This is a genomic window from Cedecea sp. AS113 (assembly GCF_037152415.1).
GTDB lineage: Bacteria > Pseudomonadota > Gammaproteobacteria > Enterobacterales > Enterobacteriaceae > Cedecea.
Genome location: NZ_JBBCMI010000019.1, coordinates 1 through 57,671 on the forward strand (window position 1 = coordinate 1; position 57,671 = coordinate 57,671).

General features: G+C 54.0%; 54 protein-coding genes, 5 tRNA genes and 2 other RNA genes (1 of these 61 running past the window's edge). 14 read left to right on the forward strand and 47 right to left on the reverse strand.

All coding sequences use genetic code 11. The features are described 5' to 3' along the window. Positions 1-404: 404 nt before the first annotated feature. Genes hemG through pepQ form a run of 4 tightly spaced genes read right to left on the reverse strand, consistent with a single transcriptional unit; the run spans position 405 to position 4,388 of the window. Entirely contained in the window at positions 405-938 is a 534-nt protein-coding gene (hemG, locus tag WFN87_RS18925) for a menaquinone-dependent protoporphyrinogen IX dehydrogenase (RefSeq protein ID WP_166879461.1), read from the reverse strand. Between the two features lie 11 nt (positions 939-949). Next, positions 950-2,401 carry a Trk system potassium transporter TrkH gene (trkH, locus tag WFN87_RS18930; protein WP_008455438.1) on the reverse strand — a complete coding sequence of 484 codons (1,452 nt, stop codon included), beginning with the start codon at positions 2,399-2,401 and terminating at the stop codon, positions 950-952. Positions 2,402-2,442: 41 nt separating this feature from the next. Continuing rightward, positions 2,443-3,057 carry an IMPACT family protein gene (locus tag WFN87_RS18935; protein ID WP_008455441.1) on the reverse strand — a complete coding sequence of 205 codons (615 nt, stop codon included), beginning with the start codon at positions 3,055-3,057 and terminating at the stop codon, positions 2,443-2,445. Beyond that, on the reverse strand, positions 3,057-4,388 hold the full coding sequence (gene pepQ, locus WFN87_RS18940) for a Xaa-Pro dipeptidase (RefSeq protein WP_166995906.1): 1,332 nt from the start codon (positions 4,386-4,388) through the stop codon (positions 3,057-3,059). Before pepQ ends, WFN87_RS18935 begins: the two co-directional genes overlap by 1 nt. A 190-nt stretch (positions 4,389-4,578) precedes the next feature. Here pepQ and fadB point away from each other — a divergent pair, with 190 nt between their 5' ends. Both fadB and fadA read left to right on the forward strand, forming a co-directional pair. After that, complete coding sequence (fadB, locus tag WFN87_RS18945; RefSeq protein WP_336983884.1) at positions 4,579-6,768, forward strand: fatty acid oxidation complex subunit alpha FadB; 2,190 nt, start codon at positions 4,579-4,581, stop codon at positions 6,766-6,768. 9 nt (positions 6,769-6,777) lie between these two features. Further along, the gene (gene fadA / locus WFN87_RS18950; protein ID WP_008455446.1) at positions 6,778-7,941 is read left to right on the forward strand and encodes an acetyl-CoA C-acyltransferase FadA; all 1,164 of its coding nucleotides are present in this window, start codon (positions 6,778-6,780) and stop codon (positions 7,939-7,941) included. Positions 7,942-8,060: 119 nt separating this feature from the next. Here the strand turns inward: fadA and fre are convergent, their stop codons facing one another. Beyond that, positions 8,061-8,762, reverse strand: a complete 702-nt coding sequence (gene fre, locus WFN87_RS18955) for an NAD(P)H-flavin reductase (protein WP_008455448.1) — start codon at positions 8,760-8,762, stop codon at positions 8,061-8,063. Between the two features lie 47 nt (positions 8,763-8,809). Continuing rightward, on the reverse strand, positions 8,810-10,303 hold the full coding sequence (ubiD, locus tag WFN87_RS18960) for a 4-hydroxy-3-polyprenylbenzoate decarboxylase (RefSeq protein WP_085938888.1): 1,494 nt from the start codon (positions 10,301-10,303) through the stop codon (positions 8,810-8,812). 180 nt (positions 10,304-10,483) lie between these two features. Here ubiD and rfaH point away from each other — a divergent pair, with 180 nt between their 5' ends. Beyond that, positions 10,484-10,972, forward strand: a complete 489-nt coding sequence (gene rfaH, locus WFN87_RS18965) for a transcription/translation regulatory transformer protein RfaH (RefSeq protein ID WP_008455452.1) — start codon at positions 10,484-10,486, stop codon at positions 10,970-10,972. Positions 10,973-11,018: 46 nt separating this feature from the next. On the opposite strand, the gene hemB is transcribed toward rfaH, so the two are convergent. The 10 genes from hemB to udp form a co-directional block, all read right to left on the reverse strand. Further along, positions 11,019-12,041, reverse strand: a complete 1,023-nt coding sequence (hemB, locus tag WFN87_RS18970) for a porphobilinogen synthase (RefSeq protein ID WP_008455454.1) — start codon at positions 12,039-12,041, stop codon at positions 11,019-11,021. Continuing rightward, entirely contained in the window at positions 12,038-12,838 is an 801-nt protein-coding gene (gene tatD, locus WFN87_RS18975; protein ID WP_336709206.1) for a 3'-5' ssDNA/RNA exonuclease TatD, read from the reverse strand. Before tatD ends, hemB begins: the two co-directional genes overlap by 4 nt. Before the next feature lie 43 nt (positions 12,839-12,881). Beyond that, positions 12,882-13,664, reverse strand: coding sequence for a Sec-independent protein translocase subunit TatC (tatC, locus tag WFN87_RS18980; protein WP_008455457.1), 783 nt, complete (start codon positions 13,662-13,664; stop codon positions 12,882-12,884). Between the two features lie 2 nt (positions 13,665-13,666). Continuing rightward, positions 13,667-14,224: a Sec-independent protein translocase protein TatB gene (gene tatB, locus WFN87_RS18985; RefSeq protein WP_336709208.1), complete on the reverse strand. Its 558-nt coding sequence runs from the start codon at positions 14,222-14,224 to the stop codon at positions 13,667-13,669. Between the two features lie 3 nt (positions 14,225-14,227). Next, a complete protein-coding gene (gene tatA / locus WFN87_RS18990) occupies positions 14,228-14,482 on the reverse strand; it encodes a twin-arginine translocase TatA/TatE family subunit (RefSeq protein WP_008455463.1) in 255 nt (84 codons plus the stop codon). Positions 14,483-14,559: 77 nt separating this feature from the next. Next, positions 14,560-16,200: a ubiquinone biosynthesis regulatory protein kinase UbiB gene (ubiB, locus tag WFN87_RS18995; protein ID WP_008455465.1), complete on the reverse strand. Its 1,641-nt coding sequence runs from the start codon at positions 16,198-16,200 to the stop codon at positions 14,560-14,562. Continuing rightward, the gene (ubiJ, locus tag WFN87_RS19000; protein WP_166995899.1) at positions 16,197-16,802 is read right to left on the reverse strand and encodes a ubiquinone biosynthesis protein UbiJ; all 606 of its coding nucleotides are present in this window, start codon (positions 16,800-16,802) and stop codon (positions 16,197-16,199) included. The genes ubiB and ubiJ overlap by 4 nt, the downstream gene beginning before the upstream one ends. Positions 16,803-16,814: 12 nt before the next feature. Continuing rightward, positions 16,815-17,585, reverse strand: coding sequence for a bifunctional demethylmenaquinone methyltransferase/2-methoxy-6-polyprenyl-1,4-benzoquinol methylase UbiE (gene ubiE / locus WFN87_RS19005; protein ID WP_008455469.1), 771 nt, complete (start codon positions 17,583-17,585; stop codon positions 16,815-16,817). A 91-nt stretch (positions 17,586-17,676) separates the two neighbouring features. Further along, positions 17,677-19,110 (reverse strand): DNA recombination protein RmuC, encoded by a 1,434-nt coding sequence (gene rmuC / locus WFN87_RS19010; RefSeq protein WP_008455472.1) that lies wholly within the window; start codon positions 19,108-19,110, stop codon positions 17,677-17,679. Positions 19,111-19,251: 141 nt separating this feature from the next. After that, entirely contained in the window at positions 19,252-20,013 is a 762-nt protein-coding gene (gene udp / locus WFN87_RS19015) for a uridine phosphorylase (protein ID WP_008455474.1), read from the reverse strand. Between the two features lie 254 nt (positions 20,014-20,267). Here udp and WFN87_RS19020 point away from each other — a divergent pair, with 254 nt between their 5' ends. Then, the gene (locus tag WFN87_RS19020) at positions 20,268-21,095 is read left to right on the forward strand and encodes a dienelactone hydrolase family protein (RefSeq protein ID WP_312746720.1); all 828 of its coding nucleotides are present in this window, start codon (positions 20,268-20,270) and stop codon (positions 21,093-21,095) included. Positions 21,096-21,164: 69 nt separating this feature from the next. Here the strand turns inward: WFN87_RS19020 and WFN87_RS19025 are convergent, their stop codons facing one another. From WFN87_RS19025 to metE, 3 genes are all read right to left on the reverse strand, one after another. Then, positions 21,165-21,446, reverse strand: a complete 282-nt coding sequence (locus WFN87_RS19025) for a hypothetical protein (RefSeq protein ID WP_336983885.1) — start codon at positions 21,444-21,446, stop codon at positions 21,165-21,167. A gap of 1 nt (position 21,447) precedes the next feature. Continuing rightward, complete coding sequence (locus tag WFN87_RS19030; protein WP_336983886.1) at positions 21,448-22,026, reverse strand: peptidoglycan-binding domain-containing protein; 579 nt, start codon at positions 22,024-22,026, stop codon at positions 21,448-21,450. A gap of 209 nt (positions 22,027-22,235) precedes the next feature. Then, the gene (gene metE / locus WFN87_RS19035) at positions 22,236-24,497 is read right to left on the reverse strand and encodes a 5-methyltetrahydropteroyltriglutamate--homocysteine S-methyltransferase (RefSeq protein WP_336983887.1); all 2,262 of its coding nucleotides are present in this window, start codon (positions 24,495-24,497) and stop codon (positions 22,236-22,238) included. 117 nt (positions 24,498-24,614) lie between these two features. Here metE and metR point away from each other — a divergent pair, with 117 nt between their 5' ends. Then, entirely contained in the window at positions 24,615-25,568 is a 954-nt protein-coding gene (metR, locus tag WFN87_RS19040) for an HTH-type transcriptional regulator MetR (RefSeq protein ID WP_008455485.1), read from the forward strand. On the opposite strand, the gene WFN87_RS19045 is transcribed toward metR, so the two are convergent. From WFN87_RS19045 to pldB, 3 genes are all read right to left on the reverse strand, one after another. After that, a complete protein-coding gene (locus WFN87_RS19045) occupies positions 25,456-26,355 on the reverse strand; it encodes a carboxylate/amino acid/amine transporter (RefSeq protein WP_166879503.1) in 900 nt (299 codons plus the stop codon). The genes metR and WFN87_RS19045 overlap by 113 nt on opposite strands. Positions 26,356-26,466: 111 nt before the next feature. Then, on the reverse strand, positions 26,467-27,273 hold the full coding sequence (gene yigL / locus WFN87_RS19050) for a sugar/pyridoxal phosphate phosphatase YigL (RefSeq protein WP_008455489.1): 807 nt from the start codon (positions 27,271-27,273) through the stop codon (positions 26,467-26,469). A gap of 33 nt (positions 27,274-27,306) precedes the next feature. Then, the gene (gene pldB / locus WFN87_RS19055; protein WP_166995885.1) at positions 27,307-28,299 is read right to left on the reverse strand and encodes a lysophospholipase L2; all 993 of its coding nucleotides are present in this window, start codon (positions 28,297-28,299) and stop codon (positions 27,307-27,309) included. 100 nt (positions 28,300-28,399) lie between these two features. Between pldB and rhtB the strand changes: the two genes are divergently transcribed. Further along, entirely contained in the window at positions 28,400-29,020 is a 621-nt protein-coding gene (gene rhtB, locus WFN87_RS19060) for a homoserine/homoserine lactone efflux protein (protein WP_008455495.1), read from the forward strand. Here rhtB and rhtC read toward each other — a convergent pair whose 3' ends face one another. The 3 genes from rhtC to pldA form a co-directional block, all read right to left on the reverse strand. Then, a complete protein-coding gene (gene rhtC, locus WFN87_RS19065) occupies positions 29,021-29,641 on the reverse strand; it encodes a threonine export protein RhtC (protein ID WP_166879511.1) in 621 nt (206 codons plus the stop codon). A 64-nt stretch (positions 29,642-29,705) separates the two neighbouring features. Continuing rightward, positions 29,706-31,535, reverse strand: coding sequence for an ATP-dependent DNA helicase RecQ (recQ, locus tag WFN87_RS19070; RefSeq protein WP_166995883.1), 1,830 nt, complete (start codon positions 31,533-31,535; stop codon positions 29,706-29,708). Between the two features lie 63 nt (positions 31,536-31,598). Beyond that, positions 31,599-32,465 carry a phospholipase A gene (gene pldA, locus WFN87_RS19075; protein WP_034807964.1) on the reverse strand — a complete coding sequence of 289 codons (867 nt, stop codon included), beginning with the start codon at positions 32,463-32,465 and terminating at the stop codon, positions 31,599-31,601. Between the two features lie 168 nt (positions 32,466-32,633). On the opposite strand from pldA, the gene yigI reads away from it, so the two are divergent. From yigI to WFN87_RS19090, 3 genes are all read left to right on the forward strand, one after another. Then, positions 32,634-33,104, forward strand: a complete 471-nt coding sequence (yigI, locus tag WFN87_RS19080) for an acyl-CoA thioesterase YigI (RefSeq protein ID WP_008455502.1) — start codon at positions 32,634-32,636, stop codon at positions 33,102-33,104. 52 nt (positions 33,105-33,156) lie between these two features. Next, the gene (gene rarD / locus WFN87_RS19085) at positions 33,157-34,050 is read left to right on the forward strand and encodes an EamA family transporter RarD (RefSeq protein WP_008455504.1); all 894 of its coding nucleotides are present in this window, start codon (positions 33,157-33,159) and stop codon (positions 34,048-34,050) included. A gap of 142 nt (positions 34,051-34,192) precedes the next feature. Next, positions 34,193-35,476 carry a hypothetical protein gene (locus WFN87_RS19090; protein ID WP_336989466.1) on the forward strand — a complete coding sequence of 428 codons (1,284 nt, stop codon included), beginning with the start codon at positions 34,193-34,195 and terminating at the stop codon, positions 35,474-35,476. A 65-nt stretch (positions 35,477-35,541) separates the two neighbouring features. On the opposite strand, the gene corA is transcribed toward WFN87_RS19090, so the two are convergent. The 8 genes from corA to lptM form a co-directional block, all read right to left on the reverse strand. After that, positions 35,542-36,492: a magnesium/cobalt transporter CorA gene (corA, locus tag WFN87_RS19095; protein ID WP_039289228.1), complete on the reverse strand. Its 951-nt coding sequence runs from the start codon at positions 36,490-36,492 to the stop codon at positions 35,542-35,544. Between the two features lie 165 nt (positions 36,493-36,657). Next, positions 36,658-36,714: a YsgD/CorL family protein gene (gene ysgD / locus WFN87_RS24175; RefSeq protein WP_353591484.1), complete on the reverse strand. Its 57-nt coding sequence runs from the start codon at positions 36,712-36,714 to the stop codon at positions 36,658-36,660. A gap of 149 nt (positions 36,715-36,863) precedes the next feature. Continuing rightward, the gene (gene uvrD, locus WFN87_RS19100; RefSeq protein ID WP_008455510.1) at positions 36,864-39,026 is read right to left on the reverse strand and encodes a DNA helicase II; all 2,163 of its coding nucleotides are present in this window, start codon (positions 39,024-39,026) and stop codon (positions 36,864-36,866) included. A gap of 69 nt (positions 39,027-39,095) precedes the next feature. Continuing rightward, entirely contained in the window at positions 39,096-39,812 is a 717-nt protein-coding gene (gene yigB / locus WFN87_RS19105; protein ID WP_336983773.1) for a 5-amino-6-(5-phospho-D-ribitylamino)uracil phosphatase YigB, read from the reverse strand. After that, complete coding sequence (xerC, locus tag WFN87_RS19110) at positions 39,812-40,717, reverse strand: tyrosine recombinase XerC (RefSeq protein ID WP_336983774.1); 906 nt, start codon at positions 40,715-40,717, stop codon at positions 39,812-39,814. Before xerC ends, yigB begins: the two co-directional genes overlap by 1 nt. Further along, entirely contained in the window at positions 40,714-41,418 is a 705-nt protein-coding gene (locus tag WFN87_RS19115) for a DUF484 family protein (protein WP_166995870.1), read from the reverse strand. The genes xerC and WFN87_RS19115 overlap by 4 nt, the downstream gene beginning before the upstream one ends. After that, positions 41,415-42,239, reverse strand: a complete 825-nt coding sequence (gene dapF / locus WFN87_RS19120) for a diaminopimelate epimerase (RefSeq protein WP_061277805.1) — start codon at positions 42,237-42,239, stop codon at positions 41,415-41,417. Before dapF ends, WFN87_RS19115 begins: the two co-directional genes overlap by 4 nt. A 38-nt stretch (positions 42,240-42,277) precedes the next feature. Further along, positions 42,278-42,484: an LPS translocon maturation chaperone LptM gene (lptM, locus tag WFN87_RS19125; RefSeq protein ID WP_336983775.1), complete on the reverse strand. Its 207-nt coding sequence runs from the start codon at positions 42,482-42,484 to the stop codon at positions 42,278-42,280. A 283-nt stretch (positions 42,485-42,767) separates the two neighbouring features. Between lptM and cyaY the strand changes: the two genes are divergently transcribed. Next, positions 42,768-43,088, forward strand: a complete 321-nt coding sequence (gene cyaY / locus WFN87_RS19130; protein ID WP_008455522.1) for an iron donor protein CyaY — start codon at positions 42,768-42,770, stop codon at positions 43,086-43,088. Here the strand turns inward: cyaY and cyaA are convergent, their stop codons facing one another. Then, positions 43,089-45,638 (reverse strand): class I adenylate cyclase, encoded by a 2,550-nt coding sequence (gene cyaA, locus WFN87_RS19135; protein WP_008455525.1) that lies wholly within the window; start codon positions 45,636-45,638, stop codon positions 43,089-43,091. It abuts the gene before it with no gap. Positions 45,639-45,925: 287 nt separating this feature from the next. Between cyaA and hemC the strand changes: the two genes are divergently transcribed. Genes hemC through hemY form a run of 4 tightly spaced genes read left to right on the forward strand, consistent with a single transcriptional unit; the run spans position 45,926 to position 50,012 of the window. Then, positions 45,926-46,867 (forward strand): hydroxymethylbilane synthase, encoded by a 942-nt coding sequence (gene hemC / locus WFN87_RS19140; RefSeq protein WP_008455526.1) that lies wholly within the window; start codon positions 45,926-45,928, stop codon positions 46,865-46,867. After that, positions 46,864-47,610 carry a uroporphyrinogen-III synthase gene (gene hemD / locus WFN87_RS19145; protein WP_008455527.1) on the forward strand — a complete coding sequence of 249 codons (747 nt, stop codon included), beginning with the start codon at positions 46,864-46,866 and terminating at the stop codon, positions 47,608-47,610. The genes hemC and hemD overlap by 4 nt, the downstream gene beginning before the upstream one ends. 18 nt (positions 47,611-47,628) lie before the next feature. Beyond that, the gene (hemX, locus tag WFN87_RS19150) at positions 47,629-48,813 is read left to right on the forward strand and encodes a uroporphyrinogen-III C-methyltransferase (protein ID WP_336983776.1); all 1,185 of its coding nucleotides are present in this window, start codon (positions 47,629-47,631) and stop codon (positions 48,811-48,813) included. Between the two features lie 2 nt (positions 48,814-48,815). Beyond that, a complete protein-coding gene (hemY, locus tag WFN87_RS19155) occupies positions 48,816-50,012 on the forward strand; it encodes a protoheme IX biogenesis protein HemY (protein ID WP_336983777.1) in 1,197 nt (398 codons plus the stop codon). Positions 50,013-50,537: 525 nt separating this feature from the next. Here hemY and WFN87_RS19160 read toward each other — a convergent pair. The 13 genes from WFN87_RS19160 to rffA all read right to left on the reverse strand — a co-directional run. After that, positions 50,538-50,665, reverse strand: a non-coding RNA gene (locus WFN87_RS19160) — RtT sRNA. A 34-nt stretch (positions 50,666-50,699) separates the two neighbouring features. After that, positions 50,700-50,813, reverse strand: a non-coding RNA gene (locus WFN87_RS19165) — RtT sRNA. A 34-nt stretch (positions 50,814-50,847) separates the two neighbouring features. Continuing rightward, positions 50,848-50,924: transfer RNA gene (locus WFN87_RS19170), tRNA-Pro, on the reverse strand. A 95-nt stretch (positions 50,925-51,019) separates the two neighbouring features. Beyond that, a tRNA-Pro gene (locus WFN87_RS19175) sits at positions 51,020-51,096 on the reverse strand. A gap of 24 nt (positions 51,097-51,120) precedes the next feature. Continuing rightward, positions 51,121-51,207 (reverse strand) — tRNA-Leu (locus WFN87_RS19180). Positions 51,208-51,222: 15 nt separating this feature from the next. Then, a tRNA-His gene (locus tag WFN87_RS19185) sits at positions 51,223-51,298 on the reverse strand. Between the two features lie 60 nt (positions 51,299-51,358). Further along, a tRNA-Arg gene (locus WFN87_RS19190) sits at positions 51,359-51,435 on the reverse strand. 114 nt (positions 51,436-51,549) lie between these two features. Next, positions 51,550-52,935 carry a bifunctional threonine/serine APC transporter ThrP gene (gene thrP, locus WFN87_RS19195; RefSeq protein ID WP_008455535.1) on the reverse strand — a complete coding sequence of 462 codons (1,386 nt, stop codon included), beginning with the start codon at positions 52,933-52,935 and terminating at the stop codon, positions 51,550-51,552. A gap of 256 nt (positions 52,936-53,191) precedes the next feature. Beyond that, complete coding sequence (wecG, locus tag WFN87_RS19200) at positions 53,192-53,932, reverse strand: lipopolysaccharide N-acetylmannosaminouronosyltransferase (protein ID WP_166995861.1); 741 nt, start codon at positions 53,930-53,932, stop codon at positions 53,192-53,194. 11 nt (positions 53,933-53,943) lie between these two features. Beyond that, on the reverse strand, positions 53,944-55,299 hold the full coding sequence (gene wzyE, locus WFN87_RS19205) for an ECA oligosaccharide polymerase (protein ID WP_336983778.1): 1,356 nt from the start codon (positions 55,297-55,299) through the stop codon (positions 53,944-53,946). Then, entirely contained in the window at positions 55,296-56,375 is a 1,080-nt protein-coding gene (locus WFN87_RS19210) for a TDP-N-acetylfucosamine:lipid II N-acetylfucosaminyltransferase (protein ID WP_336983779.1), read from the reverse strand. Before WFN87_RS19210 ends, wzyE begins: the two co-directional genes overlap by 4 nt. Further along, positions 56,372-57,622, reverse strand: coding sequence for a lipid III flippase WzxE (wzxE, locus tag WFN87_RS19215; protein ID WP_336983780.1), 1,251 nt, complete (start codon positions 57,620-57,622; stop codon positions 56,372-56,374). The genes WFN87_RS19210 and wzxE overlap by 4 nt, the downstream gene beginning before the upstream one ends. 1 nt (position 57,623) lies before the next feature. After that, positions 57,624-57,671: the end of a dTDP-4-amino-4,6-dideoxygalactose transaminase gene (rffA, locus tag WFN87_RS19220; protein ID WP_336983781.1), read on the reverse strand. The gene runs 1,083 nt beyond the window's last position; only the last 48 of its 1,131 coding nucleotides appear in the window; its start codon lies off the right edge, out of view; the stop codon is at positions 57,624-57,626.

Sequence of the window (57,671 nt, forward strand, 5' to 3'; positions counted from 1 at the left end):
GCCAGCGTTCAATCTGAGCCATGATCAAACTCTTCAATTTAAAAGTGTTTGATGCTCAAAGAATTAAAACTGTTTATAAAATCAGTAGTCACTCTTCAAGACTTGATATTTATTTGCATCCGGAGATGCTGAGATATCAATCCTGCGAGTGCCCACACAGATTGTCTGATAAATTGTTAAAGAGCAGTGCTAATTTCTCAGTAGCGCGGGCTGTGCATATTACGCTTTCCCGCTGCGTAGTCAAGCATTTATTTTTCGCTTCACTCCGCCTGACACGCCGCTTTGCAAGCCGTTGTTCCGTGTCAGTGGAGGCGCATTATAGGGAATTCTTCGCCGGTGACAAGCGTTTATTTAAAAAAACTTTCTGACCGCATTCTTTTTCGCCAACCCGCTTATTTACAACGCTATTTGGTGCTTAACTGTGCAATTTCACGGGCAAATCGGGCTACCTGCGGCCAATCGGTATAAACCACTTCTTTACTTGTATCCGTTTCACCGCCGGTCATTTTCATAATTAAGCGGATCATGAAGCGGTCCAGCCAGCCATAACGCGGGTAACGCAATGCACCGGCAAACACGGCACAATGATCGGGCTGCCAAACCGAGTTAAGCAAAAACTTGCGGGTATAAGGATTCGTCTGCGGCGAACGCTTCTCTGGTTTACGGGCAACAAGATTGACCGCGAAAAATGCACTCGCGCGCTCCTTCAGCTGCAGCTGATACTTTTTCACGAACGCCTCAACAGAGGCATGGAAATGTCCGTAGCGAATAGAAGCACCAATGATCACCCGGTCGTAATTAGCCCAGGCAAGTTCCTCGCAGCGATGGAGATTGACCACATCGCTCTCCACGCCCAGCTCTTTCAGTTCAGAAGAGATATAAGAAGCAATCTCACGAGTTTGACCATCTCGGGTCGAAAACAGAATTAAGGTTTTCACACAGGCTCCGGTTACTCGCGCCAGAAAGTAGGCGTGAACAGTACTAGCAGGGTAAATACTTCAAGGCGGCCAAACAGCATATTCACAATCAGGATCCATTTGGCCACGGGATTCATGCTGGCAAAGTTGTCGGCAACGACGCCAAGGCCCGGGCCCAGGTTATTAAGCGTTGCAGCAACAGAGGCAAAAGCAGAGAAGTCATCGACGCCGGTCGCGATGATAGCCAGCATACTGACGATAAACACCAGCGCATAAGCAGAGAAGAATCCCCATACGGCTTCAAGAATTCGTTCCGGCAAGGCCCGGTTCCCAAGCTTGATGCTGTAAACGGCATTCGGGTGTACCAGGCGTTTCAGCTCGCGGTTACCTTGTTTAAACAGCAGCAGGATACGAATCACTTTCAGGCCACCGCCGGTAGATCCGGCGCAGCCGCCGATGAAGGCAGAGCAGAGCAGCAAAACCGGCAAGAATAGCGGCCAGCGAGCGATGCTGTCCGTGGTAAAGCCCGCGGTGGTCGCCATCGACACGACCTGGAAGAAAGCCTGATTCAAAGTCTGCCAGGCTGACTGGTAGGTATTATGGAACCAAAGCACCAGAGTACAGACCAGAACCAGCGAGAGCTGTACACCGATAAACATCCGAAATTCCGGATCGCGCCAGTACACTTTGAGGCTACGCCCGCTCAGCAGGGAGAAGTGCAGACTGTAGTTACAGCCAGAGATCAGCAGGAAGATAGCAATAATGGTATTGATGGTTGGGCTATTGAAGTAGCCCACGCTCGCATCATGTGTCGAGAAGCCACCAATCGCAATAGTAGAGAAGCTATGTCCGATAGCATCAAACGCCGGCATCCCCGCGAACCAAAGCGCCAGCGCGCAAGCAATCGTCAGCAGGACATAAATGAGCCACAGCGTCTTTGCCGTTTCGGCGATACGCGGGCGCATTTTATTATCTTTAAGCGGCCCCGGCATTTCTGCCCGATACAGTTGCAACCCACCGACGCCAAGAATAGGCAAGATGGCCACCGCCAGGACGATGATCCCCATCCCGCCGAACCATTGCAGCATTTGCCGATAGAAAAGAATCGCATGAGGTAAAGAGTCCAGCCCCACCAGCGTTGTCGCGCCGGTCGTTGTCAGGCCAGAAAAGGATTCAAAAAAGGCGTCTGTTACCGTCAGATTCGGCCGCTCGGCAAAGACAAACGGCAGCGCACCCACGCTGCCCAGCACAGTCCAGAACAGCACAACGATCAGGAAGCCTTCCTTCGGTTTGAGATCCCTTTTCTCACGGCGATTTGGCCACCACAGTAAAGAACCTATCGCCAGCGCAACAAAAAAGGTTTGGGTAAAGGCGCGGCCGGCACCGTCTCGATAGATTAGAGCCACTAAGCCGGGGAGTATCATGGTTCCGGAAAAGAGGATAACCAACAGGCCAACGATTCGGGTAATGGCGCGAAAATGCATTTCAGCCGCTTCCTTAAATATCTATAAATAACGAGGTGGGATTATTGTTCAAACGGCAATAAATGCAACGCACCGCGGCTAAAGTCACTCAGCCTGGCGTTGAAGGCAGCCACCTGGGTTTGCGGCAACGCTACGCGCATAGCAACGATGGCCTGGAAGTCGCTTTCCACAATAAGACCATCGCTTTGCTTGAGTAGCGCTTCCACACCCGCCAGCTGCGAATAGTCGCAATGCAAAGTATATTCGGTTAACGGCACTTTGAGCACTGTAGAAAGCTGGTTTAACGCCAGCTGTACGCCGCCGCCATAGGCTTTCACCAGGCCACCAGTACCCAGCTTCACCCCACCGTAGTAGCGCACCACCACCGCAGTGATTTCACCAATACCTTTTCCCATCAGTTGGGCAAGCATGGGTTTCCCTGCGGTGCCTGCAGGCTCACCATCATCCGAGAAACCTAGCTGCTGCGAGTCATCCGGCGCGCCAGCAACCCACGCCCAGCAATGGTGACGAGCGTCCGGGTGTTCAGCCCGGATTTTCTCAACAAATGCTTTAGCCGCTATTACCCCATCCGTATGGGCGACAAAGGTAATAAAGCGGCTTTTCTTGATCTCCTCGCTGACCGTGACGGGCTCGGCAGGGATTGGCCAACTTTCCATTACGCGAGCTTCAGGTTACGCGTCATGTTTTCGATGCTGTTTTCATAGATAACGACGTTATCTTCAATGCGGATGCCGCCAAACGGCTTCAGCGCCTCAATACGCTTCCAGTCGAAGTGTTTGCTGTACTGCCCTTCACGCCACGGTGCCAGCAGCGATTCGATAAAGTACAAACCGGGCTCAATGGTCAGCACCATGCGAGGTTCCAGCACGCGGGTACAGCGCAGATAAGGATGCTGCGAAGGTGCAGCCAGATGCGTCCCGGTATCGTCCTGCATAAACCCGGCTACATCGTGAACCTGCAACCCAAGCGGATGCCCGATGCCGTGCGGCATGAACGGGGTAGTGATCCCGGCTTCCAGCATCGCCTCTTCACTGATGTCGTTGACAAGCTTGTGGCGACGCAGCAGCTTAGCCAGACGCTGATGGAACTGGATGTGGTAATCGGTATAGCGCACACCTGACTTCATAGTGTCGATCAGCGCCAGTTGCTCTTCGTTCACGTCTTTAATCAGATGAGCGAAATCGCTGTCGCTTTGGGTCGTCCAGGTCCGCGTCAGGTCGGCGGCATAGCCGTTATATTCAGCGCCAGCGTCCAGCAGGAAGCTCCGAATTTCGGCAGGTACGCGATGATCCAGCTTAGTGTAGTGCAGCACCGAAGCATGCTCATTGAGCGCCACGATATTGCCATACGGCACATCGGTATCGCGGTGTCCGGTCGCCGTCAGGTAAGCGATGTTAATATCGAATTCGCTCATGCCGGACAGGAACGCTTCGTGCGCAGCGCGATGGCCGACGACTGCCGTTTTCTGTGCTTCGCGCATGCAGGACAGCTCGTAGTCCGTTTTATAAGCGCGATAATAATGCAGATAGTCGATAACCCCTTTCGGGTTGATGTTGGCTGGCGTGATATCCAGCTGTAATGCACGCTCTGGCACCGGGCCAATGTAGCCAATATTGCTGCGTGCGGCAGGCAGCTGGCTGCCGATACCGTCGGCTTTTGGCAGCGCAATCACTTCAATATCGTCGGTCCAGAAGGATTCCGGCAGCGGCTCCACGTTGTGCCAGTAATCCACCGGCAGATAGAACCACAGCTTCGGCTTATTCACGCCATCCACCAGCAGCCAGCAGTTAGGTACCTGGGTCACCGGCACCCAGGCTTTGAACTGCGGGTTTACTTTAAACGGATAGGCATGATCATCGAGGAAGACATTGAACAGCTCCCCGGAGTGAATAAGTAATGCATCAAGGTTAAAACGCGCCAGAACGTTGCGGGTACGCTCCTGTAGCGTTGCCACATGATCTTTATACAGCGCGGCCAGTGATTCCATAATTTATCCTTCTGTTTTTGTCTCTGTTCGCATCGCATCTTAGCATACCGGACAAACCGCCGAGTTATTTCCGCCGCCTGTGATCGAGTTTGCAAATATTTAAAGAGAAATTTGCATTTCATTAACATCGATTCCACACTCCGCTTCATCTGGTACGACCAGATCCCATTGCTGGATTCAGGAGACTGACATGCTCTACCAAGGTGAAACCCTACATCTCGACTGGCTGGAAGACGGCATCGCCGAACTGGTTTTTGATGCCCCCGGCTCCGTCAACAAGCTGGATACAGCGACCGTCGCCAGCCTCGGCGAAGCGCTGGCCGTACTTGAAAAACAGTCTAACCTCAAAGGCCTGCTGCTGAGTTCCAGCAAATCTGCCTTCATCGTTGGCGCCGACATTACCGAATTCCTGTCGCTGTTCCTGGTCCCTGCCGAACAGCTGACCCACTGGCTGCAATTTGCCAACAGCGTGTTTAACCGCCTGGAAGACTTGCCCGTCCCAACCATCGCCGCGGTGAATGGTTACGCGTTGGGCGGCGGATGCGAATGTGTACTGGCAACCGATTACCGTCTGGCAACGCCGGATACCCGTATTGGCCTGCCGGAAACTAAGCTAGGCATTATGCCGGGCTTTGGCGGTTCCGTTCGTCTGCCGCGTTTATTGGGTGCCGATAGCGCGCTTGAAATTATCACCGCGGGCAAAGACGTTGGCGCAGCAGAAGCGCAAAAACTTGGCCTGGTTGATGGTGTGGTAAAAACCGAAAAACTGCGTGACGGCGCACTGGCAGTCCTCCGCCAGGCGATCAAAGGCGAGCTGGACTGGCAGGCAAAGCGCGCCCCGAAACTTGAGCCGTTACGTTTAAGCAAAATCGAAGCCGGTATGAGCTTCACCATTGCTAAAGGCATGGTGGCGCAGATCGCCGGGAAGCATTACCCAGCGCCAATGACTGCGGTAAAAACCATTGAAGCTGCCGCCGGTCTTGGCCGCGATGAAGCCCTGAAGCTGGAAACCCAAAGCTTTGTGCCGCTGGCTCGTTCCAATGAAGCCCGCGCGCTGGTCGGCATCTTCCTGAACGATCAGTTTGTCAAAGGCAAAGCGAAAAAACTCACCAAAGATATCGAAACGCCTAAACACGCGGCCGTACTCGGCGCGGGTATTATGGGCGGCGGCATTGCTTATCAGTCCGCCTGGAAAGGCGTGCCGGTATTAATGAAAGACATTAACGAGAAGTCGCTGGCGCTGGGCATTAATGAAGCCAGCAAGCTGCTGAACAAACAGCTTGAGCGCGGCAAAATTGACGGCATGAAGCTGGCACAGGTGATTTCAACCATTCAGCCAACGCTGGAATACGCAGGGTTCGATCGTGTAGACGTTGTCGTTGAAGCCGTAGTTGAAAATCCGAAAGTGAAAAAAGCGGTGCTGGCAGAAACCGAAGATAAGGTTCGCCCTGATGCCGTGCTGGCTTCCAACACCTCAACCATCCCGATTAGCGAACTGGCAAGCGGGCTGAAACGCCCGGAAAACTTCTGTGGGATGCACTTCTTCAACCCGGTGCATCGCATGCCGCTGGTTGAAGTCATTCGCGGAGAAAAAACCTCAGACGCCACCCTCGCCAAAGTGGTGGCATGGGCAAGCAAAATGGGTAAAACCCCTATCGTGGTCAATGACTGCCCGGGCTTCTTCGTCAACCGCGTGCTGTTCCCCTACTTTGCAGGCTTTAGCCAGTTGCTGCGCGACGGCGCGGATTTCCGCCAGATCGACAAAGTGATGGAAAAACAGTTCGGCTGGCCGATGGGCCCGGCTTACCTGCTGGACGTGGTCGGAATTGATACCGCCCATCACGCACAGGCGGTCATGGCCGCAGGCTTCCCGCAGCGTATGAACAAAGATTACCGCGACGCAATCGACGTTCTGTTTGATGCCGGACGCTACGGCCAGAAAACCCAGCAGGGCTTCTATCGTTTTAAAGAAGACAGCAAAGGCAAACCGCGCAAAGACCAGGACGAAGCTGTTGATCGCCTGCTGGCAGACGTGAGCCAGCCTAAGCGCAGCTTCAGCGACGAAGAAATTATCGCCCGCATGATGATCCCAATGATCAACGAAGTGGTTCGCTGCCTCGAAGAAGGCGTGATTGCCAGCCCGGCAGAAGCCGATATGGCGCTGGTTTACGGCCTCGGTTTCCCTCCGTTCCACGGCGGCGCGTTCCGCTGGCTGGACACCCTGGGCAGCGCGAAGTATTTCGACATGGCGCAGCAGTACCAAAACCTAGGCCCGCTGTACGTCGTGCCTGAAGGCCTTCAGGCCAAAGCATCACGCAACGAGCCGTACTATCCCCCGGTCGAGCCAGCCCGCCCGACCAGTGACCTGAAAAGCGCCTGAGGAGTGAACATGGAAAAGGTTGTTATTGTTGATGCCATCCGTACGCCGATGGGCCGCTCGAAAGGCGGCGCGTTCCGCAACGTTCGCGCTGAGGATCTGTCGGCGCATCTGATGCGCAGTATCCTGTCCCGTAACCCGGCACTCGAAGCCGCAGCGCTGGACGATATCTACTGGGGCTGCGTCCAGCAGACGCTTGAGCAGGGTTTCAATATTGCCCGCAATGCATCGCTTCTGGCGGAAATTCCTCATTCAGTGCCAGCCACCACGGTGAACCGCCTGTGCGGTTCCTCCATGCAGGCGCTGCACGATGCAGCACGCATGATTCAAACCGGCGACGCGCATGCTTGCCTGATCGGCGGCGTGGAACATATGGGCCACGTACCGATGACCCACGGGATTGATTTCCACCCTGGCCTCAGCCGCAACGTGGCAAAAGCTGCGGGCATGATGGGCCTGACGGCTGAAATGCTTTCCCGCTTACACGGCATCAGCCGTGAAATGCAGGATCAGTTTGCCGCGCGTTCCCATCAGCGCGCCTGGGCTGCCACAGAAGCCGGGCACTTCAAAGCGGAAATTATGCCGACCAGCGGTCACGATGCCGACGGCGTTCTGAAGCGTTACGACTACGATGAAGTGATTCGCCCGGAAACCACGGTTGAAGGGCTGGCGGCGCTGAAACCTGCTTTTGATCCGGTCAATGGCACCGTCACCGCAGGCACATCTTCGGCGCTGTCCGATGGGGCATCCGCGATGCTGCTGATGAGCGAAACTCGCGCCAAAGAGCTGGGCCTGAAAATTCGCGCACGCGTTCGCTCGATGGCCGTCGTCGGCTGCGACCCGTCTATTATGGGTTACGGCCCGGTGCCTGCATCCCGACTAGCGCTGAAAAAAGCGGGCCTGACCGCTCAGGATATCGACCTGTTTGAGATGAACGAAGCGTTTGCCGCCCAGATCCTGCCGTGCATTAAAGATCTGGGGCTGATGGATAAGATCGACGAAAAGATCAACCTGAACGGTGGCGCGATCGCGCTTGGCCACCCGTTGGGCTGCTCCGGCTCGCGTATCAGCACCACGCTTATCAACCTGATGGAGCGTCGCGACGCGCAGTTTGGCCTGGCTACCATGTGTATTGGCCTGGGTCAGGGCATCGCGACCGTATTTGAACGCGTTTAATAAAAAACGAAACTGAGTTTAGTTGCCGTGTTTCCCGCCTGTCAGGGGCGGGTTTTTTATATCTGAAAGATAAAAAAAACCACCGACGATGCGGTGGCTTATTCTGACGACGAACGGCCTTAAATAAAGGAGAAAGCGTCGCCGAACATATGTTCAACCAGCGCCCCGCGCTCGTTGCAGAACAGTTCACGGGCAATTTTCGCCATTTCGAAACGACCTGCGATATAGATATCGTGCCCGCTCAGTGAAGCGTGATCCTGCATAACGGCGGTGAGTACAGTCCCGCTCCGGCCACGCCAGCCTTCTTCCGGCTGCTCAACCACGGCTTCAACACGCAGATTAGGATGCTGCAGGGTCAGCCCTTCCAGCTCGGCCAGGTCGTAAAGATGCTTCTCTTCACGGCCGCCCCAATAGATTGCAATTTCACGCTCTGGGTTACGCGCCAGCGCCGTCAGCAGAATAGAACGAACGTAAGAGAACCCCGTGCCGCCGGCAATCAGGATAAGAGGACGGTCTTCATCTTCGCGCAGCCACGCATCACCGTGTGGCATATCAACCACAATTTCCTGCCCTTTCAGAATACGGTCCATTACCGCCATGGCATAGAGGTTGAGCTCAGAGGCACCAATATGTAACTCAATGAACTCACGCTCGCTCGGCGTGGAAGCCATAGAGAACGGGCGCTTATCCCGCTCATCCATCACCACCATCAAATACTGCCCGGCCTGGAATGAGAAATCGCCTTCCGGCAGCAATCGAACGCGATATACCGTGTCGGTTATCGCTTCTACCGAGGTCACTTTACAGCTTAAGGTTGTCATGCGTCCCCTCTGTCGGGTCAATAATGCTAAACCGTAAAGGTCGCCACTCAGGCGCCTTTGTCGTTATCAAAAATAGCCAGTTCATCCCAGATTGCATCAATACGCGCGCATACCTCAACATCTTTCTTGATTGGGCGCCCCCATTCACGCTGGGTTTCGCCCGGCCATTTATTGGTGGCGTCCAGTCCCATTTTAGAGCCTAGCCCGGAAACCGGGGAGGCAAAATCCAGATAGTCTATCGGCGTGTTATCCACCAGCACCGTATCACGGGACGGATCCATACGCGTAGTGATCGCCCAGATAACATCGTTCCAGTCGCGTGCATTGACGTCGTCATCACACACAATAACAAACTTGGTGTACATGAACTGACGCAGGAACGACCAAACCCCCATCATGACTCGCTTGGCATGTCCGGCATACTGTTTTTTAATCGTCACTACCGCGAGTCGGTATGAACACCCTTCCGGCGGGAGATAGAAATCAATAATCTCCGGAAATTGCTTTTGCAGGATGGGTACCAGCACTTCATTAAGCGCCACACCCAGCACCGCAGGCTCATCCGGCGGGCGGCCAGTGTAGGTGGAATGGTAAATCGCATCCTGCCGCTGGGTGACGTGGGTTACGGTGAATACCGGGAAGCTATCCACTTCGTTGTAGTACCCTGTATGGTCGCCATACGGGCCTTCCGGTGCCATTTCACCAGGCTCAATGTAACCTTCCAGCACAATTTCTGCACCTGCAGGAACTTCAAGATCGTTGGAGATACATTTCACGACCTCGGTTTTGGTCCCGCGCAGCAGCCCGGCAAAAGCATATTCGGAAAGCGTATCCGGCACCGGCGTCACCGCCCCAAGAATGGTTGCGGGATCTGCGCCAAGCGCTACGGAGACAGGGAAGCGCTCACCCGGGTGAGCCTCACACCATTCCTGGAAGTCCAGCGCACCGCCGCGATGAGACAACCAGCGCATAATCAGCTTGTTTTTGCCGATCAGCTGCTGGCGGTAAATCCCCAGATTCTGGCGCTCTTTATGCGGACCACGGGTGACCGTTAACCCCCAGGTAATCAGCGGGGCGACGTCTTCCGGCCAGCAGCGCATGATCGGAATGCGATTAAGATCGACCTCATCCCCTTCCCAAACCTGCTCCTGGCAAGGTGCATTACGCAGACGTTTAGTCGGCATATTCAGAACTTGTTTGAACTGCGGCAGCTTATCAAACAGGTCGCGGAAGCCTTTTGGCGGCTCCGGTTCTTTAAGGAAAGCCAGCAGTTTCCCGACTTCACGCAGGGCAGTAACGTCCTCCTGCCCCATGCCCATCGCTACGCGTTTCGGCGTTCCAAACAGGTTACATAGCACCGGCATGGTGTAGCCTTTCGGGTTTTCAAACAGCAAAGCCGGGCCACCGGCTCGCAGCGTGCGATCGGCAATTTCGGTCATTTCCAGATTCGGATCGACAGGCAATGCGATACGTTTGAGTTCGCCCTGCTGCTCAAGCAGCGCAAGAAATTCGCGTAGGTCGTGGTATTTCATGCAATTTATCGTGACGTCGGATTTGGCCGTCATTATACGGACTTCACCGCCACCATGCTGTATTTTTGTTAAATTAGCGTGAAACTGGCCGCCTGCCGGCCGCCCCCGGACAGGTTATACTGAAGCTGTGTATCTCTGCGAAGGACGTTTTGTTATTCTGACGCGCTGAAGCGGGCGAAAAGAGAAATTATGCAATCCTGGTATCTTCTTTACTGTAAACGTGGTCAATTACTGCGCGCCAAAGAGCATCTTGAGCGCCAGGAAGTTAATTGTCTTACACCAATGATCACGCTGGAAAAAATGGTGCGTGGTAAAAGAGCTGCGGTCAGCGAGCCTCTGTTCCCTAATTACCTGTTTGTCGAGTTCGATCCAGAATCCATCCATACCACCACGGTGAATTCCACCCGTGGCGTCAGCCATTTTGTTCGCTTCGGCGCGCAGCCGGCAACGGTTCCGGAAACAGTGATTCATGAACTGATGCACTATCAAATAGAGAATATCCTCGACCCAGAAACGCCGTATCCCGGCGATAGCGTGGTGATTACCGAAGGGGCCTTCAAGGGATTAGAAGCCATCTTCGCTGAACCAGACGGTGAAGCTCGCTCAATGTTGCTGCTGAATTTACTGAATAAGCAGGTGCAGCAAAGCATCAGGAATACCGACTTCCGCAAGGTTTAATGCAAAGAGGCCAGCAAATGCTGGCCTCTTTCTTCCTGAATCGCAACTAGCGCTGCATCTGCTCATCGTGCAGCCATTGGGCAACACGTTTTGAGAAATACGTCAGCACGCCATCCGCGCCAGCACGCTTAAAGCACATCAAAGATTCCATAATGGCCGGTTTTTCGGCCAGCCAGCCGTTCTGAATCGCAGCCATATGCATGGCATATTCACCGGATACCTGGTAGGCAAATGTTGGCACCCCAAAGGTGTCTTTCACGCGGCGCACAACGTCGAGATAAGGCATCCCAGGTTTCACCATCACCATGTCGGCCCCTTCCTGCAGATCTTGCGCCACTTCCTGCAAAGCTTCGTCGCTGTTAGCCGGATCCATCTGGTAAGTCTTCTTATTGCCGCCCTTCAGGTTACCGGAAGAGCCAATGGCATCCCGGAACGGGCCGTAGTAGCAGGAAGCATATTTTGCGGCATAGGACATGATCTGGGTATTCACGAAGCCATCAGCTTCTAACCGGTCCCGGATAGCGCCAATACGTCCATCCATCATATCGCTAGGCGCGACAATTTCGGCCCCGGCTTCAGCATGGGAAAGGGCCTGACGAACCAGAATCTCGCGAGTGACGTCGTTGATCACATAGCCATCAGCGTCAATGACACCGTCCTGCCCGTGAGTGGTGTAAGGGTCCAGGGCAACGTCAGTCAGCAACCCAAGCTCAGGCACAGCATCTTTCAGCGCACGCACAGCGCGCTGTACCAGGCCATTTGGGTTATAGGCTTCTTCCGCATGCAGCGATTTCCCGTCGCTTTCAATGACCGGGAACAAAGAGAGCACAGGGACGCCCAGCTTCGCGACCGCCTCTGCTTCTTTCAGCAGTTGATCGATAGTCATACGATAAACCCCCGGCATAGACGGCACTTCCTGCTGCTGGTTGTGGCCTTCCATGACAAACACAGGGTAAATAAGGTCGTTTACCGTCAGCTGGTTTTCAGCCACAAGACGACGGCTGAAGTCATGACGACGTACGCGGCGCATACGACGCCCGGGAAACGTACCGGGAAATGCATAGCTCATTTAACTTTCTCCTGATTAAAACCCAGTCGGAATAACCGACGAGCATTGTCATCTGTTACCTGCGCAAGCCAGGCCGGGTCTTCACCGCGCCATTCGGCGACCTTATTCAGGATATGGGGCAGATAACAGGGTTCGTTGCGGCGGGACGCAGGTTTTGGTTGTAGATCCCGGGGCAACAAATAGGGCGCATCGGTTTCCAGCAGCAGTTGCTGAGCGGGGATAACCGGAAGTAACTCTCTTAGTGCCAGGCCACGGCGCTCGTCGCAAACCCAGCCGGTAATGCCGATAAACAGTCCGCGAAGCAGGCAATCGCGGGCTTCCTCTTCAGTTCCGGTAAAGCAGTGCAGCACCACGCCGGGCAGTTGATCCAACCAGGGGTCAAGTAGCGCAAGAAAACGTTCATGTGCATCCCGGCAGTGTAAAAATACCGGCATCATCAGCTCCGCGGCCAGCGCCAACTGCGCGGTGAAAGCGCGTTCCTGCTCTGCAGGAGTAGAAAAGTTACGGTTAAAATCCAGACCGCATTCGCCGATAGCGACGACCTGCGGGGCCGCCGCTAAACGGCGGATGGCACCCGCAGTTTCGTCATTCCACTGGCTGGCATCATGGGGATGCACTCCGGCGGTGGACCAGCAGTTTTCATGCTGCTGCGCCAGGCGTAACGCTTGTTCACTTTCATGGAGGTTGGTACCGGTCAACATCATGCCACTCAGGCCAGCCTGCCATGCGCGAGCGACCACATCCTCGTGATCTTTTGCGAATTGAGAACTGGTTAAATTCACGCCAATATCAAACATCTCTCCCTCCAAACGACAACCGCCCCTGAGGGCGGTTATTTCATTACTGCTCTTTTTCCGAGCGCGTCTCTTCAGATTCAGGCTCATCATCTTCATCGCCATTACGCCCTTTTCCGACGTAGAAGCGGGAGAAGAAGACACCAACCTCAAACAGGCAGTACATTGGCACCGCCAGAAGGGTTTGCGAGAAAACATCCGGCGGCGTTAACAGCATGCCGACAACAAAAGCCCCAACCAGAATATAAGGGCGCTTCTGTTTCAATGATTCCGGTGTTGTCACCCCCATCCAGCACAGCAGGATAATGGCGACGGGCACCTCAAAAGCTACGCCAAAGGCCATGAACAACGACATCACAAAGTCGAGATATTTCGTGATGTCCGTCGAGACGACCACCCCTATTGGCGCAGTTTTTGTCAGGAAACCAAAGGCGAGCGGGAAGACCACAAAATACGCAAAGGCAATGCCGATATAAAAAAGCAGCGTGCTGGAGAACAGCAGCGGCATCACCAGCTTACGCTCATGCTTGTACAATGCAGGGGCAACAAAAGCCCAGATCTGGTACAGAATGACCGGCGCGGCCAGGAACACCGAAACGTAAATGGTTAATTTTATCGGGGTAAAGAACGGTGATGCGACATCGGTCGCAATCATCGTTGAGCCCAACGGCATATGTTTGATCAGCGGGGCGGAAACCACCTGATAGATGTCATTGGCGAAATAGACCAGCGCCAGGAAAATCACCAGCACGGCGATCATGCTGTTCAGCAGGCGCTTACGCAGCTCGATCAGATGGCTAATGAGCGGTTGGGTATCTTCAACAGCCATAGTTACGATTTTTCACCTGGAAGTTGCGTTGGGGTGACAACGGGTGCAGCCTCGGGCAAAGGCTTCACCTGAGGCTCGACAGCAGATTCGACGACGTTTTCGACCGCCACGGGTGCAGGTGTCACCGTCTCTGAAGGTACGGCATCAGGCGCAGCCGCCTGATGTGCCGCATTGGCTGGCGTGGCACCGTCATGACTTAGCTGTTCATCCTTAACCAACGGGTTATGGATGGTATTCGCTTCGTCGCTGTTCTTTTCAGGATCGTGCTGGGTATAAGAACGCTTCATCGACTCAGCGGCCTGGCGCAGTTCGTCCATTGACGCCTTCAGTTCAGGCGTCAAATTATCCATACTGGCTTTCTCGACCTTTTTCAGGCTGTCCTGCAGTTCCTGCAGCTTCAGTTCCTGAGCGAGTTCGTTCTGCACCGTGGTAGCCAAAGAACGCAGCGCGCGCACCCAGCCAACAACTGTTTTTACCGCCACCGGCAAGCGCTGCGGACCCAGAACAATTAGGCCAATCACAAACACCAGCAGCAGTTCGCCAAAACCAATGTCGAACACGGTTTATACCTGCTCTTTATCGTTGCTTTTCGCTTCGTCTTTTTTCACGTCGCTCGGTTTTTCAGAGAGGGATTTCGCTGTGAAATCAGCATCCTTCTCACCATTTTCTTTCTCTTTGCCGTCGTCGTCGCTCATGGCTTTCTTAAAGCCCTTAATAGACGCGCCAAGATCTGAACCTAAAGAGCCCAGCTTCTTGGTGCCAAACAATAAAACAACGATAACAACAATGATTAGCAATTGTGGCCAACTGATGCCCATACCTACTCCTGAATAAAGATGTTAAGGCAATGAGAACCGCTATTATACGGCAATCACCCGTTAATTCCGATTAAAGTTCAGGCAGAGCGCCGCCAGCCAATCAGCCAGACAACGATTCCCCCCGCCATCAACCAGGCAGGCATAAAGTCCCACTCAGGTTTGTTGATCAGCAGCAGCGTCCCGCTCAATATAAGCGTGGCACCGATGCCGAACAGGTAACGCGACTGTCCCTGCCGCACGTGATGAAGTTGCAGGTCGCGCTGAATTTTATCAACGCTAAGCTGTAATTGCTTGCCCTGGCGCAAACTGTTGTACACCAGTTCCGGCAATTCCGGCATTTTTTCCACCCAAAAAGGCGCTTTTTCTTTGAAAGCACGTACCAGAGCAGGAATACCAACCTGATCTTTGATCCAGCTTTCCAGGAAAGGTTTCGCCGTTTTCCACAGATCCAGCTGCGGATAAAGCTGCCTACCGACGCCTTCGACGTATAAAAGGGTCTTCTGCAGTAAAACTAACTGCGGCTGAACTTCCATGTTGAAACGACGCGCGGTATTGAACAGGTTCAGCAGCACATGGCCAAAGGAGATCTCCGCCAGCGGCTTCTCAAAAATAGGTTCACACACGGTGCGAATCGCAAACTCGAACTCTTCGACATTCGTATCTGCCGGCACCCAGCCAGAGTCCACATGCAGCTCGGCTACCTTGCGGTAATCCCGGTTGAAGAAGGCAATAAAGTTTTCTGCCAGATAGCGCTTATCGTCTTTGTTCAGCGAGCCCACGATACCGCAGTCGATACCAATGTATTGCGGATCTTCCGGGTGGTCGTAGCTCACGAAAATGTTGCCCGGATGCATGTCCGCATGGAAGAAGCTGTCGCGGAAGACCTGCGTAAAGAAGACCTGCACGCCACGTTCGGCAAGCAGCTTCATGTTGGTGCCCTGAGCTTCGAGCGCAACGGTGTCAGAGACCGGAACCCCGTAAATCCGCTCCATCACCATCATGTTCTCGGTGCAGTAGTCCGAATAAACCTCCGGCACATACAGCATCGGGCTATTTTCGAAGTTACGCCGCAGTTGGATGGCGTTCGCCGCTTCACGCAGCAGGTTTAACTCATCGATCAGCGTTTTTTCGTATTCACGCACCACTTCCAGCGGGCGGAGACGACGGCCATCCGGCAGCAAACGCGGCACCCAACGGGCGAGGCGATAGATAAGCTTCATATCGGCTTTGATCACCGGCAGGATATCAGGCCGAATGACCTTAATCACGACCTCTTTGCCGCTCTCTTTCAGGCGTGCGGTATGCACCTGAGCAATGGAGGCAGAGGCCAGAGGCTTGATGTCAAAATCGTCGAACCAACTTTCAACGGGAATGCCGCCCATCGCCAGTTCAATCTGTTTCTTCGCCAACGCACCGTCAAAAGGCGCAACTCTGTCCTGCAACATAGCCAGTTGGTCAGCAATGATCGGTGGGAACAGATCGCGACGGGTAGAAAGCATCTGACCAAACTTGATCCAAACGGGACCGAGCTCCTGCAGCGCAAGGCGTAGACGTTCTCCCAAAGGCTTATCACGGTGACGATTCGGCATCCAGAACAGGCAACGCCGCCACAAACGTAACGGCAGCGTAATGCGCATTTTGGGAATCAGTTCATCAAGGCCATAGCTCAGAAAGGTACGGACAATGAAATAAAGGCGGCGAATTTCTCCTGGCGTCATTTGCCCTCCAGCTTATCCAGCCGTTTGCTGAGTGCGTCCGCCGAGCGTGCCAGCGCTTCGGTTTCCTCTGCAAACCAGGCCACTTCAAGTGAGCCAGGCGCAACGCGCCACTCTTCGGTGAGCGCTTCTCCCAGATACTGCTGATTGCGGATCAATCCTTTTTTCAGCAGCTTTCCGCCATGACGCGCAAACTTACTGATACCTTCAGAGGCAATATCGCCTATATACGGAGCCAGCAGTTCCGCAGGATCAAACTCCGCGAGATCCATCAGCGATGCCAGATTTTGTACAACCTGAATGTCACCTGCCACGTCAAGTTCACCGCTGCGAATCAGAGCGGTAAGTTGCTGGCGATCGCGCAGTTTCGGCAGCACGCCTATATGGGTTGTGACGCTACAATCCGCCTCACCTTCCCACTGGCTCAGTACGTCCAGCTGTTGTTCACTGAACACCAGCACCAGCGGCGCTGAAAATTCTTTCAGGCTAACGCGCAACGTCTTGCCCTGCAGGCGTTGACGCGCGGATTTCAGGCTACGATCGCGCCAGAGGAAGGTGTTCAGCACACCTTCAATTCCGGCAGTCATCAGCGACATAAATGGCATCGCGGCTCCCTGTTAGAATTTATAGCCACGGTGCAGGGCGACAATCCCACCGGTCATATTGTAATAGGTGGTGTTTTCAAACCCGGCTTCTTCCATCATGCCTTTCAGCGTTTCCTGATCCGGGTGCATGCGAATGGATTCTGCCAGGTAGCGATAGCTTTCGCCGTCCTGAGCGACCATTTCACCGATGCGCGGCAGAATGTGGAAGGAATACGCGTCGTAGGCTTTGTTCAGCGGCTCGAAAGCTGGTTTGGAGAACTCAAGCACCAGCAGGCGGCCACCGGGTTTGAGAACGCGGAACATAGAGCGCAATGCAGCGTCTTTATCCGTGACGTTACGCAGGCCAAAGGAGATGGTGATGCAGTCAAAGGTGTTGTCCGGGAATGGCAGCGCTTCGGCGTTAGCCTGCACGTATCTGACGTTCCCCACAATGCCGATATTGCGCAGCTTTTCACGCCCCATTTTCAGCATCGAATCGTTAATATCGGCCAATACGACTTCACCTGTCTCACCAACCAGGCGAGAAAATTTCGCCGTCAGATCGCCCGTACCGCCCGCAAGATCCAGCACGCGCTGGCCACGACGTACGCCACTGCAGTCTATCGTGTAGCGTTTCCACAACCTGTGGATACCAAAAGACATCAGGTCGTTCATTACGTCGTATTTCGCCGCAACAGAGTGGAACACGTTCGCCACCATATCGACCTTTTGCTCTTTAGCTACGGTACGGAAGCCAAAGTGCGTTGTTTCCTGGGATCCGGACTCCTGGGATTCATCAACCATCTCAATGCCTGCTTAATAAAGAAAATGTTCGGGAAGTGTAACAGAATGGGCGTGAAAGCCCTATGATTCAACCGTGCTACTCAGCCTCAGTTTAACGCTCTTCACCCGTGCGCGATGAAGACAAAGTATCGAATTCAGCCTCAGGTTCTTCGCCCGCATGGCCCAGTCGAGCCGAATCATCCTCATCTTCCTGACGAGCGCGCTCGACCAGATCTGGATTCATCTCACGTTTGACTTCTACGCCAAGTCCGCGAAACGCATCCGCCTGAACCAGGATATTCCCACGGCCGGATGAAAGTTTTTTCATCGCCTGCCGGTAGTTATCCTGCGCCTTATCGAGACTTTGCCCAATCGCAGACATATCATCCACGAACAGGCGCATTTTATCGTACAGGCGCCCCGCCCTGTCGGCGATTTGCTGGGCGTTACGGCTTTGATGTTCATAGCGCCACAGATTGGCAATAGTGCGCAGCGCCACCAGCAGCGTCGTCGGGCTCACCAGCATAATGTTATTTTTCAGCGCTTCGCTAATCAGTTCAGGCTGCCTGTCGATAGCCAGCAGGAAAGCGGGCTCAACGGGAATAAACATCAACACATAGTCCAGCGAACGTAGCCCCGGTAGCTGTTGGTAATCTTTGCGCCCCAGCAGGCGAATATGGCTGCGGATAGCGGTGATGTGCTCATTCAGCGCACTTTCACGCGTGAGTTCATCTTCACCATTGAAGTAACGCTCATAGGCCACCAGCGTCATTTTTGCATCAATAACAACGTCTTTGCCCTGAGGCAGGCGGACGATAACATCCGGCTGCATACGACTGTTGTTTTCAAGCTGGATGTTCACCTGAGTCTGGTATTCATGCCCTTCACGCAGGCCAGAAGCTTCCAATACCCGAGTTAACACCACTTCCCCCCAGTTACCCTGGGTTTTGTTGTCGCCCTTCAGTGCTTTGGTGAGATTGAGCGCCTCTTGCGCCATTTGTGCATTGAGCTGCTGAAGGTTACGGATTTCGTGCGTCAACGTATGCCGTTCGCGTGCTTCCTGGCCAAAACTCTCCTGGACCTGGCGTCGGAAGCCATCGAGCTGTTCACGAAGTGGGGAAAGCAACACGTTAAGGCTTTGGCGGTTCTGCTCTTCAACCTTACGCCCGCTTTGCTCAAAAATACGGTGGGCCAGATTCTCAAACTGCTCGTTCAGGCGCTGCTCGCTGTTAAGCATTTGGCGATGCTTGTCTTCAGCATTGAGCCGGGTTTGCTCGAGCAACGTGGTCAGCTCACGAATATCTGCTTCCTGCCCGCTGTTAATTTCCATTTGAGCACGGACCTCACGGTTAAGCTGGTCGCACTCATCTCGCCAGTGCTGGTTTTGCTGAAGCTCCTGCCGCGCGGCTGTAAGCTCACCGTAGATTTCACGCTGTTCTTCATGCAAAGCCGCCAACCGCTGCGCCGCACGCAGACTGGCGACAAGCCAGCCGGTCAGCAAGCCCACCAACCCGATGCCCAGCCCAAACAACAGTGAAATATCCATGCTTCCCCCAAAACGATACCAACATCGGCAAAATAAAATTCTGCTGTATAAATGTCCAGATGAAAAGGGATTTTCCGGAAGGGAGCGCGCAAAGCATAAAAAAAGCCGGCGAGCGCCGGCCTTATGATCGGAAAAGCAAAACTACAGCAGGCGACGCGCCGCCTCGACCACGATTTTCACCGCGTGACTTTCCGTTTTCTTCATGGTTTCCGCGTTAGGGATCTCTTGCTGAGTACGGTTCACGATGACCCCGGCAACCATACCCGCACGCAGACCCTGGCTGGAGCACATGGTCAGCAGCGTGGCGGATTCCATTTCATAGTTCATCACGCCCATTTCCTGCCACTCTTTCATTGAGCCTTTGAAGCGGCTAACTACGCGGCCGGAGAGCGTGTCGTAACGCTCCTGACCAGGGTAGAAGGTGTCGGAGGATGCCGTCACGCCGATGTGCGTCGTTGCGCCCACGGCTTTTGCCGCTTCAACCAGCGCGGTAGTACATGCGAAGTCTGCCACAGCCGGGTATTCCATTGGCGCGAAGTGCAGGCTGGCACCATCCAGGCGAACAGATGCGGTGGTCACGAGCACATCGCCGACGTTGATGTTCGGCTGAATCGCCCCGGTAGTCCCGACGCGCAGGAAAGTGCGAATGCCAAGCTGTGCCAGTTCTTCAACGGCAATAGAGGTAGATGGGCCGCCGATACCGGTAGAACAGATGATAACCGGCTTGCCGTCGAGTTCAGCACGCCAGGAAGTGAATTCACGGTGGGAAGCCAGCTTAACCGGCTTGTCCATCAGCGCGGCGATTTTTTCCACACGCTCAGGATCGCCAGGGACGATGGCAAGCGTAGCCCCTTGCAGGTCATTTTTAGTGAGGCCGAGATGGAAAACATCAGACTTGGACATAACAGACTCCTCTGTTGAGTAGGTTTCAGGAGAAGCAAAGCGACACTTTACAGAACCCCTGAGCATAATTTCGTGATGACGCTCACTTTGGATGAAACAAATTACATTATTTGTATATTCATATGCGATCAGCATCACAATTAAGCGTCAATCGGGCTATTTTTTGAACTTTGACGGCGTTTTTTGCCCGCCAGATTTGCTACTAATCCTGGCTATAGTTATCACACTGCGCTAATGCTGGTTCGGAGAAAACCATGAAACAAAAGCAAACAACACATAACACACCGGGCGAAGGTTTCGCACCGGCGGCATCCCCCATCGCCCCCACCGCTTTGCTAACGCCGGACGACACTATTCTTTCTGGGGAAACGTCAATTCCAAGCCAGGGCGACAATATGCCGGCTTACCACGCCAGGCCCAAAAATGCCGATGGCCCGCTGCCGGTCGTGATTGTCATTCAGGAGATATTTGGCGTTCACGAACATATCCGCGATCTCTGCCGTCGACTGGCGCTTGAAGGCTATCTGGCCATCGCCCCGGAGCTTTATTTTCGCCAGGGAGAACCGGGAGATTTTGCCGATATCCCCACGTTGTTAAGCGGCCTGGTCTCAAAAGTGCCGGATAACCAGGTGCTGGGCGACCTTGATCATGTGGCCAGTTGGGCTTCACGCAACGGCGGCGATGCGCATCGCCTGATGGTCACCGGTTTTTGCTGGGGCGGGCGAATTGCCTGGCTTTATGCGGCGCACAATCCACAGCTGAAAGCGGCCGTCGCCTGGTACGGCAAGCTGACGGGTGAGAAAACGTTGAACTCTCATCACCACCCGGTAGATATCGCCGTCAATCTTAATGCGCCAGTGCTAGGCCTTTATGGTGGTCAGGATACCGGGATTTCTCAGGAAAGCGTTGAGACCATGCGCCAGGCACTAAGAGCGGCCAATGCCAGGGCGGAAATTATTGTCTACCCGGAAGCCGGGCACGCTTTTAACGCTGACTACCGCCCGAGCTACCATGAAGCGTCGGCCAAAGATGGCTGGGAAAGGATGCTGGCGTGGTTTAAACGGTACGGAGTAAGGAAGTAAAGCCGGTCGGTTACCCCGGACTGCATAACATAACGGGCCGTCCGTCACGGCCCGTTATATCCCTGACATCTAAAAATCGTATTCGTTAATCACATCAAGAATACTTTTTTCATTATGGTAGCGAATTCTCAAAGCACCCTGCTGCGATTTTGCTTTACCACAGATAACATTAACCTGTTTTTCAATATCCTTTTGCTGCTCTTTTGGCAAGCTCGAATCCCATTCACCAGATAAATGCTGGCAGTCATCTGCATTTATTAGAAACTCAGTAACGTCTTTTGGATATTTATCCGCAGCCTGAGCGCAGGAAACCAAAAAGAATAGCGCACAGAAAATTAGGCTTTTATTCATTTTATCGACCATCCGTTGACCAATGAGGTTTATCGTTAGCACCGCCGTGATACTTTATCACATCAAAGCTTTTCCCTACTTCATGTAATTGAGCATTCATGCCATCACGGGGCATTGTTTTGATAATAACAGTCTCACCTTTATTATCTTTAATTTCCAGGTTACCCATCCACGACAGCGTCATATCAATAGCATTGCCTTCCGTATGTCGGCTCCTTAACGCCGGAGCAACGTTGAGATTGGACATGCCATAAGCCCGGACCATCGCTTTTGCCGCATTAATGCTTTTATTTCTGTCAGCCTTTCCGTTCGCACCATTATGCACCCATTCAATTTCCACACCCGATTTTTCAGGAATATTGGCGGGTTCAACTATGCCTCGTGCCAGCTTCCAGGACCAGTGCATTAAATATGCCCTTTCCGGCGGACGTAACGTCGCCGAAATAGTTACCCTGACGCCAGCATCTTCAAGGCTTTTTAGAAAATTATTAACATTTGCCCGGAATATTGGACTCAGGGTTTGCGTGTCACTACTTCCCTGGAATCGACTAACCCAGCCTTCACCGCTTAGCTGCTTCATAAGTATCCTTTTATTTCACAAAAAAAGACAAACTGCGCAGTAAGCTTCTCAAGAAAAAATTCAGCGTGACAAGGTGAATGTTGGATAAATACGACTTTCAGAAAAGAGTAAGGGCATTATTCCTGGCATTAGCATGCATTAGTGAACAGGGAGATGAGGGCGTGATTTTAACTGTGTGAAAAACGGAGGCTCTCACCTCCGTTTTAGTATTAAGCCTCGCGCAGGTTGTGTGCCGCTTGCACCATGTTTGCCAGCGCCGCACGGGTTTCTGGCCAGCCACGGGTTTTCAGGCCGCAGTCCGGGTTAACCCACAGGCGCTCTGCCGGAACAGATTCCGCCGCTTTCTTGAGCAGGGCTTCAATCCATTGCACATCCGGAACGTTTGGAGAGTGGATGTCGTACACACCCGGCCCGATTTCATTCGGGTATTCGAACTCTTTAAACGCCTCCAGCAGATCCATATCGGAACGGGAAGTTTCGATGGTGATCACGTCCGCATCCAGCGCCGCAATGGAGTCCATGATGTCGTTGAACTCGCAGTAGCACATGTGGGTATGGATTTGGGTGTCATCTCGCACCACGGCGGCGTTCAGACGGAAGGCCTCCACGCCCCACTCCAGATAAGCCTGCCAGTCGGACTGGCGCAGCGGCAAACCTTCACGCAGGGCGGGTTCATCAATCTGGATGATACCGATACCTGCGGCTTCCAGATCCGCTACTTCGTCACGCAGGGCCAGCGCAATCTGCTTCGCGATAGTCTCCCGGGAAACATCTTCACGCGGGAAGGACCAGCAAAGAATCGTCACCGGACCGGTCAACATGCCTTTAACCGGTTTGTCGGTCAGGGACTGCGCGTATTTGGCCCACTCAACGGTGATCGGCTCCGGACGGCTGATATCGCCGATAACAATCGGAGGTTTCACGCAGCGGGAACCGTAGCTCTGCACCCAGCCGTTCTGAGTAAAGACGAAGCCATCCAGATGTTCGCCGAAATACTCAACCATGTCGTTACGCTCAGCTTCGCCATGCACCAACACGTCAAGGCCCAGACGTTCCTGCTCAACAATCGCCTGCTTAATGTGTTCGGCGATACCGGTGCGATAGTTGCTCGCGTCCAGCTTGCCTTTTTTGAAGTCCAGGCGCAGGCCGCGAATTTCAGTTGTTTGCGGGAAGGAGCCAATGGTCGTTGTTGGCCAGGCCGGCAGGTTGAAGCGTTCACGCTGGGCTGCTGCACGGGCAGTGTAAGCATTCTGGCGCTGGCTGTCCTGGGCGGTAATTTTAGCCAGACGCTCGCTGACAGCGGCATTGTGTACACGTTTGGACTGACGACGAGCCTGAATCGGGGCGCTCCATTCAGCAATTTTGGCGGTATTCCCACTGTTTAATGCTTCAGTCAGTAAGGACAGCTCAGCACACTTCTGCAGGGCAAAAGCAAACCAGCTTTTAACTTCGGCATCCAGGCGAGTTTCTACGCTCAGGTCAATTGGGCTGTGCAGCAGGGAGCAGGAAGATGCCACCCACAGCTCACGTTTACCCACCAGGTCTTTTAACTGAGCATATTTCTCCGTCAGATCGGCACGCCAGACGTTACGGCCGTTGATAACACCCGCCGACAGCAACCAGTTTGCAGGCAGTTTCTTATGGATGTCATTCACGTCATCTTTGCCATGTACAAAATCAACGTGCAGACCCTGCACCGGCAGCGCGGTGATGGTGTTCAGGTTTGGCCCCACGCCTTCGAAGTAGGTGGTAAGCAGCAGCTTCACCTGGCCGGTCAGCACGTCGTAAGCGGGTTTGAAGGCATCCAGCCATGCTTTTGGCAGCTCCAGCACCAGCGCAGGCTCATCGATTTGTACCCACTCAACGCCACGCTTCGCCAATTCGGCCAGCACCTGCTGGTAGACCGGCAAAATATCTTTCAACAGGCTCAGGCGATCAAACTGTTCGCCTTTCACTTTGCCCAGCCACAGGTAAGTCACTGGCCCAAGCAGGACAGGTTTCACCTTATGGCCCAGCGCAAGCGCCTCGTCGACTTCTTCCAGCAGCTGAGTCCAGGTCAGTTTGAACTGCTGCCCCTTAGTAAATTCCGGCACCATGTAGTGGTAGTTGGTATTGAACCATTTGGTCATTTCTGCGGCAGCAGCAGGCTCGCCGGTTGGTGCCCGGCCACGGCCGATGCGAAACAGCGTATCGATATCGACGCTGCCGTCTTTGTTCTGATGACGAGCCGGTACGTTACCGAGCAGCAGGCTGGTGGTCAGAACATGGTCGTACCAGGCGAAATCGCCCGCCGGCAGTAATTCGACGCCGGCTTGTTTTTGTTGGTCCCAGTGGCGGGCACGCAGTTCGCGGCCAACCGCCAGTAATTCTTCGCGGGAGGTATTCCCTGCCCAGTAGCTTTCTTGTGCTTTTTTCAACTCGCGCTTAAGGCCGACGCGAGGGAACCCCAGGGTGTGATTATGGATTGTCATGGTCTTTCCTCTATTCGGTGCGATGTATTTAGCCATCCAGATGTTTACACTTCTATAATCAGCAGGTACTGTATAATCCTCAAGCGCAATTTGTTCATGCCGAAGTGAAGGACTTTCATGATCGAGATTAAACACCTGCGGACGCTGCAAGCGTTACGACACAGCGGTTCGCTGGCCGCCGCTGCTGCCGCCCTGCATCAGACTCAGTCGGCCCTCTCTCACCAGTTCAGCGATCTGGAGCAGCGGCTCGGCTTCCGCCTGTTTATCCGTAAAAGTCAGCCACTTCGCTTTACGCCGCAGGGGGAGATTCTGCTGCAGCTGGCGGAACAAGTGTTGCCGCAGATTGGTCGCGCCCTGCAGGCCTGCAATGAGCCGCATCAAACCCGGCTGCGCATTGCGATTGAGTGCCACAGCTGCATTCAGTGGCTGACGCCTGCGCTGGAAAATTTCCGCCAGCACTGGCCGCAGGTGGAGATGGACTTTAAATCCGGCGTTACGTTTGATCCGCAGCCTGCGCTGCAGCAGGGCGAGCTGGATATCGTTCTGACATCGGATATTTTGCCGCGCAGCGGGCTACATTATTCGCCGATGTTTGATTTTGAAGTGCGCCTGGTGATGGCGACCGACCACCCATTGGCGAAGAAAGAGAGCATTGAGCCTGAAGATTTAACGCTTGAAACGCTGCTTATTTACCCGGTACAGCGTGAGCGTATGGATATCTGGCGTCATTTCCTGCAACCAGCAGGAGTTAGCCCGTCGCTGAAAAACGTCGATAACACGCTGCTGCTGATTCAGATGGTATCGGCGCGGATGGGGATTGCCGCCCTGCCGCATTGGGTGGTGGAAAGTTTTGAGCACCAGGGCCTGATTGTGACCAGAACCCTGGGTGAAGGTTTATGGAGCCGCCTCTACGCCGCGGTACGTGACGGCGAACAGCGCCAGCCGGTGACCGAGGCTTTTATTCGCTCGACGCGCCAGCACGCCTGCGACCATTTACCGTTTGTGAAGAACGCGGAGCGACCCATCGGCGATGTACCCACAGCGAGGCCATTATCACCGTTCCCCCAATAATAAAGCTCGGCCAGTGGGGCTGCTCCTGCCAGATGGCAAGATTCACCAGCAGCCCGGCCGGGACGTGCACGTTGTTCATGATGCCGAGCGTGCCGGCGTCCACCTGAGTTGCACCGTAGTTCCACATAAAATAACCCAACCCGGAAGCGACAACGCCAAGCCAGACCAAAATCCCCCACTGTAGCGTCGTGGTGGGGAGTTTCTGCGGATTGCCAAGCGCAAACCAGGCAACAACGGCGACAATAAACGCCCCCAGATAGAACCACGAAAACGCGCAGTGCTGCGGCATCGGGTGCGTTTCCATCAGGCGCTTGTAGCCCACCATGCCGATAGCGAAGCAGATGTTCGCCCCCTGCACCAGCAGCAGGCCGATCCAGAAGTGATCGCTGACTTTATCGTAACGAATAATCGCCGCGCCAATCACCGCCAGCCCCGCACTCAGCGCATAGCCCCAGCGCAGTTTATTGCCGCTCAGCAGGTCGTAAATCAGCGTGACGTACAGCGGCGTCATTACCGTGAAAAGCAGGAATTCGGATACCGTGAGATAGAGGTAAGCGCGGAAGCTGAAGAGGTACATCACGCCCAGCTGTAGCGCGCCCACCAGCATGTACAGCAGCAGGGTTTTGAGCGGGTAGCCTTTAAAACGCAGGAACGGCAGAAACACCAGCGCCGCCAGGCCAACGCGCATCAGCACCGAGAAATAGCTGTCCACATGCCCGGCGAGGTACTCCCCAATCAGGCTAAACGAGAAGGCCCACAGAATCGTGGTAATGATGAGTAATGGCACAATGAGCAATCCACAACGAACAAGATTGCGCCATTGTACTGAGAGGAGGCTACATCGGCTTAACTATTTAGTTGACGAGTGGGCACTTATTAACCACTCGTCATTTGCCGATCACTCAGTCTTGAGGAACAGCTTACGCAGATAATGCGGCACGGCGTTGTCGCCGTTGGTGCCAATCACTTCCAGCTCCGGCAACAGATCTTTCAGGCGCTGGTGAGCGTTGCCCATGATGCAGCCCTTACCGGCCATGCTCAGCATCTCGGCGTCGTTCATGCCGTCGCCAAAGGCAATGCAATCCTTCAGGCCGTAACCCATCGCTTTCGAGACCGCTTCCAGCGCGTGCCCTTTGGAAACACCGCCCGCCATCACTTCCAGGCAGGTCAGCGTCGAGAAGCTGACGTTCACGCGGTCACCCCAGCGGGCGTTGATCGCCTGTTCCAGCGGCAGCAGCGTGTCGTGATCGTCGCAGGTAAAGAATACTTTGCTGACGCCGTCGGCTTCCAGCAGGCCCGGTTCAAACAGGGTGTAGCTGAATTTTGCTTCCTGGAAATACTTCATCTCTTCCGGGCGGTGGCGGTTCATAAACCACTCGTCGCCTTTGTAGACGTTGGTCACGATGTCCGGGTTGTTATGCACCACGCCAAACAAGTCCTGAGCGATGTCGTGGTCGAGATCGTGAGAGAAGAACAGGTTGCCGTCGGTATCGTGCACGCGAGCGCCGTTCGAGGTGATCATGTACGCCTTGATCTCAAGATTGTCGCGAATTTGCGCCACATCGATATGGTGACGGCCGGTGGCAAAAACAAAGTTAACGCCTTCAGCGGTGAGCAGTTTTAACGTTTCTTTCGCGTAAGCGGAGAGGAAATGATCGGGAGACAGCAAGGTGCCATCTAAATCTGAAGCAACGACGTGGTACATAGGGATATTCAGCCTCTGGAGAGATATTTTCAATTAGTTATGCCGGTCGAAAAACTCAAGCACGGCAGACAATGCTCTGGCTCGCATAGCGTCCTTCTCAAACAGGATCTCGTGATACGCGCCTTCAATGACGTAAGGTGTTTCCCCCTCACAAGGGTGGCCCGCCGCGGCCATAATTTCGCAGAATTGCTGGTGCGCGCGGTTATCGACCACTCGCTCCTCTTCCGCCTGGAGTAAAAAGATCGGCGTGGTGATGGCAGTGGCTCCTGCTAACACCTTTTCTCCGGCGAGGATCCCTTCTCGAACCCAATGGAACGTTGGCCCGCCCACCCGTAATGCTGGCTCATCAGCATAAAAACGCAGGCTGCGGCGGTACCGCTCTTCGCTGTGGGTCAGGACGTTAACGCTAAACGGCAGTGCGCGCCAGCGGCCCGTCCCAATGGCGTATCCTTCCCGAATACGTGGATGCCCTTCGGCCCAGTCAAGAATATGACGCACCATCCATTCCGGCCAGCGCAGGATAATACCAAACATCGGGGCGCAGAGCGCGACCGCATCAAAAGCGCCCGGGGCTTGCTGTAACCATAACGCGGCAATGGCGCCGCCCATCGAATGGGCCAACAGGTAGCGTTTACGCCAGTGCCCTGACGCCACTTCCTGCTGGTAAAAATGGTCAAAATCTTCGACATAGTCACTAAAGTTGACGACGTGGCCACGGTGGGTGTCCGACAGCATGCGTCCTGAACGCCCCTGCCCGCGGTGGTCGATGATCAACACATCAAACCCGCTGTGGAACAGGTCATACGCCAGCTCAGCATATTTCACGTAGCTTTCTATTCTACCAGGGCAGACCACAATCACGCGATCGTGCTGCGGTGAACAGAAGCGAACGTAGCGAACCGGCACGTCGTCCACGCCGGTAAATTCGCGCTCTTCCCGCTTGCGCCAGAAGTCCGTCAGTGGGCCCGTGGCAAAAGCAGCAAATGCGCCTTCGCGTTCTAACCATCCATTTTTATGCTGAGACATAGGGGTCGGCATCAGGTATCTGTGGTTTTTTTATGGCCCGTGGCACGCTTATCAACAATAGCGTATTGTGGCATAAAAGCGCGCGTTCAGGGAGTTTCGCATGACCTTCGAGTGGTGGTTTACCTATCTGCTAACCACAATAATTCTTAGCCTTTCCCCCGGCTCTGGTGCCATCAATACCATGACTACCGCTATCAGCCACGGCTATCGCGGTGCGGCAGCGTCAATTACCGGACTGCAAACCGGGCTGGCGCTGCATATTGTGCTGGTCGGCGTTGGGCTTGGGGCCCTGTTTTCACGCTCGCTGCTGGCCTTTGAAGTGCTGAAGTGGGCGGGCGTTGCCTATCTTATCTGGCTGGGTATCCAGCAATGGAGAGCCGCTGGTGCACTGGACTTAAACACGCTGGCCACCACGCAACCGCGCAGCAAACTGTTCAAGCGAGCGGTGTTTGTTAACCTGACCAACCCGAAGAGCATCGTGTTTCTGGCCGCGCTGTTCCCGCAGTTTATCGTCCCGCATCAGCCCCAGGCGATGCAGTACGTTGTTCTCGGTGTTACCACAGTCGTCGTCGATATTATTGTGATGATTGGCTATGCGACCCTGGCCAAACGGATTGCCGCCTGGATTAAAGGGCCGCGCCAGATGAAAGCCCTGAACCGGGTCTTTGGCTCGCTGTTTATGCTGGTTGGCGCGCTGCTTGCGGGAGCGCGCCAGGCCTGATTATCGGGAGATGATCAGGTGAATACCAAACCCGGTGAACAGAGCGCCAGCCATACCGTCTATCCATTTGGCGAGGCGCTGATAGCCGCGACGCATTTTTGGTAAGGCGAACAGGCTCGCCACGATAGTGAACCAGGCGAAGGTTTCAATCGCGATCAGCACAAACAGGCCCCAGCGCTCGGCGCTGCCCACGTTGTCGCCAACAAAAAGCGAGAACACGCTGCCGAAGTAGATAATCGCTTTCGGGTTAGCCAGGTTCGTCAGCAGCCCTTTCACAAAGCTCTTCCCACCGCTCGCCAGCTCGACTTTTGGCGCTTCTTCGCTTTTAACTTCTTTCTTGAATGCACCGCGCAGCATCTGATAGCCCATCCAGCAAAGATACAGCCCGCCGCCGACCATGATGATGTTATGCAGCCAGGCCATTTTTTCGAGGATAAGATGCAGGCCTAGCAGCGCCACGCCTGCCCAAACCATGACGCCAGCGGTGATCCCCAGCACGCCCATCATCGCCTCTTTGCGAGAGCGGCTTACGGCAGTCTGGGAAACAAAGAAAAAGTCAGGCCCCGGGCTCATCAGGGCAACGATGTGCACCAGCGCCACGGTCAGAAATAGCATTAACATAGGGAATAGCTCGCGTGCAGATAATTCGAAGAGTCATTATCCTGCCACTTTTCTTCGCGGCAGGCTACTCTTCATCCACGCCGTCAACGTGGTCGCGGATAAGCGTCATAAACGGGCGGCCAAAGCGCTCAAGTTTGCGCGTCCCCACCCCGTTAATGCCCAGCATCTCGCCGGGCGACAGCGGCATCTGTTCCGCCATTTCAATCAGCGTCGCATCGTTGAATACCACATAAGGCGGGATGTTTTCTTCATCCGCGATGGATTTGCGCAGTTTTCTGAGTTTGGCGAACAGCTTGCGATCGTAATTACCGCCAAAGACTTTCTGACTGGCGCGCGGCTTGATGGCGACAACACGGGGCACCGCCAGCATCAGCGGCTCTTCACCACGCAGGTAAGGACGTGCCGCTTCCGTGAGCTGCAGCGCTGAGTGCGCGGCGATATTTTGCGTCACCACGCCGAGGTGAATGAGCTGGCGGATCACGCTGACCCAGTGCTCCGTCGTGTGCTCGCGGCCCTCGCCGTAAATTTTCAGTTTGTCGTGGCCGAGATCGCGAATTCGCTGGTTGTTGGCCCCCCGTAGAACCTCAACCACGTAGCCCATCCCAAAGCGCTGGCCGACGCGGTAAATGCAGGACAGCGCTTTTTGCGCGTCCATCAGACCGTCATAGCGACGAGGCGGGTCGAGGCAGATATCACAGTTGCCGCAGGACTGCTGGCGGCCTTCGCCGAAGTAGTTCAGCAGCACGAGACGGCGGCAGGTTTGCGCTTCGGCAAACGCACCCATGGCGTTGAGCTTATGGCGCTCGATGTCCTGCAGCTGTCCCGGTGCTTTTTCTTCAAGGCATTTACGCAGCCAGGCCATATCCGCCGGATCGTAAAACAGCATCGCTTCCGCAGGCAGGCCATCGCGCCCGGCGCGGCCCGTTTCCTGATAGTAAGATTCAATGTTGCGGGGGATATCGAAGTGGGCGACAAAACGCACGTTCGGCTTGTTGATGCCCATGCCGAAAGCGACTGTCGCGACCACGATTTGCAGATCGTCACGCTGGAATTTTTCCTGCACGTCACCGCGCACCTGATGCTCCAGGCCCGCGTGATAAGCGCCGGCGCTGATGCCTTTGCTTTGCAGTCGGGCGGCGATGTCTTCCACTTTTGCACGGCTGTTGCAGTAAATAATCCCGGACTTACCGCGCTGTTCCTGAATATAGCGGGTGAGCTGATCGAGCGGCTTAAACTTCTCCATCAGCATGTAGCGAATGTTCGGCCGGTCGAAGCTGCTGATTTGGATAAACGGGTCGTGGAGCCCGAGCAGGCGCACGATATCGAGCCTGGTGGTGTCGTCCGCCGTGGCCGTTAATGCAACAAAGGGGACGGCAGGCAATCTTTCGCGAAGCTGACCAAGGGCAGCATATTCCGGGCGGAAGTCGTGCCCCCACTGCGAAATGCAGTGGGCTTCGTCCACTGCCACCATCGAAAGCTGCCAGTTGCTGAGATGGTCAATAAAATTGTCCATCATCAGGCGTTCAGGCGCGATATACAGCAGACGAATTTGCCCGGTACGGCAGCCGGTCATCACTTCCAACTGCTGTTCGCGGGTTTGGGTCGAGTTAAGACAGGCCGCCGCCACGCCGTTCGCCAGCAGTTGATCGACCTGGTCTTTCATCAGGGAAATCAGCGGGGAAACCACCACGGTCAGACCGCCAAATACCAGGGCAGGAATTTGATAACACAGGGATTTACCACCGCCGGTTGGCATCACTACCAGGCAGTCACGCCCCTCCAGCACCGTGTCGATGATGGTTTCCTGACCCGGACGGAACTGTTGGTACCCGAAGGTATCCTGCAGAACCTGTCTCGCCAGCGACGCCTGATTGATTACTTCCGCCTGTGCCACGCTATCCCCACTACCTAAAATTCAGGCGCCATTTTCAGCGCCTGGAAGAGAAACTGCAATGCTTTAGAAAAGATCGTTTAGCATAACGCCTACGCCAACCCGTGTCTGGTTAAAGTTGTAATCGATGAGCGATTCACCGTAGCCGCTATAGACCTGGGTATAGAAGCGAACGTTTTTCGAGATCGGGTAACTCACGCCAAATTCTGCCCCACCGTAGCCACTATTCCAGTTGTATTGCCCCTTCACGCTGAAAATCGCATCGCCCAGCGCATAGCCCACCTTAAGCTGGTAGTAGCCCATATATTTGGTGATGTCCGGGTTGTCCTCTACGCTCCCCACTACGTACCAGGGTTTGACTTCCACCTGCCAGTCGCCGTGTTGTGCCATCAGGCGGGTGTACAGGCGGTTCCAGCCGCGCGAGGTTGGGTCAGAACGACCGTTTGAATCGTGGTTATAGCCAAACTCGACGTCCCGCAATGTCCAGCCCGCAAACGTTGCTTCCGTTGCGAAACCGAGGAATAGCTGAGGCTCATAGTTGGTTTCACGAAACGGGGAGGATTCATTGCGATTGGAAAGCTGCCACCAGGATTTCTGGGTATAGGAGGCGGCCAGCACGGAGTTATCCCCCAGAATTCCGCGCCAAAGCGGGAAGGCCAGGCTGAGCTGGAACTTCACCTCGTCTTTGCGCGCATTGCTGGCCCAGTCATAAGAGCTGATTGCCTCTTTGTTCATATCGCTGGTCCAGGTGTACAGCAGGTAATTCGTGTCGTACGGGTACAACGTGAAAGGGTTGTCGTGTTCCTGCAGCAGATTGGCAATGATGCTGCCTCGCACCGCGGGCTTGTCGTGAATCTTATCGATGGTGGTTTCTTGTGCGAAGGCGGTCAAGGGCAGCATCGCGGCTACTCCCCACCCCAGAGGTTTCAGCATTGGTCCCGTTCTCCATAACAAAAAAGTGTCTAAATATTTATCACCAAACATTTTACCGCAGGATGCCCCAAAGCACGTCTCTGCGGTTCCGAAAGTGGAAAGCAACAATTGAGAAGCATAAACCACACACTTTGTTAACTTATTCGTTATTTGTTCGAGGAATGAACGATGTCTTCCCCCGTATTGACCACAGAAGCCGCCCTCAAGCTGGTGGGCGAAATCTTCGTGTACCACATGCCGTTTAACCGCGCGCTTGGCCTGGAGCTGGAGCGCTACGAAAAAGCGTTCGCCCAGTTGAGCTTTAATAATCAGCCGATGATGGTGGGCAACTGGGCACAAAGCATCTTGCACGGCGGCGTTATTGCCTCCGCGCTGGACGTGGCGGCTGGCCTGGTCTGCGTAGGCAGTACGCTGACTCGCCACGATACCATCACCGAAGACGAGCTTCGTCAACGTCTGTCCAAAATGGGCACCATCGATTTGCGCGTGGATTATCTGCGTCCGGGCCGCGGAGAGCGCTTCACGGCCAGCAGCAGCCTGTTGCGCGCCGGTAACAAAGTTGCGGTAGCGCGAGTAGAGCTGCATAACCAGGACCAACTGCACATTGCCAGCGCAACGGCTACCTACATGGTAGGGTAAGGATGTAAACCCTGTTATTATTTGCTCACTATTTTTTTGCTGAGTTTTCTTCATGGATCCGAAACAGACACGTCAGGGGATCTTGCTTGCCCTGACGGCCTACTTTATCTGGGGCATCGCACCGGTATATTTCAAACTGATTCACTACGTACCGGCGACAGAAATTTTGACCCACCGCGTTATCTGGTCATTCTTCTTTATGCTGGCGCTGATCACTGTCTGCCGCCAGTGGCCGCAGGTGAAACGCTCCTGCCAGAACCGTAAAAAGATCCTCGCGCTGGCGTTAAGCGCCGTGTTGATTGGCGGTAACTGGCTGCTTTATATCTGGGCAGTGAATAATCAGCACATGCTGGAAGCCAGCCTGGGTTACTTTATTAATCCACTGGTGAACGTGCTGCTGGGGATGCTCTTTTTGGGTGAACGCTTCCGGCGGATGCAGTGGGTCGCTGTCTTGCTGGCCTTCTGTGGCGTGCTGGTTCAGCTCTGGACTTTCGGTTCTCTGCCGATTATTGGCCTGGGCCTGGCCTTCAGCTTTGCTTTTTACGGCCTGATCCGCAAAAAGATTGCCGTAGATGCACAAACCGGGATGCTGTTTGAAACGCTGTGGCTGCTGCCGATCGCGGGCATTTACCTGTTTGGCATCGCCGACAGTGCCACCAGCCATATGGGGATGAACCCGTGGACGCTGAATCTGATGCTTATCGCCGCCGGGGTGATCACCACGGTGCCGCTGCTTTGCTTTACTGCCGCCGCGACCCGCTTGCGCCTTTCCACGCTGGGCTTCTTCCAGTATCTGGGGCCGACGCTGATGTTCCTGCTGGCGGTGACGTTCTACGGCGAAGTGGTAACTGAAGATAAGCTGATTACTTTTGGCTTTATCTGGGCGGCGCTGGCGCTGTTTATTGCCGATGCGATTTATACCCAGCGGCGTCTGCGTAAGGTATAAAATACGCTAACCGTTATAGGCTCAATTTTTTTAGTAATGTGCCTGTGAAGCAGCAGGCACAAATCAATATACGGAGTAGTGACGTAGAAGCATTCATGTTAGTGTAAAAAATCAATGGATTAATAATATTTAAGGACAATGGATGTTTTCATCATCGAGTGATTTTTATATATTCCTTGCAGTTATAGCAATTATCTATACAACTCCTTTTATTTATACACCAATCACTATTTACGGCGCATTTAAGAAAAAAGAACAAATTACATTCATCAAAATAATATTATCTGCCAATGTTTTAATAATAGTTAACATACTCTATTATTTTTTCTCACCAAATAGTTTGCCCTATAGCTCCCATACGATTTTTTTTATCACCATGAGTCTGATAACTTTCCTTCCAGCCTCTTTGTCATTGTTAATTAACCTACCCAAAAAAGTTGACATTTATACGTACATAATACTGTTCAGCTTATCACTTTGTGTATATAATTTTTATTGCTTTTCAGAAAAATTAAAGCAAGATCACCGCGCAATGATTTTTTCTGCGTTGGAACAAGGGAATATAAAAAAACTTCAGCAAGTATTTAATGATGAATGCTCAAATAATAGTATCACTTTTGATTATCTATACGAAATGGCTGAGGTTGAAACTTATCCTGCAAAATCGTTTACCTTTATGCTGGACTGTATGGCTGGAAGCACCGAGACGAAACATGTCCCATTTCAGTTTATAATCTTTTACAAAAACGCATTACTTCGTGAAAATACAAACACAGCACTATTAAACCTACTCTACGCTGATTATTATCATAAACTCAATGAAAGTGATAAAAATAATCTTGTAGAAGAAATCACTTCCGAAATAAACAACCGCTATTCAGCTAAAAATACATGGTTCGTAGAGCGCTTTAACTTCCTTATCAAAAAACATCCAGAATTAACTAACTACATAAAAATAGATGAGCAAGATATCATAAACGCAATAGATTACGGCAATATAACCTTTATTAATTACGCCCTCCCATATCATTCTACTAAAAATGAAAATCTGCTTTTGGCAACAAGTGTCTTAAGCCATGCAGATGAAAAAATCATGAAAAAGATTGAGGAAAATAAAAACTTTCTAAATATCGAGCTGTTGAGCTCAGATCATCACATTTGGAGGAACAGTAAAATAGATCTATTAAGCTATATATTCAGATATGGCTCAGAAAATTTAATCATTTGGTTACTCGCCCGAGGGATGGACGACACGGCCACATTTGATTATCAGGAGAGTTATGTCAACTCTACTAATGATCAAAAGGAATACTCCTGTAGAAATTACCTGATGGATCACATTCGTGACAATCCCGAAATAAGTCATGAAAATAAATGGTCAATTCGCACAGTACTAGAGCTGAGAAGCAACTGCCCCTCAAGATAATCGCAGAGACAAGATAATAAATGCTATCGACAGATGCGGCCTTCAGGACGAAAGCCGCAACCGGTTTAAAGCCAGTTCTTACGCTTAAAATAGAGATAGGGCGCTAAGCCCGCGAGCATCATAAAGATGATCGCGCCGGGGTAACCAAAGCTCCACTTCAGCTCAGGCATAAACTCGAAGTTCATCCCGTAGCTGGACGCCACCAGCGTTGGCGGCAGGAAAACAACCGAAACCACAGAGAAGATTTTGATGATGCGGTTCTGCTCGATGTTGATGAAGCCCATCGCCGCCTGCATCAGGAAGTTCACCTTCTGGAACAGAGATTCGTTATGCGGCAGCAGGGATTCGATATCTCGCAGGATTTCGCGAGCCTGCTCCAGCTGGCTGCCCGGCAAACGTGCCTTACGCACCAGGAAATTCAGCGCGCGCTGGGTATCCATCAGGCACAGACGAACCTTCCAGCCGATATCTTCCAGCTCCGCCAGCGTCGAAAGCGCGGCGTCGTATTCGTCGCCCTGATGCCCTTCCATGATCACACGGCTAAGCTGTTCCAGATCGCTATAAATGTTTTCGATTTCATCCGCCAGCTGTTCGATTTTGGTTTCAAACAGATCCAACAGCAGCTCCCACGCATTGCCGTCCGCCATGGACTGATTGCGGGCGCGCATGCGGTACAGGCGAAACGCAGGTAGCTCACGTTCACGCAGCGTGTACAAGCGGCCTTCACGAATGGTAAAAGCGACCGTGCTGTTACCGGCGTGGTCATCGGCATCTTCAAAGAAGAAAAAGGAGTGGATGTGAAGGCCGTCTTCGTCCTCAAAAAAACGCGCGGACGCTTCGATGTCTTCCAGCTCTGGTCGGGTTGCCAGGCTTTGACCAAGTTCCGTTTGCACTCGCTCTCGCTCGCTCTCTTCCGGCTCGACGAGATCGACCCATACCGAATTGGCAAGGGTATCCGTCTCGTCCAGCTCAATGCGGGCAAGGCGATTATTTTCCAGTTGAAATGCGCTCAGCATGACCGGGACTCCCAATGCAAAAAAAGATCAGGGACAATTCGGTTGGCACACAGACAGAAACAATAGAGGTTTCAGACCATTAAACAGTCTGACTCAAGGGGCGACGGAATGAAAATACACGAGGTCGCTGACAACCACGAAGGCTATCAGCATCAGAGGATAGCCTTAGAAGTTGTACCTGGATGACAGGTTATTGAGCCAGCATCTACTGGGTGTGTCCAAGGCGAGTGTCCTCTTAGCGTATTCGTGCGCGCATGTTACGCCACCACTAATATGGCGTCAACACGCAACGGGACACGGCTGAACAAGTTCATGCCAGTGACATATTAAGGGTAGCCCACGCACTAAAAATTGTAATTAGTTTCTGTAGGTTACACGGTTTCCAGGCGCGCATAAGCGGCAACTAACCACTTGATTCCCTGCCCCTGGAATGCCACTTGCAGGCGGCTGTGCTCCCCGCTGCCTTCCAGGTTCACAATGGTCCCTTCGCCAAACTTAGGATGACGCACGCGCTGCCCCAGGCTAAAGCCAGAATCGTTCTGGGCGAGAGGAGTACCCATCCGCTGATGGCTGACCGGACGGCTGATACTTGCGCGCAGGCGAACTTCTTCCACACAGTTTTCGGGCAGCTCGCCGATAAAGCGAGACGGACGATGGTAGGCTTCTTTCCCATACAGGCGGCGCGTTTCCGCATAGGTCAGCGTCAGCTTTTGCATTGCGCGGGTTACGCCCACGTAGGCCAGACGGCGCTCTTCTTCCAGGCGCCCACCCTCGTCGAGGGACATCTGGCTCGGGAACATGCCTTCCTCCATCCCCACGATAAATACCTGTGGGAACTCCAGACCTTTGGCCGAGTGCAGCGTCATGAGTTGCACGGCATCCTGCCAGGTATCTGCCTGGCCTTCCCCCGCTTCCAGCGCGGCATGGGAGAGAAACGCCTGCAGCGGCATCAGATCTTCGTCTTCGTCGTTGTAGCTGAACTGGCGCGTGGCCGTCACCAGCTCTTCTAAGTTCTCAATTCGGGTCTGGCCTTTCTCGCCTTTCTCCTGCTCATACATGATGAACAGGCCTGAATCTTTAATTACCCGGTCGGTCTGGACGTGCAACGGCATATCCGCAGTTTCATGGGCGAGCGCGTCAATCAGCTCCATAAAGCGCTGCAGCGCGGAGGCCGCACGACCAGCCAGTGCTTTTTCCTGCAGCAGCAGGCGGCAAGATTGCCACAGCGTTAGCTGCTGGTCACGCGCGGTCTGTCGCACGACGTCGAGCGTGCGGTCACCGATACCGCGGGTTGGCGTATTCACCACGCGTTCAAAGGCAGCATCGTCGTTGCGGTTGGCCATCAGGCGTAGATAGGAGAGCGCGTCTTTGATTTCCTGACGTTCGAAGAAGCGCATCCCGCCGTAAATACGATACGGCATACTGCCCTGCAGCAGCGCCTCTTCCAGCACGCGCGACTGGGCGTTGCTGCGGTACAGAATGGCACATTGCTCCAGCGCACCGCCGTTTTCCTGCCAGGTTTTAATGCGGTTAACCACGAAACGGGCTTCGTCCAGTTCGTTGAAAGCGCAATAGATTGAGATAGGTTCGCCGTCGCTGCCGTCGGTCCAGAGCTCTTTACCAAGGCGGCCAGAGTTATTGGCAATCAGGGCGTTGGCCGCGTTCAGAATGTTGTTCGTCGAGCGGTAGTTTTGCTCCAGACGAATCGTTTGTGCCCCCGGGAAGTCATTCAGGAAGCGCTGGATATTTTCAACCTGCGCCCCGCGCCAGCCGTAGATCGACTGGTCATCATCGCCGACGATCATCACTTTGCCGGTGTCCCCGGCCAGCAGGCGGATCCACGCATACTGAATGCTGTTGGTGTCCTGGAATTCGTCCACCAGGATGTTGGTGAAACGCTCGCGATAGTGATTCAGGATATGTGGTTTGTTCAGCCACAGTTCGTGGGCGCGCAGCAACAGCTCAGCAAAATCCACCAGCCCGGCGCGGTCGCAGGCTTCCTGATAGGCCTGGTATACCTTCTGCCAGGTTTGCTCCACCGGGTTACCGTAGCTTTCAACGTGATGCGGACGCAAGCCCTCGTCTTTTTTGCCGTTGATGTACCACATCGCCTGGCGCGGCGGCCACTGCTTCTCGTCCAGGTTCATCGCTTTAATCAGGCGCTTCAGCAGGCGCAGTTGATCTTCGCTGTCGAGGATTTGAAAGTCCTGCGGCAGATTGGCGTCCATATGGTGCGCGCGCAGCAGACGGTGTGCCAGGCCGTGGAAGGTACCCACCCACATCCCGCCCTGGCTGGTGCCCATCAGTTGACCGATGCGGTGGCGCATTTCCGCCGCCGCTTTGTTGGTAAAGGTCACCGCCATGATCGAGTAAGGCGAGCAGTTTTCGACCGTCATCAACCACGCAATGCGGTGCACAAGCACACGTGTCTTACCACTGCCCGCCCCGGCCAGCACCAGCATATTGCTGCGCGTGGCGGCAACCGCTTCGCGCTGTTTGTCGTTGAGGCTGTCGAGCAGGTAAGAAACGTCCATTGGCACCGCCGAAAAAGAGAAAGAGTTGGCTCAGCCAACTACTGGAAATTTGTACAGAGTTGCTGCTGATTATATCAGCGCGGTGAGGGATGCCAACCGCGAAATCTCCAGATGCGGCAACAAACGGCTGTCATCTATCCGCATCAGGTCGCCTTCGCGCAGGTTAATCCAGCAGGCCTGCATTCCGCAGCGCACGGCACCGGCCACATCGGTGGTCAGGTCATCGCCGACATGCAGGATTTGCTCCAGCGGCACACCTAAACGCTGCGCAGCGGTATGATACATATCGCTGAAAGGTTTAGCCCGCCCGTCCGGCCCGGCCCGCAGGATGAATTCGAAGTAGTTATCCAGCCCGAAGAGGTGCGGCTCTGCGTTACCGTTGGTGATCGCCACCAGCGGCCATTTTTTAGCAAGCTTTGCCAGCGTGTCGTGCGTTTCCTGTGGGATGTCGATGCGGCTGCGCCATTTTGCGAAGTTCTCCATGGCGGCACCGGCACCGGTAAAGGCCTCTTCCGCACTAAGTCCGGCATCCAGCATCATTTGCTCGACGGCACGGCGACGCCATTCGGTGACATCATGATAAATGTCCGGCTCTTTCACGCGAAGCGCTTCACGGCTGCGGTGAAAATCCAGGGCAGTAAACGCGCTGAGCTTTGGGTGATAATTCTGCACAAAGGCCAGCGACTCCTGAGTGGTGCGCAGGATCACCGGATGGTTATCATAAAGCGTATCGTCGAGATCGAACGTCAGAGCAGCAATTTGCCCGAGCGGGCGGTAAAAATGCATTACGATTTCCCCCGTTTGGCGCGTGGATGCGCGGCATCATACACCGAGGCTAAATGTTGAAAGTCGAGATGGGTATAGATTTGCGTAGTGGACAGGTTAGCGTGCCCAAGCAGTTCCTGAACGGCGCGCAAATCGCCGCTAGATTCCAGCATGTGGGTGGCAAACGAGTGACGCAGCTTATGGGGATGCACATGGCTGCTTAGCCCCTGCTTGATACCCCATTCGCCAAACCGCTTTTGCACATTGCGGGCGGATATTCGCTTTCCCGTCTTCGCCAGGAATAACGCATCGTCGTCCGGGCCAAATAGCTCGCGCAGATCCAGCCAGTGTTCAACCCAGGTCACTGCGCCCCGGCCAACGGGTACGCGGCGCTCTTTGCTCCCTTTCCCCATCACCCAGACCTCTCCGGTAGAAAGATCTATATGACTGCAATTCATATTCACCAGTTCGGAAAGACGCAGGCCAGCGCCGTACATCACTTCCAGCATTGCCCGATCGCGTACCGCCAGCGGATCGTTCAGATCGATATCCAGCAGATGATTCACATCATCGACTTCAATGTTTTTAGGCAAATGCCGACCGGCTTTTGGCGTGGTGATGCCTTTGGCCGGGTTCGCCTTTAGCTCTCCCTGGCTGACCATCCAGTCGAAAAAGCTGCGTAGTGCCGAAAGTCTTAATGCGAGGCTGGAGGCCTGTAGGCCAGCCCTGCGGCTACGCACGGCCAGTGAACGCACGGCGGCGGCATCGCATTGCTGCCAACTGGTGAGCTTCATCTCTTCGGCAATGTGAATAATCGCCGTGAGCTGGCGCTGGTAGTTCAGGAGAGTGAGCGGGCTGAGCTGACGCTCAACCTTGAGGTATCGCAGAAAACCATCAACGTGAGGCGTTAATACGGAAGTGGTCATGCCCGTTCAATCCAACGCTCCAGCAAGTCCGGCAGCATCAGCGCCAGCTCGTGCAGCAGCTGCGTGCCCTGCCCCTGTTGATAATGTTGCGGGTCGCGGCTACTGAACAGCAGAACACCAAGATCGCCCTCGTTGCCCATCAGCGACAGGGCAACGGAACCAATGGCTTTTGCCTGCGGCAAGACCAACAAAAGTTCCGGGCCATTAAGCGGGCCGAGGTAGTGCTGGCTTTCGCCAAGACGCTGAATACGCAGCGGCTCAAAAGCCGGGCGGTTCAGCGCGAGATGCGTGAAGTCTGACGGAGCGCCGATACGCCAGCGGTCAGCAAAAAGCCGGATGTTCGCCCCGGCAAGACCCATGTCCCGCGCCCAGCGATGCAGCCGGTTCAGCATTTCCTGCAGGCTGGAAGCCGAAGCCAGTCGCCCCTGAAGCTTCAGTAGCCGATAGAACAGACCTTCGTTGGCGCTCGCCTGCTCCATCAGCAGCGTCATGTTCTCTTCGAGGTGATTGATGTGGTTACGGCTGCGGGCCATATGCCACTCCACCAGCGAAACGCTGCCGCGCACCGGGTGAGGAACCTGCATGCTCTCCACCTGGTGGGCATTGCGAATAAAGAAATCAGGGTTGCGCTGTAAGTATTCGGCAACCGCGACATCGTTAAGCTCAAGAAGGGCTTCTTGCTGTTCCTCGGCATTCTTCATAGATGTATAAATCCATCATAGACGTGGGCCGCCGGGCCGGTCATGTAAAGCGGTGACCCTGGCCCTTTCCAGGCGATATCAAGACGGCCGCCAGGTAGCTCAACGCGTACCTGCTCCGCCAGTAATCCTTGTTGAATTCCAACCGCCACTGCGCCACAGGCGCCGCTGCCGCAGGCTTGAGTTTCGCCCGCACCGCGTTCGTAAACGCGCAGGCGAATGTGTTCGCGGCTCACCACCTGCATGAAGCCGATGTTGGCTCGCTCAGGGAAGCGTTCATGGCTTTCCATCACTGGGCCCAGGCTTTCAACCGCGGCGGTTTCGATGTCATCGACCTGAATGACGCAATGCGGGTTCCCCATTGAAACGACGCCGCACATAATGGTTTGTTCGGCGGCACGCATAATATAGGTCTTTTCTGCTTTGTTTGCCCGGAACGGCACCTGGGACGGTTCGAAGTTAGGCTCGCCCATATTGACGCGAACCATCTCATCCTCCGTCACGCTCAGTACCATTCTGCCATTGGCGGTACTGACGCGAATTTCACGCTTATTGGTCAGCCCTTTCAGGCGCACAAAGCGGGCAAAACAGCGCGCGCCGTTACCACACTGGGAAACTTCACTGCCATCGGCGTTAAAGATCCGGTAATGAAAGTCGAGATCGGGATCGTAGGGAGGCTCAACGATCAGCAACTGATCGAAGCCGACGCCAAGATGACGATCCGCAAGCCGACGGATCAGCTCCGGAGAGAAATAAACATTCTGCGTCACCGCGTCGACGACCATAAAGTCATTACCAAGGCCATGCATTTTAGAGAACTGCATCTTCTGCTCCATTAGCGCGGTTACAAAGCACGATTTAGCTAGTAAACAACCTGAGTCGGCGCATCATCAATGCCGCGACTGTTGCGGACGGGTGCCGTCTGGACAGGTTGTTCTTGGGTTGCGCTGTGCGTTGTCGGCGTCGCTTTTTTATCAGCCGGAGGGAAATAAAGAGGCCCCTTCAGGCCGCAGCCGGTGAGGCTGACGAGCATCAGTGCCAAAGCTAGAGGGCAGAAAATCTTCTTCATTATCGGGTAGCCTGTGATTCACTATTCTGCCGTCTATCATCGCAGGTGAACCCTGAAAAGCAATACTCTTCATCACCCAGACCGCTGAAAATCACCTGGCAGTAAATCGGGCAAGAAAATAATCGCTGCTACCTGGCCCTTCTCATCGCTGACGCAGGTTGTCTTTCAAAAGGTGGCACAGATAAAACGGATGAGTATTACGGCCCTGAATGATCCCTGAGCCGCAGTTTCTAATTACCGGCGATGCTCTTATACTGCCCTGAAATCCCAACAGGAAGCAGACATGAACGACAGCGAATTTCACCTTTTAGCCGATAACCTGTGGCGCACGATTGAAGAGCGCCTGGACGACTGGGACGGCGATAGCGATATTGATTGTGAGATCAACGGTGGCGTACTGACCATCAGCTTTGAAAACGGCAGCAAAATCATTATCAACCGCCAGGAGCCTTTGCATCAGGTGTGGCTGGCCACCAAAAGCGGCGGCTACCATTTCAACCTGAAAGGTGACGAATGGATATGCGACCGTAGCGGCGCAGAGTTTTGGCAGTTGCTGGAAGAAGCGAGCACGCAGCAGGCAGGTGAAGCGGTTAGCTTCCGCTGATTACGGCTGGTACTGCTGCAGCAGCGGCGCTGAGTTGTCGTCCTGATTAACCGGCGCGGCTGTTGTGAGTGACTGGGTGCGGAACGGAATGACCTGCACCCGCCCATCCGTTTTCACAATCTGATAGAACTGCGGCAGGTTGAAGTTGATGAAGCTTGAGCCGTAGGTAAAACGATCGTGGGACGAGGAGTAGAAGCGGCTCACGTCGCGCACCAGCTCTTCTTTGCTGCCTTCGCAATGATGATAAACTTCCGCCCGGTTGCTTTCATCCAGGATATAGATGTTGAAGCCCTGGTCTTCACTGGCTTCTTCAAAGAAGAACTGAATAATCCCTTCACTGGCAAAGCCATCCACGACCGCCGGCAACTGTACCTGGTTAGTGCCAACCTGCACCGACAGGCCATGCAGCTTGTTGTGCGAGATGGCACCATAAAACTCAACGGCGTTTTCCAGTTTTTGTACCGAGACATTCAAACGCTCGAAGAACAGGCCCCATGTCTGCCCGGAGACGCGCAGCGCTTTAAAGCGGCCCGGCTCCTGGCGCGTGCTGGAAAGGCGGAACTCGATGCATTCAGACACCAACTGCTGTACGCGAGTGCGGATCAGGCCACGCAGGTGCTGGCTGTAGCAGAAGACTTCCACGCTATCTGGCGGTGCGGCGTCCTGGTGCATTTTCCCAAGAATGGTTTTCAATGCCTCGATCATCGCCTGCTCGCCGTTAAAGTGCAGGGTACGCACTTCGTTCCACGAGTTGCGATACAGCAGGTCAACGCTGCCAATCAGGCACTGCTGCTGCTCGCCGAAGCTGAACACATCCAGCTTACGGAAATCGAAATGCACAACCTGATTGCGGAAGGCGGCCGTCGGGTCATATTCAAGGTTGACGATAATCGCCAGATGGCGAATCTCGCACGGGCTATACAACGCTTTTGGCGTCGGTGCCGGGAGCCGCAGCGGGAAGTGATGGGAGACATCCGCCACCATCTCCTGCAGCTTCGGTAAATCACAAATACCGTTGCCCTTAATAAACAGGCGGGTACGCGAGGTCAGCAGGCCGTTAAAGTAGGCCCACGCCACCAGCTTATTAAGATAACGGTTATATTCCAGCGGTTGATGGCTGACGATAGAGTCCATGTTCGGCGCACGGTTGTAGAGATACCAGCCAGAGCGGTTCGCACGGCCAAGCGGCACATGGATAAAGGTCAGGTTCGGTTCAGACAGATCCGGGGAAATCTGCGGGTTTACCAGCGTGACTTTGCCCGGCAGCGCTTCAAACGCAGCGTACAGCTTACGCGTTAACACGCCGATGTCCTGCGGACTGGCGGACACACTCAGATTGTTGCGGCGCGCAAAGCGGATCAGATTGCGGTAGCTTTGCATCATCGCGTCGAGCAGTTCGTTGTGCGCCTCGCGGACCTGGTCGATTTTCCAGTTTGCACGGTTGTCCAGCATCGCCAGACGCGCTTCGTCCCAGCCCCAACTCTTCACCAGTTGACTAAGGACTTCGCGGCGCCAGCCAACACAGGCGCGCTCACGGGAAAGTTTTTCGCAAACTTTCAGATAGAAACAGCGGCGAACCAGGTCCAGACGCGCATGATCTTCGATTTGCGTCAGGTACTCGGTGACGCGTTCCAGCATCATGCAGTACGGATCGAGGCCAAAGGAGACAATTTCGCCGTCGTGCAGGCGCTGTTTAATGTCTTTTGCCAGCAGGCGCGTGTTCGGATATTCCCAGGAATACGCCTCCAGCAGCAGCGTTTTCAGCACGGCTTTATACGGCGAGTCGATGCTTTTATAGAGCTGCCACAGGCTGGCGCCAAAGTACTCTTCAGCAGACAGTGAACTTAATCCACCGAGATCTAGCCACTCGTTCGGCGTCAGGACACCCTGCGCATAGAGGCTCATCACGTAATCGTCGTAATGCTCTTCTTCATCGCCCGGCACCATGTTCCACAGAATGCGCTTCCCGGCCAGACGTACCGCAGTACGGTAAAATTCGTCCAGCAGCAAGATATGCTGGGTAGAACCGCAGTCTTCGCCGCCCAGGCTGCCGCTTTCGTTGTGGCGGAAGCGGTTTTCATCAATCAGGAAGAAACTGACCTCAACGCCAAGGGAGGCCGCCCAGCTTTCCAGCAGGCTACATTTGCGCTGCAGCAGTTGGCGCTCGTCGTTATCGAGCCAGGCCTGGTGGCAAACCCAGATATCAAGGTCAGAAGAGCAGCTCTGCCCCACGGAGGAGGTGCTGCCCATAGAATAGAGGCCGGTGATCGGCAGTTCGCCCGCTGGCGTCTCCTGAGGCGGCATACCGCGCTGCAGTTCGAGTTCGTCCAGGTAGTGGCGTTGGGTTTCATCAGGCGTGTAGAGGCAAATGCCGCGGGGAACGTTACCGTCAAGGTAACCCGGCATCAGCGGGTGATGATAATGTAATAACGTTGGCAGTAGACTGTAGACCTGTTGGAAGGCAGGCCCCATAGCAGCAAGCGCACGATCTACGCGCAGTTGGTTGATGGCATCCAGTCTCTGTTTAAGTGTCTCAATATAGAGGTACAAGACGTATCGCCTGATGGTTTCAGTATTACGAAAAAACCCGTTTCCTGGTTGTTGTCCCCATTATTATAAACGATCGGGACAGCAATTGCTGGAAACGTGATCAATTTAACACCTTGCCTGTTGACCGTAAAGAAAGATGCGCTACCAAAGTGGTAGATGCCCTGGCCACAGGCTGTTTCTTCCATAATACGAATCACGTCCCTCTGTTGCCGGAAAAACCGCCGAACCTGACAGCCTTCCGCTAAGAGTGGTAGGATGGTCAGTGGACGATAATTACGGTAACAAGCATGTTAGACAATATACTCAGAATTGCCACTCGCCAAAGTCCCCTTGCACTCTGGCAAGCACATTATGTTAAGCAACGTCTTGAAGCTTTTCACCCGCAGCTCACCGTTGAACTGGTGCCAATGGTCACCCGTGGCGACGTCCTGCTGGATACGCCGCTTGCCAAAGTCGGCGGCAAAGGGCTGTTCGTTAAAGAGCTGGAGCTGGCAATGCTGGACGGGCGCGCGGATATCGCCGTCCATTCCCTGAAAGATGTGCCGGTGGCATTCCCTGAAGGTCTGGGGCTGGTCACCATCTGCGAGCGCGACGATCCCCGCGACGCTTTTGTTTCCAATCATTATCAAACGCTGGATGAGTTGCCTGCCGGCAGCATTGTGGGCACCTCAAGCCTGCGCCGTCAGTGTCAGATAGCCGAGCAGCGTCCAGATCTGGTGATTCGTTCCCTGCGCGGCAATCTTGGCACCCGCCTTGGTAAACTGGATAAAGGCGAATACGATGCCATTATTCTTGCCGTTGCCGGGCTAAACCGCCTTGAGATGCAGGATCGCATTCGTTACGCCTTACCGCCGGAAGTGTCTTTACCCGCAGTCGGCCAGGGCGCCGTCGGCATCGAATGTCGCCTGGACGATGAACGCACCAAAGCACTGCTCGCACCGTTGAATCACCATGAAACCGCCGTTCGCGTGAGCGCCGAACGTGCGATGAATATGCGCCTTGAAGGTGGCTGTCAGGTGCCGATCGGCAGCTATGCAGAGCTGAAAGATAACGAGCTTTGGCTGCGCGCATTAGTTGGCGCGCCGGACGGTTCCATTATGGTTCGTGGTGAACGTCGAGGTAAGCCAGAAGATGCCGTGGCCATGGGTGTTTCACTGGCTGAAGAGCTGTTGAATAACGGCGCAAGGGAAATCCTCGCCGACGTTTATGATGGAGACGCTCCCGCATGACGATCCTCGTCACCCGCCCCTCCCCAGCCGGGGAAGAGTTAGTGAGCCGACTGCGCACACTCGGGCAGGTGGCTTACAGCTTCCCGCTTATCGAGTTCTCGCCCGGCCGGCAACTATCGCAGCTTCCGGCCCAGCTTGCGGCGCTCGCGCCAGGCGATCTGGTCTTTGTCCTCTCACAGCACGTCATTGACTATGCCGCCCCACTTTTGCGCCGTAACGGCATCCCGTGGCCGGGCAATCTCAGTTGGTTCGCCATCGGCAGAACGACAGCGCTGGCTTTCCATACCGTCAGCCATATTCCTATTCGTTACCCACAAGATCGGGAAACCAGCGAAATCTTGCTACAATTACCTGAATTACAAAATGTTGCTGGTAAGCGCGCATTGATTTTACGTGGTAATGGCGGGCGTGAACTGTTGGGCGAAACGCTGGAAGCGCGAGGTGCAGAAGTTAGCTTCTGCGAATGCTATCAGCGAAGCGCTATTATTTACGATGGAACAGAAGAAGCCCACCGTTGGCACGCCCGGGGGATCTCAACGCTGGTCGTGACCAGCGGCGAAATGCTACAGCAGCTTTATACGCTTACGCCTGACTGGTATCGCGAGAACTGGTTACTTCGCTGTGAGTTACTTGTTGTCAGCGAGCGTTTGGCAAGGCTTGCCAGGACATTGGGTTGGCAGAATATTCGGGTCGCCGCGAATGCGGACAATGACGCGCTGCTTCGCGCGTTACAACACACCTAACAATAACAGGACGCCACAATGACGGAACAAAATACTTCCTCCGCCATAGTTGAGGAAACCACACCCGCGGCGGAGACGCCATCACACGCCGAGCCCGTGACGAAGAAAAATCGTTCCGGCATTGCCGGTATTGCGCTGGGGGCCATCGCGATTGCCATTGCCCTGGCATTAGGTGGCGGACTTTATAGCTATGGTAAGCATCAGGCGTCCACTCAGACGGCCACCAGCGATGCGCTGGCAAATCAGCTGATTGCCCTGCAAAAACAGCAAGAAGAACAAAAAAGTGAATTTGAAGCGGCGCTAAAACAGCAGACGACCGCACTTAGCGACGCCAGCAAACAGCAGGCAGCGCTGGCACGTCATCTGGACGAAGTGCAGCAAAAAGTCGCGACAATTTCCGGTAGCGATTCCAAAACCTGGCTGCTGGCACAGGCCGATTTCCTTGTGAAACTGGCCGGCCGCAAGCTATGGAGCGATCAGGATGTCACCACGGCCGCTGCGCTATTGAAAAGCGCTGACGCCAGCCTGGCAGATATGAACGATCCAAGTTTGATCACCGCTCGCCGCGCACTGACAGACGATATCTCTACGCTGTCTACGGTAACACAGGTCGACTACGACGGAATTATCCTCAAGCTCAATCAGCTCTCTAACGGCCTGGATAATTTGCGTCTGGCCGACAACGACAGCGATGATTCCCCGATGGATTCTGACAGCAGCGAGTTGTCAGGTACGATTACCGAATGGCGCCAAAATCTGGTGAAAAGCTGGCACAGCTTTATGGATAGCTTTATTACTATCCGCCGCCGCGATGAAACCGCGGTTCCGCTCCTGGCGCCGAATCAGGATATCTACCTGCGCGAAAACATCCGCTCCCGCCTGCTAGTCGCCGCGCAGGCGGTGCCACGCCATCAGGAAGACACTTACAAGCAGGCGCTGGATAACGTTTCAACGTGGGTTCGCGCCTACTACGACACCAATGATTCCGCCACCAAAGCGTTCCTTGAAGAGCTTGATGGCCTGAGCCAGCAAAGTATTCATATGGATATTCCGCAAACGCTGCAAAGCCAGGCCCTGCTTGAAAAGCTGATGCAGACTCGGGTTCGCAATTTGCTTGCTCAGCCGGCAAGTCCTGCGGCCAATGATGCGCAGCCAGAAGCGGCCCCCGCTCAGCCGGCACCTGCCGTAAGTCAGGGGGAATAAATATGATTAAAGTCTTATTGCTCTTCCTGCTGCTGATTGCGGGCATCGTGCTGGGCCCAATGCTGGCAGGCCATCAGGGCTATGTTTTAATTCAGACCGATAACTACAACATTGAAACCAGCGTGACCGGATTAGTCATTATTCTGATCCTGACCATGCTGGTGTTGTTCGCCATCGAATGGGTATTGCGCCGCATTTTCCGTACCGGTGCCCGTACCCGTGGGTGGTTCCTGGGCCGCAAACGCAGCCGCGCCCGCAAACAGACCAAAGCCGCATTGTTGAAACTGGCCGAAGGCGATTATCAGCAGGTTGAGAAGCTGATGAGTAAGAATGCCGATCACGCCGAACAGCCGGTGGTTAATTACTTGCTGGCTGCCGAAGCCGCCCAGCAACGCGGGGATGAAATTCGTGCAAACCAGCATTTAGAGCGCGCCGCCGAACTGGCGGATAGCGATCAGCTTCCGGTCGAAATCACTCGCGTTCGCCTGCAGCTTGCCCGCAATGAAAACCACGCCGCACGCCACGGCATTGATAAGCTTCTGGAAATTGCGCCGCGCCATCCTGAAGTACTTCGCCTGGCCGAGCAAGCTTACCTGCGAACCGGCGCATGGAGTTCCCTGCTGGATATTCTGCCGGCCATGGAAAAAGTGCAGATTGGGGATGAAGCCCACCGCGATGCGCTGCAACAGCAGGCGTGGATCGGCCTTATGGATCAGGCGATGGCCGGACAGGGTAACGAAGGCCTCAAAACCTGGTGGCGTAATCAAAGCCGTAAAACGCGCCACCAGACCACGCTGCAGGTCGCCATGGCAGAGCATCTTATTGAGTGCGATGATCACGACGCCGCCCAGGAGATCATCCTTGACGGGCTGAAGCGCCAGTATGACGATCGTCTGGTATTGCTGATGCCGCGTCTGAAGTCAGGTAACCCAGAGCAGTTAGAGAAAGCATTGCGCCAGCAGATCAAAACGCAAGGCGATCGCCCTTTACTGCAGAGTACGCTTGGCCAGCTGCTGATGAAACACGGTGAATGGCAGCAGGCATGTGATGCATTCCGTGAGGCCATTAAACAGCGCCCGGATGCCTACGATTACGCCTGGCTGGCAGACTCTCTAGACAAATTACATAAGCCTGAAGAAGCCGCCCTCATGCGTCGTGACGGTCTGTTGCTCACGCTGCAAACTCCCTCTAACAGCTGATCATCAGGGCGGAGCTCTACCGCCCTTTTCTTTTTCCCACGCAAAAAAAAACACCTGCCGCAGGGCAGGTGTTAAAACAGGTCTGTTTGACAACTAAGTGGTGCTTCACTCAACGTTATGTCCAGGGTGTTCGATGAGACCCCATGGGGGCGACATCTATCGGTGGACGATAAGCACCGTAATCGGCTCTGCGTCATTCCTTGGTTTATGAAGCCGAAGCAAACATAAGAAGTGGAATGAGCATCTACGCAGGTATTATTGCACAATACATGCCAGGTTTGCATGCAGAAACGGACTCAACTACCAAAATTAGTATTTTCATAGTATTAGCACCGCAAAGCTTTCTCCCCCGGGCTTTCCCGCCGGCCTGCACCGGCAGAAATGAATTGTCTCCTCCAGGAGACAAACTGTGGCTTAAATAAAAAAACCAAATAAAAACATGAGATTAAATGTCTCCATTTGAAGACACAAAATCACCCGATTGTCGCACCCAGGCGACAATTTCAGCGGCAGAATGACAAGGGTGGGTTTGCGACCGCGGGAATTTGCGAGGGGAGACATCCCCTACGGGCCGCTGCTGAAGCAACGTTGCCTCGCTACGCTCGGCTCAAACCTCCTTCGAAGGTTCTCATCCTCTGTAAGCTTCAAATGCAAAAAGGCCAGCTCGAAAGCTGGCCTTTTCTAAAGTGGTCGGCGAGAGAGGATTATTCCCCTGCGGGCCGTTGCTGAAGCAACGTTGTCTCGCTACGCTCGGCTCAAACCTCCTTCGAAGGTTCTCATCCTCTGTAAGTTTCAGATGCAAAAAGGCCAGCTCGAAAGCTGGCCTTTTCTAAAGTGGTCGGCGAGAGAGGATTCGAACCTCCGACCCACTGGTCCCAAACCAGTTGCGCTACCAAGCTGCGCTACTCGCCGAAATACTGCTTTTACTGCTGCTTTCAACACATCAAAAGCTTATTAGGGCTCCGGGCTGAAAGCAAAAACCCTTCTTCAGAAGGGCTTTTAAAATTTGGTCGGCGAGAGAGGATTCGAACCTCCGACCCACTGGTCCCAAACCAGTTGCGCTACCAAGCTGCGCTACTCGCCGAAATACTGCTTATTAATTTAGGTGTGGTGCGAAGAGAGGGACTTGAACCCTCACGTCCGTAAGAACACTAACACCTGAAGCTAGCGCGTCTACCAATTCCGCCACCTTCGCATACATCTAAATTAATGGGGTGGCTAATGGGACTCGAACCCACGACAACTGGAATCACAATCCAGGGCTCTACCAACTGAGCTATAGCCACCACTGTAAAACTTTCACGCGGTACATGATACCACCGCAGCTCTAGCGCCATTATAATAAATGGTGCGCCCGACAGGATTCGAACCTGAGACCTCTGCCTCCGGAGGGCAGCGCTCTATCCAGCTGAGCTACGGGCGCGTAGCGCCGTTGCGGGGTCGGATAATACGGGCTTCGTGCTCAGCTGTCTAGTGCTTATTTCAATAAAATACTCGCAAAACTGCGCGTTTGGTTATGCTTTGTGCATCCTGATGCTTATCCGTTCAGTTTTTCACTAACGGCATGCTTATTCAGGCCAAACACCTTATAAACCAACGTCACCGCAGCCAGGAAAACAACGCCGACCGTCAGCGACATTCGCGTATCTTCATTCAAGCCCATCCCCACAAGCACACACGCCAGGAACGCCATGGTCAGGTAGTTAGCCCACGGGAATAAAATAGATCGGAACGGGTGGCTGGCAATGGCTTCCCGGTGCGCCTTACGGAAGCGAATCTGGCTAATCAGGATCACAAACCACGGCACCATGCCCGGTAATACGCTGGCGCTGTAGACATAAACGAAAACGCGCTGCGGATTTGGAATGATGTAATTCAGACAAGAACCGAGCAGCAGAATACCGATAGAAACAGCTACCCCAACGACAGGCACGCCGCTACGGGAAACTTTCGCCATTTTGGCCGGGAGCTGGCGGTTTTTCGCCAGGGCATACAGCATACGCCCACAGCTGTACATACCGCTGTTACAGCCAGACAATGCCGCCGTCAAAACAACAAAGTTAATAATCCCTGCCGCCGCGGTGATGCCTATTTTCGCGAAGGTCAGTACAAACGGGCTACCTGTAGTGCCGATTTGGTTCCATGGGAAAATAGTGACGATAACGAAAATCGCGCCCACATAGAAAATCAGAATACGCCACAGCACTTTCCCTACGGCACTGCGTAAGGTGACCTGCGGGTTCTTAGCTTCGCCGGCGGTAATACCAATTAACTCCACGCCCTGATAGGAAGCCACAACAATACACAACGCGGTCAGGAATCCTTTCCAGCCGCCGGCAAAGAAGCCGCCGTGCTCTGTAAGGTTGCTAAAGCCAGTCGCCTGACCATGATTTCCAAAACCGAAAAAGATAACGCCCAGGCCAACGACAATCATCACGATGATGGTTGTCACTTTAATCATTGCAAACCAGAACTCGATTTCCCCGTAAAGGCGCACTGCCGCAAGGTTTGCCAGCGCCACAAGCCCTACGGCAAAAATGGCGGGCAGCCACTGAGGAAGATCCGGGAACCAGTATTGGACGTAGACGCCAATCGCTGTAATTTCGGAGATGCCAACCGCCATCCACATAAACCAGTAAGACCAGGCCGTCAGATAGCCGAAAAAGGGGCTCATATAGCGGTGCGCATAGACGGCAAACGACCCGGCTACGGGTTCAAGGAACAACATTTCTCCCATTGAACGCATAATAAAGAACACGAACAGGCCCGCAATAATGTACGCCAGCAGTACCGACGGTCCGGCCCATTTGAGGGTACTGGCGGCGCCCATAAACAGGCCAACACCAATGGTCCCTCCCAGGGCGATAAGTTCGATGTGTCGAGCTTCCAGCCCGCGCTGCAGCTCTGCTTTTTTCTCTGCCATAAATCCTCTGTATTGTGTTTGCTTTACTCCGGTTTTTACCGGTTATTGTGTTTGGTTGTTGCCAGACTCAATAACAGGCCATGCAGCGTCGGCAAGAGATTTGCTGGCGCAACATCACTACGGCACTGCATCGAGTGGGCGCAATGGTTCCGTATTTTTTACAAAATTACAAATAACTGCGTAACAAACTGGAATAAGTCTGGTTGAAAATCGTGCAGAGAAAGCAAAACGCGCCCGGATGAGCGCGTTGAAAGGTTTAAAGCTTGCCGGTCAGATGCCAGCGCTGATAGCGTAGCAGCCTGAGTTGCCGTTTAATGCGGGTCGGCTGTGAAAGCAGGCGGTATAGCCATTCCAGCCCGAATTTTTGCCAAACCTTAGGCGCCCGCTTTACTCGCCCGGTAAATACGTCATATGTTCCACCCACACCCATATAAAGCGCATGGGGATGGACCTTCCGACACGCCTGCATCAGGATCTCCTGACGTGGCGAGCCCATCGCGACGGTAACAAGCTCAGCCCCACTGTCACGAATGCGCTCAAACAAGGCTGGCCGCTGCGCATCGGTAAAATAACCGTCCTGGCTGCCGACAATATTGACCTGCCAAAGCTGCCGTAGCTTAGCTTCGGTCTGCGCAAGAACGTCGGGCTGGCCGCCCACCAAAAATACCGGGGTCCCTTCCTGACCCGCCCGTACCATCAAGGCTTCCCACAGATCGGCCCCCGCTACGCGATTAACCACAGCTTCAGGGTATTTTTTCCGGATGGAGCGAACGACGCTGATGCCGTCGGCGTATTTGTATTCCGCTGCCGCAATCAGACCGCGAGTTTGCTCATCGTCTTCTGCCGTCAGCACTTTTTCAGCATTAATCGCCACTAACGTCCCCTGGCGCAATCGCCCCCCCGCATAGAGATAATCCAGCGCATGCTGCATATCTCGCCATCCCAACAGGTCAAGACCACGAAGAGTATAAAAAGGGGCTTCAGTAGAGTTGTTCATGAATATCCTTGTCATGCATTTTGCGCGTCGACTGCGGACACGCGGCGCAAGCGCTGATGAATAAGCCCCGCGCTTTCAAATAGCCAATAAAGTAATTTTGCCACGACAAGGCAGGCGCCAAAAATGACCAGGAAGAACACCACGCGTGAAACAAAAGAGTCCAGCCCCTCACGAGCCAGAACGATCATATTGAAAATCGCCCCGAAGCAGAACGCATAGATTATTGCCGCTTTGTAGCGATTACTTTCTCTGTTCGCCAGCTCATACAGCCAGTCAAACCATTGGATAATCAAGCCGACGACAACTGCCCCGAGTGGGATAAACCACACGCCGCCCATCACCACCAGCGAGCCTATCAGCGTTGGGGAAATGGCCAGTCCCGAATGGTTGTTCAGTACCTGCCAGGTGAAATAGTTCGCGGTATTCAGCACCGTGCCAGGACGATCTGGCCAGACCCAACTGGGGATAAATACGTAGAAATCCCGAATAATAGGTGCGAGCCCCTGGAATTCAATCTTGTCGTAATTTTGCAGCAAGAGACCCAGATTCTCCCACGGAGAGAACGTATCTCGGGTCAAATAAAGGAAGGTATAAAACGCTTCGTCACCGCTGACGTTCAGGCCGTAGCGCTTAAGCGCCAGCCAGAACATCCCGACGATCCCTAGCACACCCGCCGCCGCCAGCATCCAGAGGGAGATCCACCCGCGAATAATGCCGATAAACAAGAAGATGGCGAAGGCGATGATGATGTTGGCACGCGTCCCGCCGACAATCATGTACGTTAACAGGCCGAAACCCACAGTACTGACCAGGAAGAAGATCCAGGCCCGGCTGTCCTGACGCAGGAAGTACACCACCAGCATGGCTGGTATAAAGAAATAGAAGAAGCGCTTAAGCGCTACGCCTGACACTTCACTGGAGAAAATTTGGCTGTAAGAATGCAGCTTAAACAACAGGAAGCCGTTATGGGCAAAGAAGATGCCGACGCTGATCAAAGCCACTAACACCAGCATCAGCCACGTCAGGTTCGTCTCAACGCGATTCATGGTAAATAGCGGACGCCGCTCCATGTGCCCTGCCTTCGCCCTAAGCCGCGTTTTATAGGTCACATAGTAAATGCCATAGAAACAGGCCGCCGCGAGCTGAGCCTGCAACAGCACGTCCGCGGGCACCACCGATACCCCAAAACGAAACACCAGGGTACAGGTAAACGGAAAGCCGAAGAAAAAGGTCAACAGGTAAAGCAGTGAAAAGAAGACGTTGAAGTTAAAGCGCACGCGGCGAAACTCTTGATACGTCAACAATCCGATAAACCCGACCGACAGGAACCAGACAACAAATAACCCGCCAAATTGCGTCAGACTCATTTTTGCTCTCCAGCCGCGGTGCTAAGCGCGCGATGCCACCCATCGATATAGTTAGGGTTAAAGAAAGCGATGCTTTGTTTATCCAGTAAGCGTAGCTGGCGCTGAGCTTCCCGCACCGTCGCCTCATCCAGGATATCCTCGGTAAAGAGCACCGGAATATGCTGCTCAACCATGTCTTGCCAGAAAGGATTTTTCCGGTTCAGCACGCAGGGGATCCCGGCCTGAATCAGTAAGCAAAGCGTGCCGATGCCCTGCTGGCGTGCAAAGATAAAATAGCCGAGATCGCACTGACGCAGCAGAGTGAGGTAATCATTGAATTCGATTTTTTCCGTCAGCACGTCAAAATTTTCCGGGCTAAATAAACCGCTGCCAGCCTGCTTTACTTCTGCAATATAAGCTTCGTTATTTGTCGGGTATCCCATCGGCACAACAATGCGCACCGTGTCGCCAAATTGCTGATGAATAGCCTTCAGTACATCAACATGCTGGTTGCTGCGGTCACCAGAGTTGCCCACGAGTAACGTCAGCTTCCCGCTGTGTTGCCGATCAACAGCCATTGTATTGAGGCCAGGATCCATACGCGTTGGGAAATACAGCAGCTCGCCAGGCACCTGTGGGTGCCGCTGGTGAAAATAGCTTAAATCCCCACGCGTGGCGTAAACGCGCCCAACTAGGCCTTGGGCAAAACGGCGTAACTGGTAAAAAAGCCGAAATTTGATGCTGCGTGAAACCTCATAAAGATCGGCTCCCCAGATATGCCAGTTCACCTGCTCCGGCTTTAGTCCCCCGGTTAGCAAGGCAATCCAAAGACTGCCGTTAAACTGCCCGTGAAAAAAGAAACGCTGCTGTCGGTTAGCTCGAGCTTTTGCCACAATTTCTGCGGCAATAGCCTGCTTTGAAGGGCATAGAGAGATCGACAGCGCCGGAAAAGCGGACAACAAAGAGCGATCCTCTGAAACCACGATAAATTCTCGTGCATGAGGCGTCGTGGCGGCCAGAACGTCGTTAAAAAAACGTAATACCGTCTGATTATGATGCGGGATATCAGATCCCAATACGTGAATCAGTGTTGTCATGCTCGTCTACGATAAATAAGAAATACGCCACAGCAGAGCGCAAAATAAACAATATAGGTCGCCATATAAGCCTGAGCCGCGCCCAACGCACCATGAGCAGGTATTAACCAACGCGAAAAGCCGGTTAACAGCATAAACTGACTGATTTCAGTCAAAATATAAAAGCGCAGTGACGCCTTCGCGATAACCAAATAGCCAAACACATAGGCGCCTACCTTCAGCACATCCCCCACCAGCTGCCAGGCAAACAAATCACGCATGGCGATAAATTTTGGCGAAAACAGTAGCCAGATGGCGAAATCACGCAGCAGCCAGACTGTCAGGCTTGCGGCTGCCACGGCGGGCAGAACAAACTTTAGCGAGCGCACAATTTCACGCGTGATGGCGCTTTTTTCTTTCAGACGAGCAAGCGTTGGCAACAGGTAAACGCTAAAAGATGCCGTAATAAACTGCAGATAAGCATCTGAAATACTGCTTACCCCTTGCCAGATACCGACTTCGTCCCAACTGTAATGTTCCGCCAGCAGGTTTCGCATCATCACGTAGGCCACGGGAAGCGTGACTGAGGTGATCAGCGCCATGAGCGTAAACTTGCCAAGATGGCTGGCCAGCAGCTTATCCCAGCTCGGTCTCAAATAGCCCAGCGGAACATGTTCGCGCCTGACCAGCATAAGCACCGCAGGAACGACGACCAGAGCGGGGACCAACGCGAGACCTAACAGCGCCCCCTGGTAACCGCCGAAGCGATAGCAAGCATAATAAGCCAGCACGCCAATAACGCTGCCTGCAATTAACGCAAGTGCGTTACCCGCCGCATCGCGAAACCCCTTCATAATGGCCAGCGACAGGTTTGCCCAGGCAATGCCCATCTGGACCAGTGCCACCAGACGCACCAGGTTCTGGTAGTCCGCATGACCAAACAATCCAAGGCTTATCGGTCCCGCGGCCAGAACGAAAATCACGGCCAGCAGCGACGAAAAACCCAACACCATCGCCGAGGAGGTGCCAAGTACCCGCTTTAACTGCTCCGGATTGTCATGATGTTCAGCAACGTATTTGGTGACACCGTTAAAAATACCCGCACCAGCAAGCACGCCGAGCACGGTTACCATCTGACGAAAATTACCGGCCAACCCCACCCCAGAAGGGCCAAAGGCAACGGCCAGCATTTTGACCACCAGCAAACCGGCACCAATTTTTACCAGCGTGGACCCGGCGGTCCACAGTGACGCTTTAGCTAACGACATCTCAGGCGAAGTAGCTTTGCAGCGTATTGATGACGGTGCGTTGGTTCAC

Coding starts and splice junctions, on each gene's coding strand:
- trkH (WP_008455438.1), bottom strand. CDS start 2,401: ATGCATTTTCGCGCCATTACCCGAATCGTTGGCCTGTTGGTTATCCTC.
- WFN87_RS18935 (WP_008455441.1), bottom strand. CDS start 3,057: ATGGAAAGTTGGCCAATCCCTGCCGAGCCCGTCACGGTCAGCGAGGAG.
- pepQ (WP_166995906.1), bottom strand. CDS start 4,388: ATGGAATCACTGGCCGCGCTGTATAAAGATCATGTGGCAACGCTACAG.
- fadB (WP_336983884.1), top strand. CDS start 4,579: ATGCTCTACCAAGGTGAAACCCTACATCTCGACTGGCTGGAAGACGGC.
- fadA (WP_008455446.1), top strand. CDS start 6,778: ATGGAAAAGGTTGTTATTGTTGATGCCATCCGTACGCCGATGGGCCGC.
- fre (WP_008455448.1), bottom strand. CDS start 8,762: ATGACAACCTTAAGCTGTAAAGTGACCTCGGTAGAAGCGATAACCGAC.
- rfaH (WP_008455452.1), top strand. CDS start 10,484: ATGCAATCCTGGTATCTTCTTTACTGTAAACGTGGTCAATTACTGCGC.
- hemB (WP_008455454.1), bottom strand. CDS start 12,041: ATGAGCTATGCATTTCCCGGTACGTTTCCCGGGCGTCGTATGCGCCGC.
- tatD (WP_336709206.1), bottom strand. CDS start 12,838: ATGTTTGATATTGGCGTGAATTTAACCAGTTCTCAATTCGCAAAAGAT.
- tatC (WP_008455457.1), bottom strand. CDS start 13,664: ATGGCTGTTGAAGATACCCAACCGCTCATTAGCCATCTGATCGAGCTG.
- tatA (WP_008455463.1), bottom strand. CDS start 14,482: ATGGGCATCAGTTGGCCACAATTGCTAATCATTGTTGTTATCGTTGTT.
- ubiB (WP_008455465.1), bottom strand. CDS start 16,200: ATGACGCCAGGAGAAATTCGCCGCCTTTATTTCATTGTCCGTACCTTT.
- ubiJ (WP_166995899.1), bottom strand. CDS start 16,802: ATGCCATTTATGTCGCTGATGACTGCCGGAATTGAAGGTGTGCTGAAC.
- ubiE (WP_008455469.1), bottom strand. CDS start 17,585: ATGGTTGATGAATCCCAGGAGTCCGGATCCCAGGAAACAACGCACTTT.
- rmuC (WP_008455472.1), bottom strand. CDS start 19,110: ATGGATATTTCACTGTTGTTTGGGCTGGGCATCGGGTTGGTGGGCTTG.
- udp (WP_008455474.1), bottom strand. CDS start 20,013: ATGTCCAAGTCTGATGTTTTCCATCTCGGCCTCACTAAAAATGACCTG.
- WFN87_RS19020 (WP_312746720.1), top strand. CDS start 20,268: ATGAAACAAAAGCAAACAACACATAACACACCGGGCGAAGGTTTCGCA.
- WFN87_RS19025 (WP_336983885.1), bottom strand. CDS start 21,446: ATGAATAAAAGCCTAATTTTCTGTGCGCTATTCTTTTTGGTTTCCTGC.
- WFN87_RS19030 (WP_336983886.1), bottom strand. CDS start 22,026: ATGAAGCAGCTAAGCGGTGAAGGCTGGGTTAGTCGATTCCAGGGAAGT.
- metE (WP_336983887.1), bottom strand. CDS start 24,497: ATGACAATCCATAATCACACCCTGGGGTTCCCTCGCGTCGGCCTTAAG.
- metR (WP_008455485.1), top strand. CDS start 24,615: ATGATCGAGATTAAACACCTGCGGACGCTGCAAGCGTTACGACACAGC.
- yigL (WP_008455489.1), bottom strand. CDS start 27,273: ATGTACCACGTCGTTGCTTCAGATTTAGATGGCACCTTGCTGTCTCCC.
- pldB (WP_166995885.1), bottom strand. CDS start 28,299: ATGTCTCAGCATAAAAATGGATGGTTAGAACGCGAAGGCGCATTTGCT.
- rhtB (WP_008455495.1), top strand. CDS start 28,400: ATGACCTTCGAGTGGTGGTTTACCTATCTGCTAACCACAATAATTCTT.
- rhtC (WP_166879511.1), bottom strand. CDS start 29,641: ATGTTAATGCTATTTCTGACCGTGGCGCTGGTGCACATCGTTGCCCTG.
- pldA (WP_034807964.1), bottom strand. CDS start 32,465: ATGCTGAAACCTCTGGGGTGGGGAGTAGCCGCGATGCTGCCCTTGACC.
- yigI (WP_008455502.1), top strand. CDS start 32,634: ATGTCTTCCCCCGTATTGACCACAGAAGCCGCCCTCAAGCTGGTGGGC.
- rarD (WP_008455504.1), top strand. CDS start 33,157: ATGGATCCGAAACAGACACGTCAGGGGATCTTGCTTGCCCTGACGGCC.
- WFN87_RS19090 (WP_336989466.1), top strand. CDS start 34,193: ATGTTTTCATCATCGAGTGATTTTTATATATTCCTTGCAGTTATAGCA.
- corA (WP_039289228.1), bottom strand. CDS start 36,492: ATGCTGAGCGCATTTCAACTGGAAAATAATCGCCTTGCCCGCATTGAG.
- uvrD (WP_008455510.1), bottom strand. CDS start 39,026: ATGGACGTTTCTTACCTGCTCGACAGCCTCAACGACAAACAGCGCGAA.
- yigB (WP_336983773.1), bottom strand. CDS start 39,812: ATGCATTTTTACCGCCCGCTCGGGCAAATTGCTGCTCTGACGTTCGAT.
- xerC (WP_336983774.1), bottom strand. CDS start 40,717: ATGACCACTTCCGTATTAACGCCTCACGTTGATGGTTTTCTGCGATAC.
- WFN87_RS19115 (WP_166995870.1), bottom strand. CDS start 41,418: ATGAAGAATGCCGAGGAACAGCAAGAAGCCCTTCTTGAGCTTAACGAT.
- dapF (WP_061277805.1), bottom strand. CDS start 42,239: ATGCAGTTCTCTAAAATGCATGGCCTTGGTAATGACTTTATGGTCGTC.
- lptM (WP_336983775.1), bottom strand. CDS start 42,484: ATGAAGAAGATTTTCTGCCCTCTAGCTTTGGCACTGATGCTCGTCAGC.
- cyaY (WP_008455522.1), top strand. CDS start 42,768: ATGAACGACAGCGAATTTCACCTTTTAGCCGATAACCTGTGGCGCACG.
- hemC (WP_008455526.1), top strand. CDS start 45,926: ATGTTAGACAATATACTCAGAATTGCCACTCGCCAAAGTCCCCTTGCA.
- hemD (WP_008455527.1), top strand. CDS start 46,864: ATGACGATCCTCGTCACCCGCCCCTCCCCAGCCGGGGAAGAGTTAGTG.
- hemX (WP_336983776.1), top strand. CDS start 47,629: ATGACGGAACAAAATACTTCCTCCGCCATAGTTGAGGAAACCACACCC.
- hemY (WP_336983777.1), top strand. CDS start 48,816: ATGATTAAAGTCTTATTGCTCTTCCTGCTGCTGATTGCGGGCATCGTG.
- thrP (WP_008455535.1), bottom strand. CDS start 52,935: ATGGCAGAGAAAAAAGCAGAGCTGCAGCGCGGGCTGGAAGCTCGACAC.
- wecG (WP_166995861.1), bottom strand. CDS start 53,932: ATGAACAACTCTACTGAAGCCCCTTTTTATACTCTTCGTGGTCTTGAC.
- wzyE (WP_336983778.1), bottom strand. CDS start 55,299: ATGAGTCTGACGCAATTTGGCGGGTTATTTGTTGTCTGGTTCCTGTCG.
- WFN87_RS19210 (WP_336983779.1), bottom strand. CDS start 56,375: ATGACAACACTGATTCACGTATTGGGATCTGATATCCCGCATCATAAT.
- wzxE (WP_336983780.1), bottom strand. CDS start 57,622: ATGTCGTTAGCTAAAGCGTCACTGTGGACCGCCGGGTCCACGCTGGTA.